50 protein-coding genes and 3 tRNA genes (2 of these 53 cut by a window edge) are annotated in these 57,671 nt (G+C 59.9%); 14 read left to right on the top strand and 39 right to left on the bottom strand.

Annotated features, from left to right (window positions below; genetic code table 11):
• The 4 genes in view from AC07N4_RS10755 to ptsP are tightly spaced (at most 59 nt apart) and all read right to left on the bottom strand, a layout consistent with a single transcriptional unit that may run on beyond the window.
• Positions 1-238: the beginning of an alkaline phosphatase D family protein gene (locus AC07N4_RS10755; protein WP_493065260.1), read on the bottom strand. 1,304 nt of this gene lie to the left of the window's left edge; only the first 238 of its 1,542 coding nucleotides appear in the window; its start codon is at positions 236-238; its stop codon lies off the left edge, out of view.
• A gap of 59 nt (positions 239-297) precedes the next feature.
• A complete protein-coding gene (locus tag AC07N4_RS10760) occupies positions 298-2,031 on the bottom strand; it encodes a PTS fructose-like transporter subunit IIB (RefSeq protein WP_102619408.1) in 1,734 nt (577 codons plus the stop codon).
• An 11-nt stretch (positions 2,032-2,042) separates the two neighbouring features.
• Positions 2,043-2,984, bottom strand: coding sequence for a 1-phosphofructokinase (gene pfkB / locus AC07N4_RS10765; protein WP_493065259.1), 942 nt, complete (start codon positions 2,982-2,984; stop codon positions 2,043-2,045).
• Positions 2,984-5,845 carry a phosphoenolpyruvate--protein phosphotransferase gene (gene ptsP / locus AC07N4_RS10770; protein ID WP_493065258.1) on the bottom strand — a complete coding sequence of 954 codons (2,862 nt, stop codon included), beginning with the start codon at positions 5,843-5,845 and terminating at the stop codon, positions 2,984-2,986. Before ptsP ends, pfkB begins: the two co-directional genes overlap by 1 nt.
• A 306-nt stretch (positions 5,846-6,151) precedes the next feature.
• Here ptsP and cra point away from each other — a divergent pair, with 306 nt between their 5' ends.
• Positions 6,152-7,147: a catabolite repressor/activator gene (gene cra, locus AC07N4_RS10775; RefSeq protein ID WP_102619405.1), complete on the top strand. Its 996-nt coding sequence runs from the start codon at positions 6,152-6,154 to the stop codon at positions 7,145-7,147.
• A 3-nt stretch (positions 7,148-7,150) separates the two neighbouring features.
• On the top strand, positions 7,151-7,927 hold the full coding sequence (locus AC07N4_RS10780) for a TatD family hydrolase (protein ID WP_102619404.1): 777 nt from the start codon (positions 7,151-7,153) through the stop codon (positions 7,925-7,927).
• On the opposite strand, the gene AC07N4_RS10785 is transcribed toward AC07N4_RS10780, so the two are convergent.
• The 5 genes from AC07N4_RS10785 to AC07N4_RS10805 all read right to left on the bottom strand — a co-directional run bounded on the left by AC07N4_RS10785 (position 7,928) and on the right by AC07N4_RS10805 (position 14,325).
• Positions 7,928-8,317, bottom strand: a complete 390-nt coding sequence (locus AC07N4_RS10785) for a hypothetical protein (RefSeq protein ID WP_096818857.1) — start codon at positions 8,315-8,317, stop codon at positions 7,928-7,930.
• 153 nt (positions 8,318-8,470) lie between these two features.
• Complete coding sequence (locus AC07N4_RS10790; protein ID WP_102619403.1) at positions 8,471-10,501, bottom strand: methyl-accepting chemotaxis protein; 2,031 nt, start codon at positions 10,499-10,501, stop codon at positions 8,471-8,473.
• A gap of 179 nt (positions 10,502-10,680) precedes the next feature.
• A complete protein-coding gene (gene ampE / locus AC07N4_RS10795; protein ID WP_096818853.1) occupies positions 10,681-11,514 on the bottom strand; it encodes a regulatory signaling modulator protein AmpE in 834 nt (277 codons plus the stop codon).
• Positions 11,511-12,071: a 1,6-anhydro-N-acetylmuramyl-L-alanine amidase AmpD gene (gene ampD, locus AC07N4_RS10800; RefSeq protein WP_096818851.1), complete on the bottom strand. Its 561-nt coding sequence runs from the start codon at positions 12,069-12,071 to the stop codon at positions 11,511-11,513. The genes ampE and ampD overlap by 4 nt, the downstream gene beginning before the upstream one ends.
• A 64-nt stretch (positions 12,072-12,135) precedes the next feature.
• Complete coding sequence (locus tag AC07N4_RS10805; RefSeq protein ID WP_493065257.1) at positions 12,136-14,325, bottom strand: DUF1631 domain-containing protein; 2,190 nt, start codon at positions 14,323-14,325, stop codon at positions 12,136-12,138.
• Between the two features lie 255 nt (positions 14,326-14,580).
• On the opposite strand from AC07N4_RS10805, the gene nadC reads away from it, so the two are divergent.
• Positions 14,581-15,429, top strand: a complete 849-nt coding sequence (gene nadC, locus AC07N4_RS10810; RefSeq protein WP_493065256.1) for a carboxylating nicotinate-nucleotide diphosphorylase — start codon at positions 14,581-14,583, stop codon at positions 15,427-15,429.
• Positions 15,430-15,480: 51 nt separating this feature from the next.
• Here the strand turns inward: nadC and AC07N4_RS10815 are convergent, their stop codons facing one another.
• Positions 15,481-15,786 (bottom strand): DUF6388 family protein, encoded by a 306-nt coding sequence (locus tag AC07N4_RS10815; protein WP_096819324.1) that lies wholly within the window; start codon positions 15,784-15,786, stop codon positions 15,481-15,483.
• Between the two features lie 276 nt (positions 15,787-16,062).
• Here AC07N4_RS10815 and AC07N4_RS10820 point away from each other — a divergent pair, with 276 nt between their 5' ends.
• The gene (locus AC07N4_RS10820) at positions 16,063-16,566 is read left to right on the top strand and encodes a hypothetical protein (protein ID WP_493065255.1); all 504 of its coding nucleotides are present in this window, start codon (positions 16,063-16,065) and stop codon (positions 16,564-16,566) included.
• Positions 16,567-16,572: 6 nt separating this feature from the next.
• Here AC07N4_RS10820 and AC07N4_RS10825 read toward each other — a convergent pair.
• The 16 genes from AC07N4_RS10825 to rlmE form a co-directional block, all read right to left on the bottom strand.
• Positions 16,573-16,648: transfer RNA gene (locus AC07N4_RS10825), tRNA-Thr, on the bottom strand.
• A 129-nt stretch (positions 16,649-16,777) separates the two neighbouring features.
• A complete protein-coding gene (pnp, locus tag AC07N4_RS10830; protein ID WP_096818846.1) occupies positions 16,778-18,883 on the bottom strand; it encodes a polyribonucleotide nucleotidyltransferase in 2,106 nt (701 codons plus the stop codon).
• 194 nt (positions 18,884-19,077) lie between these two features.
• Complete coding sequence (gene rpsO / locus AC07N4_RS10835; protein ID WP_011332409.1) at positions 19,078-19,347, bottom strand: 30S ribosomal protein S15; 270 nt, start codon at positions 19,345-19,347, stop codon at positions 19,078-19,080.
• A gap of 141 nt (positions 19,348-19,488) precedes the next feature.
• Positions 19,489-20,406: a tRNA pseudouridine(55) synthase TruB gene (gene truB / locus AC07N4_RS10840; protein WP_096818844.1), complete on the bottom strand. Its 918-nt coding sequence runs from the start codon at positions 20,404-20,406 to the stop codon at positions 19,489-19,491.
• Positions 20,407-20,410: 4 nt separating this feature from the next.
• The gene (gene rbfA / locus AC07N4_RS10845) at positions 20,411-20,812 is read right to left on the bottom strand and encodes a 30S ribosome-binding factor RbfA (protein WP_096818842.1); all 402 of its coding nucleotides are present in this window, start codon (positions 20,810-20,812) and stop codon (positions 20,411-20,413) included.
• A 159-nt stretch (positions 20,813-20,971) separates the two neighbouring features.
• Positions 20,972-23,491 carry a translation initiation factor IF-2 gene (gene infB / locus AC07N4_RS10850; protein ID WP_493065254.1) on the bottom strand — a complete coding sequence of 840 codons (2,520 nt, stop codon included), beginning with the start codon at positions 23,489-23,491 and terminating at the stop codon, positions 20,972-20,974.
• A gap of 27 nt (positions 23,492-23,518) precedes the next feature.
• On the bottom strand, positions 23,519-25,000 hold the full coding sequence (gene nusA, locus AC07N4_RS10855; protein WP_003221546.1) for a transcription termination factor NusA: 1,482 nt from the start codon (positions 24,998-25,000) through the stop codon (positions 23,519-23,521).
• Between the two features lie 47 nt (positions 25,001-25,047).
• Positions 25,048-25,506 carry a ribosome maturation factor RimP gene (gene rimP, locus AC07N4_RS10860; RefSeq protein WP_039769696.1) on the bottom strand — a complete coding sequence of 153 codons (459 nt, stop codon included), beginning with the start codon at positions 25,504-25,506 and terminating at the stop codon, positions 25,048-25,050.
• Between the two features lie 138 nt (positions 25,507-25,644).
• Positions 25,645-25,721 (bottom strand) — tRNA-Met (locus AC07N4_RS10865).
• Positions 25,722-25,818: 97 nt separating this feature from the next.
• A tRNA-Leu gene (locus AC07N4_RS10870) sits at positions 25,819-25,904 on the bottom strand.
• Positions 25,905-25,926: 22 nt separating this feature from the next.
• The gene (secG, locus tag AC07N4_RS10875; protein ID WP_011332406.1) at positions 25,927-26,310 is read right to left on the bottom strand and encodes a preprotein translocase subunit SecG; all 384 of its coding nucleotides are present in this window, start codon (positions 26,308-26,310) and stop codon (positions 25,927-25,929) included.
• 4 nt (positions 26,311-26,314) lie between these two features.
• Entirely contained in the window at positions 26,315-27,070 is a 756-nt protein-coding gene (gene tpiA / locus AC07N4_RS10880) for a triose-phosphate isomerase (protein ID WP_096818836.1), read from the bottom strand.
• 65 nt (positions 27,071-27,135) lie between these two features.
• A complete protein-coding gene (gene glmM / locus AC07N4_RS10885) occupies positions 27,136-28,473 on the bottom strand; it encodes a phosphoglucosamine mutase (protein ID WP_493065253.1) in 1,338 nt (445 codons plus the stop codon).
• A 16-nt stretch (positions 28,474-28,489) separates the two neighbouring features.
• Entirely contained in the window at positions 28,490-29,341 is an 852-nt protein-coding gene (gene folP / locus AC07N4_RS10890; protein ID WP_192559751.1) for a dihydropteroate synthase, read from the bottom strand.
• 8 nt (positions 29,342-29,349) lie between these two features.
• Positions 29,350-31,260 (bottom strand): ATP-dependent zinc metalloprotease FtsH, encoded by a 1,911-nt coding sequence (ftsH, locus tag AC07N4_RS10895; protein ID WP_085711849.1) that lies wholly within the window; start codon positions 31,258-31,260, stop codon positions 29,350-29,352.
• Positions 31,261-31,462: 202 nt separating this feature from the next.
• Positions 31,463-32,092, bottom strand: coding sequence for a 23S rRNA (uridine(2552)-2'-O)-methyltransferase RlmE (gene rlmE, locus AC07N4_RS10900; protein ID WP_102619397.1), 630 nt, complete (start codon positions 32,090-32,092; stop codon positions 31,463-31,465).
• Between the two features lie 101 nt (positions 32,093-32,193).
• On the opposite strand from rlmE, the gene AC07N4_RS10905 reads away from it, so the two are divergent.
• Positions 32,194-32,502 (top strand): YhbY family RNA-binding protein, encoded by a 309-nt coding sequence (locus AC07N4_RS10905; RefSeq protein ID WP_011332401.1) that lies wholly within the window; start codon positions 32,194-32,196, stop codon positions 32,500-32,502.
• 9 nt (positions 32,503-32,511) lie between these two features.
• Here the strand turns inward: AC07N4_RS10905 and AC07N4_RS10910 are convergent, their stop codons facing one another.
• The 8 genes from AC07N4_RS10910 to grpE form a co-directional block, all read right to left on the bottom strand.
• Positions 32,512-32,916 carry an MFS transporter gene (locus AC07N4_RS10910; RefSeq protein WP_192559750.1) on the bottom strand — a complete coding sequence of 135 codons (405 nt, stop codon included), beginning with the start codon at positions 32,914-32,916 and terminating at the stop codon, positions 32,512-32,514.
• Between the two features lie 28 nt (positions 32,917-32,944).
• Positions 32,945-33,421: a transcription elongation factor GreA gene (gene greA / locus AC07N4_RS10915; RefSeq protein WP_096819323.1), complete on the bottom strand. Its 477-nt coding sequence runs from the start codon at positions 33,419-33,421 to the stop codon at positions 32,945-32,947.
• A gap of 2 nt (positions 33,422-33,423) precedes the next feature.
• Entirely contained in the window at positions 33,424-36,645 is a 3,222-nt protein-coding gene (gene carB, locus AC07N4_RS10920; RefSeq protein WP_096818824.1) for a carbamoyl-phosphate synthase large subunit, read from the bottom strand.
• A gap of 126 nt (positions 36,646-36,771) precedes the next feature.
• Positions 36,772-37,908, bottom strand: coding sequence for a glutamine-hydrolyzing carbamoyl-phosphate synthase small subunit (gene carA, locus AC07N4_RS10925; protein WP_096818820.1), 1,137 nt, complete (start codon positions 37,906-37,908; stop codon positions 36,772-36,774).
• 257 nt (positions 37,909-38,165) lie between these two features.
• Positions 38,166-38,972: a 4-hydroxy-tetrahydrodipicolinate reductase gene (gene dapB, locus AC07N4_RS10930; RefSeq protein WP_493065252.1), complete on the bottom strand. Its 807-nt coding sequence runs from the start codon at positions 38,970-38,972 to the stop codon at positions 38,166-38,168.
• Positions 38,973-38,981: 9 nt separating this feature from the next.
• Positions 38,982-40,106 carry a molecular chaperone DnaJ gene (dnaJ, locus tag AC07N4_RS10935; RefSeq protein WP_085711856.1) on the bottom strand — a complete coding sequence of 375 codons (1,125 nt, stop codon included), beginning with the start codon at positions 40,104-40,106 and terminating at the stop codon, positions 38,982-38,984.
• A 296-nt stretch (positions 40,107-40,402) separates the two neighbouring features.
• Entirely contained in the window at positions 40,403-42,319 is a 1,917-nt protein-coding gene (gene dnaK / locus AC07N4_RS10940; RefSeq protein WP_096818817.1) for a molecular chaperone DnaK, read from the bottom strand.
• Positions 42,320-42,421: 102 nt separating this feature from the next.
• Positions 42,422-42,991: a nucleotide exchange factor GrpE gene (gene grpE / locus AC07N4_RS10945; protein ID WP_262194645.1), complete on the bottom strand. Its 570-nt coding sequence runs from the start codon at positions 42,989-42,991 to the stop codon at positions 42,422-42,424.
• Positions 42,992-43,231: 240 nt separating this feature from the next.
• Between grpE and recN the strand changes: the two genes are divergently transcribed.
• Complete coding sequence (gene recN, locus AC07N4_RS10950) at positions 43,232-44,905, top strand: DNA repair protein RecN (RefSeq protein WP_096818812.1); 1,674 nt, start codon at positions 43,232-43,234, stop codon at positions 44,903-44,905.
• 75 nt (positions 44,906-44,980) lie between these two features.
• Here the strand turns inward: recN and fur are convergent, their stop codons facing one another.
• Positions 44,981-45,385, bottom strand: coding sequence for a ferric iron uptake transcriptional regulator (gene fur, locus AC07N4_RS10955; protein ID WP_064119476.1), 405 nt, complete (start codon positions 45,383-45,385; stop codon positions 44,981-44,983).
• Between the two features lie 97 nt (positions 45,386-45,482).
• On the opposite strand from fur, the gene AC07N4_RS10960 reads away from it, so the two are divergent.
• Positions 45,483-46,010, top strand: a complete 528-nt coding sequence (locus AC07N4_RS10960; protein ID WP_096818809.1) for an outer membrane protein assembly factor BamE — start codon at positions 45,483-45,485, stop codon at positions 46,008-46,010.
• A 60-nt stretch (positions 46,011-46,070) separates the two neighbouring features.
• Here the strand turns inward: AC07N4_RS10960 and AC07N4_RS10965 are convergent, their stop codons facing one another.
• From AC07N4_RS10965 to AC07N4_RS10975, 3 genes are read right to left on the bottom strand one after another with little or no spacing between them, the layout of a single operon-like run.
• Complete coding sequence (locus tag AC07N4_RS10965; protein ID WP_493065251.1) at positions 46,071-46,385, bottom strand: RnfH family protein; 315 nt, start codon at positions 46,383-46,385, stop codon at positions 46,071-46,073.
• Positions 46,378-46,812 carry a type II toxin-antitoxin system RatA family toxin gene (locus AC07N4_RS10970; RefSeq protein WP_003221509.1) on the bottom strand — a complete coding sequence of 145 codons (435 nt, stop codon included), beginning with the start codon at positions 46,810-46,812 and terminating at the stop codon, positions 46,378-46,380. Before AC07N4_RS10970 ends, AC07N4_RS10965 begins: the two co-directional genes overlap by 8 nt.
• A 7-nt stretch (positions 46,813-46,819) precedes the next feature.
• On the bottom strand, positions 46,820-48,223 hold the full coding sequence (locus AC07N4_RS10975) for a sodium-dependent transporter (protein WP_493065250.1): 1,404 nt from the start codon (positions 48,221-48,223) through the stop codon (positions 46,820-46,822).
• A gap of 119 nt (positions 48,224-48,342) precedes the next feature.
• Between AC07N4_RS10975 and smpB the strand changes: the two genes are divergently transcribed.
• Positions 48,343-48,825 carry an SsrA-binding protein SmpB gene (gene smpB / locus AC07N4_RS10980; protein WP_007915208.1) on the top strand — a complete coding sequence of 161 codons (483 nt, stop codon included), beginning with the start codon at positions 48,343-48,345 and terminating at the stop codon, positions 48,823-48,825.
• A 56-nt stretch (positions 48,826-48,881) separates the two neighbouring features.
• On the opposite strand, the gene AC07N4_RS10985 is transcribed toward smpB, so the two are convergent.
• Entirely contained in the window at positions 48,882-49,649 is a 768-nt protein-coding gene (locus AC07N4_RS10985; protein WP_096818803.1) for an FCD domain-containing protein, read from the bottom strand.
• A gap of 261 nt (positions 49,650-49,910) precedes the next feature.
• On the opposite strand from AC07N4_RS10985, the gene AC07N4_RS10990 reads away from it, so the two are divergent.
• The 6 genes from AC07N4_RS10990 to AC07N4_RS11015 form a co-directional block, all read left to right on the top strand.
• The gene (locus AC07N4_RS10990; protein ID WP_493065249.1) at positions 49,911-51,605 is read left to right on the top strand and encodes a lactate permease LctP family transporter; all 1,695 of its coding nucleotides are present in this window, start codon (positions 49,911-49,913) and stop codon (positions 51,603-51,605) included.
• 150 nt (positions 51,606-51,755) lie between these two features.
• The gene (locus tag AC07N4_RS10995) at positions 51,756-52,580 is read left to right on the top strand and encodes a (Fe-S)-binding protein (RefSeq protein WP_493065248.1); all 825 of its coding nucleotides are present in this window, start codon (positions 51,756-51,758) and stop codon (positions 52,578-52,580) included.
• Positions 52,577-54,034 carry a LutB/LldF family L-lactate oxidation iron-sulfur protein gene (locus AC07N4_RS11000; protein ID WP_493065247.1) on the top strand — a complete coding sequence of 486 codons (1,458 nt, stop codon included), beginning with the start codon at positions 52,577-52,579 and terminating at the stop codon, positions 54,032-54,034. The genes AC07N4_RS10995 and AC07N4_RS11000 overlap by 4 nt, the downstream gene beginning before the upstream one ends.
• Positions 54,031-54,702 carry a LutC/YkgG family protein gene (locus tag AC07N4_RS11005; protein ID WP_493065246.1) on the top strand — a complete coding sequence of 224 codons (672 nt, stop codon included), beginning with the start codon at positions 54,031-54,033 and terminating at the stop codon, positions 54,700-54,702. The genes AC07N4_RS11000 and AC07N4_RS11005 overlap by 4 nt, the downstream gene beginning before the upstream one ends.
• The gene (locus tag AC07N4_RS11010) at positions 54,699-57,521 is read left to right on the top strand and encodes an FAD-binding and (Fe-S)-binding domain-containing protein (protein ID WP_493065245.1); all 2,823 of its coding nucleotides are present in this window, start codon (positions 54,699-54,701) and stop codon (positions 57,519-57,521) included. Before AC07N4_RS11005 ends, AC07N4_RS11010 begins: the two co-directional genes overlap by 4 nt.
• Positions 57,522-57,648: 127 nt before the next feature.
• Positions 57,649-57,671, top strand: the start of a protein-coding gene (locus AC07N4_RS11015) for a PA2433 domain-containing protein (RefSeq protein WP_102619387.1). It continues 256 nt past the right edge of the window; the window shows 23 of its 279 coding nt (coding positions 1-23); the start codon lies at positions 57,649-57,651; its stop codon lies beyond the right edge, outside the window.

Genomic DNA, 57,671 nt, shown 5'->3' on the forward strand with positions numbered 1-57,671 from the left:
CGCGTCGCGGATGGCGGAACTGACTGCGGGAGTCCCACTCCACCACCATCCGCGCCGGACGATCGCTGCGGCTCCAGATCATCGCCCGATCGCCCTGCAGGTCGCCGGACTGCACGCCGTCGGTGAGTTGCGGTCGATCCTTGACCGAGGCGATCACGGCCGGCGCCAGCCCTGGCATCAGCAAACCGGCGCCGACCACTTGCATCACGCGCCGGCGACCGAGGTTGAAATCGCTCATGCTGTTCTCCCTGAAAAAAGGAAAACTTAACCATCACCAGATGAAGCGGGTATGACACCTCAGGCGTTGGCGGGCGCCAGCGCCAGTTCGACGGCTTCCGGCCGCTTGACCAGCGCATACACCACCGCCGTCAGCAGGCTGCCCGCGACGATTGCCAGCAGATACAACAGCGCATGGTTGATCGCGTTCGGGATCGCCAGCACAAACAGGCCACCGTGCGGCGCCATCAGCTTGCAGCCGAAGTACATCGACAGCGCACCGGTCAGCGCACCGCCGGCAATGCTCGCCGGGATCACCCGCAATGGGTCTTTCGCGGCAAACGGAATTGCCCCTTCGGAAATAAAGCACAAGCCCAGCACCAGCGCCGCCTTACCCGCCTCCCGTTCAGTCTGGGCGAACTTGCGCCGAGCGATGAAGGTGGCGATGCCGAGACCAATCGGCGGCACCATCCCGGCAGCCATGGTCGCGGCCATCGGAGCATAACTCTGCGAGGCCAGCAGCCCCACCGAGAACGCATAGGCGGCCTTGTTGATCGGCCCGCCGAGGTCGACGCACATCATGCCGCCCAGCAGCACACCGAGCAGGATCGCGTTGGTGGTGCCCATGCTGTCGAGGAAATGCGTCAGCGCCGCGAGCATCCCGGCCACCGGTTTGCCGACCACGTAAATCATCACCAGCCCGGTGATCAGACTGGCGAACAGCGGGATGATCAGAATCGGTTTCAGCGCTTCCAGACTTTGCGGCAACGCCACATAACGACTGATCAGCTTCGCCGCATAACCAGCGATGAAACCGGCGACGATCCCGCCGATGAATCCGGCGCCCAGGGTGCTCGCCAGCAATCCACCAATCATTCCCGGCGCCAGACCCGGACGGTCAGCAATCGAGTAGGCGATGTAACCGGCCAGCAACGGCACCATCAATTTGAACGCGGTCTCGCCACCGATCTGCATCAGCGCCGCCGCCAGCGTGCCTTCTTCCTTGAACGCGGTGATGCCGAACACGAACGACAAGGCGATCATCAAGCCGCCCGCCACCACCATCGGCAGCATGAACGACACACCGGTCAGCAGGTGTTTGTAAACGCCGGTTTTCTCTTGTTTGGCCGGGGCCTTGCCGTCGCTCGCGGCGCTTTCCTGCTTGCCTTCGGCCAGGGCTTTTTTCAGCGTGGCCTCGGATTGCTTCAGCGCGATTCCGGTGCCGCAGCGGTAGATTTTCTTGCCGGCGAAACGCTCGGTGGCGACTTCGATATCCGCTGCCAGCAGCACCACCTCGGCCTCGGCAATTGCCGTCGCGCTCAGTGGATTTCGCGCGCCGACCGAGCCCTGGGTTTCCACTTGAAACTCATAGCCCAGGCGCTTGGCCGCTTGCTGCAAGGCTTCGGCCGCCATGAAGGTATGGGCGACGCCGGTCGGGCACGCGGTGACAGCGACGATGCGAGGCGCGCGTTGCTCCGCGGCCGTCGGTGCAACTTCGCTGGCAACATGAATTTCGGCTTCTTCGGCACCGCGACGCAGCACCGCTTCGACATCCTGCAGCGCTTGCGCCGGGGCAATCCTGTAGACCCGTTTGCCGACGAATCGGGTCATGTCGACCGATCCGGTGGTCACCAGCAACACCCACTCCGCCGCCTCAATCGTCGCCGCCGACAATTCGCGTTCCGGATGCGCCGCATCCACCACTTCGACGCTGGTGCTCCAGCCCTGACGCTGGGCCGCAGCATCCAGCAGCCGGGCGCACAGCACACTGGTGACCATGCCGTTCGGGCAGGCCGTGACAATGGCTAACTTCATGACAAACCCTCTTATTGTTCTATCAGGGGGCGCACGCGCACGCCCTGTTCGAGCTGCGCCAGTTGCGCAGCATCGTGAATACCGAAACCGATCTGGGTCACCGCCTGCGCCGCAATCGCGGTGGCTGTGCGCAGGGTTTGCTCCGGCGTATCGGCGCTGAGCAGACCGTGCAGCATGCCGGCCAGCAACGAGTCACCGGCTCCGACTGTGCTGGCGACGCTGACCTTCGGCGGCGTGGCGTGCAACGCCGAGCCGACACTGAACCAGTTCACACCTTCTGCGCCGTGGGAAATCACCACATGCTCGATGCCTTGAGCATGCAGCCGATTGGCCGCCTCAGCCTGAGCGGCGTGAGACAGCACTTCACAGCCGAGCGCATCGGCCAGTTCTTCAGTGTTGGGCTTGATCAGCCACGGGCCAGCCTTGAGTGCCGTGCGCAGCGCTTCGCCGCTGGTGTCCAACGCGACTTTCAGGCCCAGCCCCTTCAGGCGCTCGATCAACTCACGCAACCACTTCGCACTGACCCCGCGCGGCAGACTGCCGGCGACCACCACCGCGTCATGCCCCGGTGCAATCTGCACCAGACGCTCCAGCAACGCCTGTTGCGCCACCACGCCGACCACCGGGCCCGGGCCGTTGATGTCGGTGATGCGTCCGTCCCGTTCCGCGACCTTGATGTTGCTGCGAGTCTCGCCCGGCACACGGATGAAGGCGTCGACAAAACCACGCTTGGCGAACAGGGTTTCGAACGCCTGCAGATTGTCTTCACCGAGAAAGCCGCTGACCGTCAGTTGATGACCGAGGTCGGCCAGCACTTGCGCGACGTTGACGCCCTTGCCGGCGGCGTGAGTGTGCATTTCGTCGCTGCGATTGACCTGACCGGCCTCCAGACGCGGCAACTGCACCGTGAGGTCCAGCGCCGGGTTGAGGGTCAGGGTAAGAATCTTGGCCATTACAGGGCCTCCACTAATGCGCGCACTTCGTTGGCGCTGCCCACGGCCAGGGCTTGTTGAGCAAGGGTTTGAGTCTGGGTCAGGCTGAGTTCGCGGATGCGCGCCTTGACCTCGGCGATGCTGCGTCCGGAGACGCTCAGCTCATCCACACCAAGGCCGACCAGCACCGGCACCGCCAGCGGGTCCGCCGCCAGTTCGCCGCACACGCCGACCCATTTGCCGTGGGCATGAGCCGCGCGCACGGTGATGTCGATCAGTTGCAGCACCGCCGGGTGCAGGCCGTCAGCCTGGGCGGACAGGGTCGGATGACCACGGTCGATGGCCAGGGTGTATTGCGTCAGGTCGTTGGTGCCGACGCTGAAGAAATCGACTTCTTTGGCCAGCACTGGCGCCAGCAACGCGGCGGACGGCACTTCGATCATGATCCCCAGTTGCAGGTCGGCGACCGGGATTTCCAGGCGCAGGCGCTCGGTCATGTCGCGGGCCTGACGCCACTCGTCGACGCTGCCGACCATCGGGAACATGATCCGCAGCGGGCGGTTGTCCGCCGAGCGCAGCAAGGCGCGCAACTGCGCTTCCATGATCTGCGGACGCTGCAAGGTCAGCCGAATCCCGCGTACGCCGAGGAACGGGTTTTCTTCCTTGGCAATCGGCCAATACGGCAACGGTTTATCGCCGCCGACATCGAGGGTGCGCACCACCAGCGGCCGACCGGCGAGGCCATCGAGGACGCGGCGGTATTCGGCTTCCTGAGTCGCCTCGTCCGGCGCCTGTGGATGAGCCATGAAAATCAGTTCGGTGCGCAGCAGGCCGATGCCTTCGGCGCCCTGCTCCACCGCGCTGATCACACCGGCGCTTTCACCGATGTTGGCGAACACTTCCACGGCGTGGCCGTCGGTGGTGTGCGCCGGTTGATGGCGTTGTTCGGCGGCGGCCTTCAGGCGTTGTTCGCGGGTGTCGCGTTCTTCGCTGGCGCGTTGCAGGGTCGCGGCATCGGCATCGACATGCAGGCGACCGCGCTGGCCATCGAGCAGCAACGGCGTGCCCGGTTTCAGCAGCAATACCGCAGCGCCCGCACCGACCAGCGCCGGAATCCCCAGCGCGCGGGCCACGATGGCGCTGTGTGCGGTGGCGCCGCCACGGGCGGTGAGAATCCCCGCGACCCGCGCCGGATCCAGCCGCGCGACGTCGGACGGGCCGACCTCATCCATCACCAGAATGTACGGCTGCTCAGGCTCGGTGGGCGTCTGCACGCCGCACAGTTGCGCCAGCACTCGACGCCCGATGTCGCGCAGATCGGCAGCACGTTCGGCGAGCAAGGCGTCCTGCAACGCTTCCTGTTGTTTTGCGGCGGCCTCGATCACCGCCATCCACGCTGCCTCGGCGCTTTCGCCTTGCTTGAGGCGGGTGTCGACTTCGTCGGTGAGCTCCGGGTCGTCGAGCATTTCCTGGTGGGTGATGAAAATCTCGCGGATTGCCTTGGCCTTGCTGCGCTCGATCAGGCCCTGAATGTCCTGACGCACGTCGGCCAGGGCATTTTTCAGACGCTCGCGCTCAATGGTGGCGGACTCACCGCGCAACGGGTAATCAATGGTTTGCTGGACCTGAATGTGCGCCGGGCCGATGGCAATGCCGGGGGCGGCGGGAATGGCTTGCAGCAGGCTGCCGGAGGTCGGGGCGCTCAAGACTTCGGCGATGTCGGCGATCACTTCACGTTGTTGGCTCACGGCCGGCAACGGTTCGACTTCTTCGCCGAGGCCTTCTTCGATGGCCGCCAGCAAGGCCGGCAAGGCGTCGGCGGCGATGTTCGGTTCGGCGATGATTTCCAGCACCTGGCCGCGACGGGCGCCGAGGCTCAGCAGTTTGCTCAGGCTCTTCACCGACACGGCGCTGTCCTGGCCGTCGACGATGCGGATGCGAATCTCACCGTCAAAACGCTTCGCCAGTTGGGCGAGGATCTTCGCCGGCCGCGCATGCAAACCATGGGCGTTGGCCAGTGCGATACGCGCACTCGGCCAGTCCGCAGGCAACTCGCCGCCGAGCACTTCGAGGACTTTGCGGCTGCTGGTGGCGCGGCCCAGTTCATGGCCACGACCTTCGATCAGCAACGCGCACAAACGCTCCAGCAACGCCTGATGCGCTTCGCCGAGGCTGGCCAGGCAAAACAGACCGCTGAGCGGCTGACCGAGGTAACGCATCGGTTTGTCCGGAGTGACGAAGGCCAGGCCCGGACGCTTCACGGTCTGCTCGCTGTGCAGCCACCACAGGCCATCGCCCAGCGGCAGCGCTTCGACTTGCTGCAACACACCGGCAAAACCGTTGCTCACGCAATCGGCCTGACGCAGCAGACGTGCACCGCGCCAGACCAGTTCTTCGAAATCGTCGGCGGAGACCCCGAGGCCGATCATCTGCGCATCCAGCGCCAGTTCCTGTGGCGCGCCTTGCAACAGTTTCAGCAGCGCTTCAGGCGAACTGGCGCGGCGCAGAGCCTGGCCCAGATCGGTTTCGCCGAGGGCGCGGGTGAGCAATTGCAGCAGGCGCAGGTGTTCGTCGGATTTGGCCGCGATGCCGATGGCCAGATAGACGATCTGGCCGTCGCCCCAATCCACGCCGTCGGGAAACTGCATCAACCGCACGCCGGTGGCAAACACCTGATCGCGGGTTTCGGGCGTGCCGTGGGGGATTGCAATGCCTTGACCGAGGAAGGTCGAGCCCTGGGCTTCCCGCGCCTGCAAACCGGCAAGGTAACCGTCGGCGACCAGACCATCGGCCACCAGATGATCGGCCAGCAATTGCAGGGCAGCGGGTTTATCCACAGCCGATTGGCCCATGGATATCTGCTCTATAGTGAGCTCGAGCATGCGTTCTCCTTTTTGGCGTCACGGGGCGCCAGGTATTGTTTTGAATGGTTCCAGCTTAGGCGCTTGTGCGCTTCCCTTTCAGGAGGCAGTTTTGGCGGTTTCACGGCAGCACCGGCCAAAGGCGTCTAAAACGTAGAAAATACGCTTGCTGAAACGTTTAATCTAGATTGATCGGCACGTTACTCGATAATGTCTCATCCTTGAAGTCCAACTTGTCGGATGCGCTGCGACAATGGTCGCCTGCCTGAATCGGGTAGGATTGGCGAAAATGTGGCGGCAAGCTCGAAAAAACAAGGAAATCCCGGGTTGAAACTCAGTGATATCGCGCGGTTGGCCGGAGTGTCCGTGACCACCGCCAGCTACGTCATCAACGGCAAGGCCGAACAGCAACGCATCAGCACCGCGACCGTCGAGCGGGTGCGGGCGGTGGTCGATCAGCACGGCTTTACCCCCAATCCCCAGGCGGCCGGGCTGCGCAGTCGGCACACCCGGACCCTGGGTTTTATCCTGCCGGACCTGGAAAACCCCAGTTACGCGCGGATCGCCAAGCTGCTGGAACAAGGCGCCCGAGCGCGGGGCTATCAGTTGCTGATCGCCAGTTCCGACGATGCGCCGGACAGCGAACGGCAACTGCTGCAACTGTTCCGCGCCCGACGCTGCGATGCGTTGATCGTCGCCAGTTGCCTGCCGGCCGGTGACGACAGCTACCGCCAGTTGCAGGCCAAGGGCTTGCCGGTCATCGCCATCGACCGGGTGATGGATCCGGAACACTTCTGCTCGGTGGTCAGCGACGACCGCGAGGCCAGCCTGCACCTGACCGAAAGCCTGCTCGACCCGCAGCCGAAACAGATCGTGCTGCTGGGCGCCCGCCCGGAACTGAGCATCAGCCAGGAACGCGCCGCCGGCTTCAAACAGGCTCTCACGGGCTTCAAAGGCGAAGTGCTGATCGAGCACGCCGAGTCCTTCAGCCGCGAGTGCGGCAAGCAATTGATGGAAGAACTCCTGCAACGACTCGGGCATTTGCCCGATGCACTGGTGACCACGTCCTACGTGCTGTTGCAGGGTGTGTTCGATGCGCTGCATGACTTCCCGCTGAAAAACCGCCCGCTGCGCCTTGGCACATTTGGCGACACCCAGTTGCTGGACTTCCTGCCGCTGCCGGTCAACGCCATGGCCCAGCAGCACCAGCTGATCGCCGACAAGGCGCTGGCACTGGCGCTGGCGGCGGTCGAGCAAGCGGATTACCAGCCTGGCGTGCAAGCCATCGCCCGTACCTTCAAGCAGCGTATTCATCGGGACTGAACCGTGGAGCTGATCGACAGCCACACCCACCTGGACTTTCCCGACTTCGACGCCGACCGTGCGGCGTTGCTGGCTGAAAGCCGTGCCCTCGGGGTACGGCGGATGGTGGTGCTGGGGGTGTATGAGGGCAACTGGCAGCGGGTGTGGGATCTGGTGCAAAGCGATCCCGACCTGTACGCGGCTTTCGGCTTGCACCCGGTCTATCTCGATCAGCATCGGCCAGAAGATTTGCTTGCACTGGGCGATTGGCTGACACGGCTGCGCGGTCATCGGCAACTGTGCGCCGTCGGCGAAATCGGACTGGATTACTTCATCGAAACCCTCGACCGCGAACGCCAGCAAGCGCTGTTCGACGCGCAACTGCAACTGGCAGCGGATTTCGAATTACCGGCGTTGATTCATGTGCGGCGCAGTCATGCGGCGGTGATTGCCACGCTCAAGCGCTTCAAGCTCAAGCGCGGGGGCATCATCCATGCCTTCGCCGGCAGTCGTGAAGAGGCGCGGGAATACATCAAGCTCGGCTTCAAACTCGGCCTCGGTGGCGCACCCACCTGGCCCCAGGCCTTGCGCATGCATCGGGTGCTGGCCGACTTGCCACTGGGTTCGGTGGTGCTTGAAACCGACTCACCGGACATGGCGCCTGCCATGTACCCCGGCGTGCGCAATACACCGGCACATTTGCCGGCCATCTGCACGGCACTTGCCGGGTTGATGAACGTCACTGCAGAACAACTCGCCGAGGCCAGCACTGCCAACGGCTGCGAAGTGTTCGGCTGGTAGTCAGTCGTCGAGGGACCTGACGGCGTCGAGCGTCAGGGTCATGTGTTGGCGGTGGTGAACCAGGCGCATCAGTGCGAAGTACACGAAAATCACGATCAAAGAGGCATTCAACTGTTCCGTCACGTTGAGCAGCCCGATCCATTCCATCACCAGCGCCACCAGCAACGCGGTGCACACCGTCAACGATGCACTGAAGCGCAACCAGCCCAGCGAATCGAGGGATCTGAAGCGTCTGATCTGTTTCGGGCAGCGCAGCTCCAGGCTTTTCTGGCAGTGGGCACAGGTGAACGGTTCATTGATCGCAATGGCATTCAGTTGCCAGGGTTTGAGCAGCAGCGTGGTCTGACAATGGGCACAGCGGCCCTGGACTCCCAGGGTTGCAACAGACATGCGTGGCCTCCTCCAAACGGTCAGTTGATGTGATCTTGATCCATTGAAGACGAAAAATCAGAGCACGGAGGAAATCAGGAAATTGCTTACAAACGTAAGCAAAGAAGTACTACAAATTATTCCGACAAACCTGCCTCCCGAGAGGCAGGCTGCTTAAACCCGGAAGGCGCTGATCAACTGCTTCAACTCAACCACCTGCGCCGACAGGGCCCGACTCGCGTTTTCAGTCTGATAGGCACCTTCGGCCGTGCGCTCACCGGCGCGGTTGATCTCGACGATGTTCTGGTCGATGTCATGGGCGACAGCGGTCTGCTGCTCCACGGCGGCGGCGATCTGCTGGTTCTGATCGACGATCATGCCTACCGCACCGAGGATGTTTTCCAGCGCCTGCTGGACCTTTTCCGATTGGCCGACGGTGCCATTGGCCATCGAATGGCTGACACCCATGGCCTTCACCGCTGCGCCAACCCCGCCGTGCAGCCTGGCGATCATCTGCTCGATTTCCTCGGTCGATTGTTGAGTGCGTTTGGCCAGGGTCCGAACCTCGTCCGCCACCACCGCAAAACCTCGTCCCTGTTCCCCGGCCCGCGCCGCTTCGATCGCCGCGTTGAGGGCCAACAGATTGGTCTGCTCGGCGATGCTCTTGATCACCTCCAGCACCCGGCTGATCGACTGGCTGTCGCTGGCCAACTGGTTGATCACCAGCACCGACTGATCAATCTCGCTGGCCAGTGCCGCGATGCTGCCCTGTTGCGACTCCACCAGGCCACGTCCGCTGATGGTTTCGTCGTTGACGCTGTGGGCGCTGCTCACCGCAGCCGCCGCACTGCGTGCAACTTCCTGCGAGGTGGCCGACATCTGGTTCATGGCCGTAGCCACTTGTTCGATCTGGGTGCGCTGTCCGGCCACGGCCTGATTGCTTTGCGCCGAGACGTTTTCCACTTGCCCGGCCTGACGCTCGACTTCGCCGACGGTATGCCCGACCCGCTCGATCAGGTCGTGGATCTTGCGCACCGTGCCATTGAACACTTCCCCCAGTTCGCCCAGTTCATCGCGGCTATGGGCTACGAAGTTGACCGTCATGTCCCCGGCGGCGACTTTGTCCATCATCGCGCCAAGGCGTTTGAGCGTGGTGCGGGTCGAGGCGTAGAAGCCGCCATAGAGATAGAAAATCAACACGAACACCACCGACAGCGCCACGGCCTGCAACACCATGTGCGTGCGGTTCTGCGCCAGACGCTGCTGCAATTGGGTATCGAGGAATTTCAGGGTGGCTTCGTTGAGCTGGTAAGTCCGGTCCATCAGGCCCGTGACCTGATCATAAAACGCCTGCCACGGCGCATCGAGGGTCTCGGCGACCACCACTTGCTCTTCGAAAATTTCGCTGGCCTGCTTCAGCGAGGCCTTGCTGGCGTCGGCCACGGTACTCAGCGAGTCCCGTGCGGCCTTGCTTGAGCCCAGTGCGTCCTGCAGTTTCAGCCCGTACTCGCCCTGAAGTTTTTCGATCTGTGCCAGCAGCTCATCGAACCGGGTACTGGAGGAACTGTTGAGAAACCCCTGCCCCAATGAATAAGAACCCATGGCCCGGCCTTCGCCGAGGGTCTGGGTGATGGCCGGCGTGATGGCTGTGACCAGCTCGCTGAGTTGGCGAATGTCACTCTGGGTGTCGCGGCTCAGACCGGCCTGGCTGGCGATGATCTGGCTGAAAATCTGTGCGCTGCCGAGCAGCTTGCCGATCAGCGCACTTTTGCTTTGCAGGGAGTTTTCCGCTTGCTGGGCCTTGAACGCGGTAATCATCTCATCGCGCTTGGCATCGAAGACCTTGATCTGCTCCGGGTCCTCGGTCATGGCCGTCAGCCCTTGCAGGCGCGCCAGTACGTTTTGCTCAAGGCCAGTGATTTGCGCTTCGACATTGCCGGCCTTGCCCGACTGGCCGAGGGTGACGTTGATCTGCACCAGGTTGTTGAGGGTTTCCAGATCCCGACGCAGGGTCAGGCTGCTGCCCAGCAGGTCGAGGCTTTGCAACTCCACCCGGGTGCCCTGGAATTCGCGATAGGAATCGCGCACCAGATAGAAGTTGGTCACCAGCATCGGTACCAGGAACAGCACGCTGATCAGGCTGAACTTCATGCCGAAGCTCAAGCGGTTCATCAGCGAGACGGCGGGATAGAGCAAGCTCTTCACTGGAAGTCTCCCTTGGTTTTTTCTTGTTTTTATTGGCAGGCGCGGGGCGACAGCAGATAGCCACTATCGGGCGCTATCTCTGTATAGCTCAAATCGAAGGGAGGTTTTGTAACTTAAGGTTAACGAGGGGGATTGCCCCCCTCGCTACACGCATGGACTACAACAGGACGACAGAAGTGCTAGTGCAGCACGGTCCACAGCGCAAATCCGGCATACCACAACACGGCGGCACGCAGCAGCAATTCCCACAGGCAATCGAGGGTGTTGATGCCTTCCGGGCCGACCGCGGCGGGCGGGATTTCCCCGGCAGCCAGACCGACCTTGTTGATCAATTGCGCGGCGCTGATGTTCCAGTTCAGCAGTTCATGCAGCATGACCCGGCTGACCGCAACAAAGTTGCCGACCAGGGCGAAACTCGCCGCCAGCAGGCGCACCGGCACCCAGTCGAACGCGTGCCGCAGTTGCCCTGCCCGCTCGGCCAGTGCCGGGTTCTGCGCGTTTTCTTCAGCCAGCGCCAGCAGGCGATAGCTCAGCGCGGCAACCGGACCGAGCAGGAAGTACCAGAAAATCACTGCAAAGAAGCTCTGGTAGGCCTGCCACAACAGATGGCGCTGCACTTGCTCCAGCAATTGCTCGCCACTTTCGGCACAGATATCCAGATCGCGTTTGGCCACATGGGCGGCGGCCTGCAAGTCTTCCCGGCGCCAGGCATCGCGGAACGGGCCGAGGCCGCCGAGCAGATCGCCGCGACCCAGGCTGTAAATCACCACCAGCAGATGCACCGGCAGGGCCAGCAAGCCGTAGGCGACCGGATCCAGCACCACCAGCAGTAACCCCAGCAACGCCACCGGCAGGAGAACCAGAATGACCAGCACCAGCCACGGCCGTTTTGCCAATTGGCCACTTTCAAGCTTGTGCAGTTCGCGGATCCATCCGCCATCGCGTTGAACCCGATGGCGCAGGGCCGAGAACTTCTCGATCCATACCGCCAGCAGTAACACCAGAAAACTCATTGTCCTTCCTCTTGTGCCAGGGCGGCGCGGTAGCGTGCCCAGTCGAATGCGGGTCCAGGGTCGGTCTTGCGTCCGGGTGCGATGTCGCTGTGCCCGCAGATGCGTTCGACAGTGATCGCCGGAAACGCTTTTTGCAAATGGCGGGTCAGCACAATCAACGCCTGATACTGCGCATCGGTGAACGGCAGATCATCGGTACCTTCGAGTTCGATGCCCACAGAAAAATCGTTACAGGTTTCCCGCCCTTCGAACACCGAAACGCCGGCATGCCAGGCACGCTCAAGACAGGAGACAAACTGGGTGACCTTGCCGTCACGTTCGATCAGGAAATGCGCGGAGACGCGCAGGTCGGCGATCCCTGCAAAATAGGGATGCTCCGTGACATCCAGACGATTCTGGAAAAATTCCTGCACCTTGCCGGTGGCGAACTGCGCCGGCGGCAGGCTGATGTTGTGGATGACCAACAGGGACACTTCGCCCGCTGGGCGTTCATTGAAGTTGGGCGACGGGCAGACCTGCACCCCGTGACACCACCCGCTTGCGGGATCCAACTGCATACCGATTCCTTCAACGCCGACTGTGTTGGCGCCCAGTATGCCGTGATCGGCCCCTGGCGCGCGATCACTTGCCGCGATTGAGCCGCCGCAAGTTACCGAGCACCGACTCCAGCGCGCGGTCGAACAGCAAGGTGTCATCCAGCGCCCGCACCGTCCCGCGACGGAACTCCATGGCCAGGGCGATGCGATTGCGCTCCTGCACTTTCATCCCGGTACGGTCGACAAACACATACTTGCCGGTCGCCTCGATGATTGCCGCCAGTTTGCAGCGCAAGGTGTGTTCTTCATCCTCTTCGAACGCCACCCAACTGCCCAGACGCAATTGATCGACCTGGCGCAGGCTCGCCTCATCGGCCGGCAAACGCCCTCCGCCCAAGGTCAAATTGCCTTCGTCGGCGGTCTGCAGAACGATGGCTTGCGACACCTGGATCATCGGCGGCGATTCAACCTGATCCGGCTCGACGGAGGGCTGCAGCAAACGAACGTGCAATGCTTCCAGCGCACTGAAAAACTCGCTGGTGGCGAACGGGTCGAAGGCGGAACTGCTCAGCCCGTCACGCAGCGACTTGAGCAAGCCCGGCACCAGCGACAGCAAGCGCAGGCCTGACTCGGCATCCTCGTGACGCTGCACACTCCAGATCAACTGCTCCATGGTCTGCACGTCGGCTTGCCATTCGGCGGACTGATCGCCGTGCTTGAGGCACGTCAGCAGCAACACCTTGCCCCAGGCCGTCTGAACGAAAGTCACCACCGACGGCGGCAGGACTTTGCCCAGCATCGCCTGGTTCAAGGCCTGTTCGACACGCAGGCGGGCCAGTTCGGTTTTCGCGCGGCCCTCCTCGGCATCGCGCAGACGCTGTTCAAGCAATTCACTGCGGCGGCGCTCGTCGCTGGTGAAAGTGAGAAAATCCGCCAGCAGCTCGGAGAAAATCGCCGGGTCATCGACGAAGTCCGTCAGCAGACGCTGCACCACTTGTTCGATGCGCAGATAAAGGCTGTCGCGCGCGTCGCCGTCGCACTCGCCCCAGCCCATGGCCGCTTCGGCGATTTCGTTGAGCAGGCGTCGCGCCGGGTGGCTGCTGCGGCTGAAAAAGCTCTTGTCGATCACCGCGACTTTCAACATCGGAATCTGCAACCGGGCGATCAGCGCCTTGAGCGAATCCGGCAGGTTGCGGTCATCCAGAATGCAGTCGAAAACCATGGCAACCAGGTTGATCACGTCCTCGTCGGCGCCACCGACGATCCGTGATTTACCGCTTTTCACGCTGACCCGGGTCAACAATTGCTCTAGCTGATTGCGCAGATCGAAGTCTTCCTGCCCCGCCAGCGCCGGCACGTACTGCTGTAAATGCGAGAGCAGGCGCAACAGGTCGCGGGTGGAAATCGGCTGAGTCGCCGCGCTTGGCTCAAGGGTCGGCGCGACGCTGCCGCGCACGTGCATCAACAGCTCCTGGAGTGCGGCGAAAACCTCCTGCACACCCGCGTCCGCCGGGGATTGATCGAGATCGTCGAATTCGCTGTGTGCACTGGCCGAAGCATGATCCCTGGCGCGACGGGCCGGTGCCGGTTTCAGCTCGGGCAACACGCCTGTAGCGACCAACAGTTGATTGGCCTCCGCGAAGAGCTGGTCGGTATCGGCCAACACGTAGCGCTCGAACAGTTTGAGCAGGATCAGCTTGACCTTGATCTCCACGCCCAGATTGCGCCCGGCCTGCAGGAAATACTCACACAGCATCGCCGGGCCCAGCGGGTTGTGTTGATCATCGAGGGATTTGCCCAGCAGCGCGCTCAGCCGCGCGGTCAATTGATCGAGGGCGAAACCGTCGCGATTCAGCACACGGCCGACCATGGTCTCGATCGCTACGCTGCGCTCCATGTCGTCGGTGCGCGCCGTGGTGTCTTCGTACTGCAATGCATGAGACACGACATTCTGGGCGGGATCATATTGAGTGAGGCCGACAAAGGCCTCGAAGAATTGCTCGAGAAAGCCACGCTCGATGTTCTTGCGCTTGAGGCGCAGGTCGCGCATGGCTTCGAAAAAGATGTTCTGTTCGACGTCGTTGCGCGCCCGGTCGGCCATTTCGAACAGCGTGTCGTCGGCATTATCGAACAGCTCCTGCAAACCGTTGCGCAGGCGCTGTGCAGCCTTGTCGCGAACCTGAAGCAGAATCACAGGCAGGCGGGCGAGCGGCGAGTGAGTCGCCTGATCGGTAGCAGCCTTGTGCAAAGGCACTACATTCCCGTCGTTGTGCATCCAAGCCTCCTGAAACGGTGATTTGCCGACGTCAAAGCTATGGCGTCAAATGCAAGGCGGATTATCTTGCAAAAGTTGTCTCCGGCGCCAGAGGCGTCAGGGTTTCCCCTAGGCGCCAACACCTACAAGTGACCACCCGGGAATCGGGTTTGCTCAAAGAAATTCGACCGGATGCAAGCCAACGGGGAAGTTCTCGCCTTGGGTTGGTCGATGCCATGCCCCTATAATCGGGCCACTTAGTTTGTGGAGCCCGTTATGCCGAATCTACGTCTCGCCGATTTGACCGCCGAAATCGAAGCCAACGTGCGCCGTGCGTTGCTCGAAGACATCGGCAGCGGCGACATCACCGCGCAACTGATCCCGGCCGAACGCCTGGCCAAAGCCACCATCATCACCCGTGACGCTGCCGTGATCTGCGGCACAGCCTGGGTCGACACGGTGTTCCGTCAGCTCGATCCTCGGGTGGCGGTGCACTGGCAGGTACGCGATGGCGAACGGGTTTCGCCGAACCAGCCGTTGTTTCACCTGGAAGGCCCGGCCCGTTCGCTGTTGACCGGAGAACGCAGCGCCCTGAATTTTCTGCAGTTGCTGTCCGGCGTGGCCACCCGCGCGCAATACCTTGCGGACTTCGTCGGAGAAACCGACGTAAAACTGCTCGACACCCGCAAGACCCTGCCGGGCCTGCGTCTGGCGCAGAAGTACGCGGTCACCTGCGGCGGTTGCCATAACCATCGCATCGGCCTGTACGACGCGTTCCTGATCAAGGAAAACCACATCGCCGCCAGCGGCGGAATCCCGCAGGCCATTGCCGCCGCGCACAAGATCGCGCCGGGCAAACCGGTGGAAATCGAAGTGGAAAGCCTGGATGAACTGAAGGAAGCGCTGGCGGCCGGCGCCGACATCATCATGCTCGACGAACTGAGCCTCGATGACATGCGCGAAGCCGTGCGCCTGAACGGCGGCAAGGCGAAACTGGAAGCCAGCGGCGGCATCAACGAAAGCACGTTGCTGCCGATTGCACAGACCGGGGTGGATTACATCTCGATCGGTGCGATGACCAAGGATGTGAAGGCCGTAGACCTGTCGATGCGACTCAGCCTCTGAATCGAACGCGCAATAAAAAACGCCAGCCCTTTCGAGGCTGGCGTTTTTGTTTCAGACCACCAGATTGTTCATCTCGCAGTACTCTTCCCACTCGACGCCCAACACTTCAGCCGCCTCCTTGTGCAGCTCCAGACGCTTGGCCTCGAACTCTTCAGGGGTGCTGGTGTATTTGAGCGTCAGTTCCCACGGCTGCAATCCCTGGGCTTCGGCTTCGTCTTCGAACGCCCATTGGATCTGGTCTTTCTGCTCATCGGGACTCAGATCCTTGATCTCGTCCATGAGCTCCGACGCATCAAGTTTGTACTTTTCCAGCGCCTGTTCGTGCCTTTGCTCTTGGGTCAATTCTTTCACAGTCATGTCGTTCTCGCTGATCATGGGAATGGAAGATGGATCTGGATCATCAAGGATCTCTCTGACGCGGATTGTCCGGCCTTCGGAACCATTCGGGATCATCTGAAAACTGCTGGGCGATGCTCATGCAGACAACGAATATAGGACGTTTGGCGAGCGAATTACACGGGTCTTTACATCTCTCCCACAAAAAGTTGACCTGGGGAACATAAACCGGAATTCCAAGTCATAGCGATGTGCCATACCGGCACTTACCTTCGCTGTTCACAAGGAAACCCAGTGATGCGCAGCTTTTCGAAGATTGCTTCTGTTGTGTCCGCCACCGCTCTGACCGCCCTGCTGGGCACCCTGGCCCTGCCGGCCAGCGCAATGGCAGTTGAACTGAGTAGCAGCAGCCCTTCCTATGGCGACCAGATCTCCGCCATTCACAACGATTTCGGCAAAGACGTAGTGATCAAGAGCGGCATCGGTGTCGAGGAACTGAAAAAGATGCGCGACACCGTCAATGAGCAGTCGCGCCAGATCGAAGAGTTCAAGCGCAGCAGCGGTTCCAGCTCAAGCTCCAGCGGCAGAGAAATCGACGATCTGAAGAACAAGGTCAAGGAACAGGACCGCCAGCTCGATACGCTGAGCCGTCAGGTCGAAGACCTCAAGCGCAACAGCGGCTCCAGCTCCAGTTCGAGCAACAGCGAAATCTCCAGCCTCAAACAGAAGCTCAACGACCAGGATCGCGCGATGGATCAGCTCAAACGTACCGTCGAGGAGTTGAGCCGCAAGGTGAAATAAGAGAAGTGGTGCCCGAGACAGGAATCGAACCTGCGACCTTCGCGTTACGAGTGCGCTGCTCTACCGGCTGAGCTACACGGGCGGTGGGCTAAACCTAGCACTGGTCTTGAAGGTCGGCAACTTCGCCGAATGTCTCGATATTTCGCAGGCAAAAAAATGCCCCGCCGTTTTCACGGCGGGGCATTTTTATTGCGCTAAAGCGACGGGGTGATTAAACGCCCGAAGCCTTGGCCGCTGCCACGTCTTTGATGGACAGTTTGATACGGCCGCGGTTGTCCACGTCCAGTACCAGTACTTCCACTTCCTGGCCTTCTTTCAGGATGTCGGTCACTTTCTCTACGCGAGCGTCGCTCAGCATCGAGATGTGAACCAGACCATCCTTGCCTGGCAGGATGTTGACGAATGCGCCGAAGTCGACGATGCGCTCAACCTTGCCGACGTAGATCTTGCCGATCTCGGCTTCTGCGGTGATACCCAGAACGCGCTGACGTGCAGCTTCAGCCGCTTCCTTGGTTTCGCCGAAGATCTTGATCGAACCGTCGTCTTCGATGTCGATCGAAGCCTTGGTTTCTTCGCAGATCGCACGGATGGTCGCGCCACCTTTACCGATAACGTCACGGATCTTGTCGGTGTCGATCTTCATCGCGATCATGGTCGGAGCGTTGGCCGACAGCTCGGTACGCGACTGGCCGATGATCTGGTTCATCTGGCCGAGGATGTTCAGGCGCGCTTCCAGGGCTTGGCCCAGAGCGATTTCCATGATCTCTTCGGTGATGCCCTTGATCTTGATGTCCATCTGCAGCGCGGTGACGCCTTTGGCGGTACCGGCTACTTTGAAGTCCATGTCGCCCAGGTGGTCTTCGTCACCCAGGATGTCGGTCAGAACAGCGAATTTCTCGCCTTCTTTAACCAGACCCATGGCGATACCGGCAACCGGTGCCTTCATCGGAACACCAGCGTCCATCAGGGCCAGGGAAGCGCCGCAAACGGAAGCCATCGAGCTCGAACCGTTGGATTCGGTGATTTCCGAAACCACACGGATGGTGTACGGGAACACGTCAGCGGCAGGCAGCATCGCCGAAACCGAACGACGGGCCAGACGGCCGTGACCGATTTCACGACGACCGGCACCACCCATGCGACCACACTCGCCCACCGAGAACGGAGGGAAGTTGTAGTGCAGCATGAACGGGTCTTTTTTCTCGCCTTCCAGGGTGTCCAGCAGCTGTGCGTCACGGGCGGTGCCCAGAGTCGCGACTACCAGAGCCTGGGTTTCGCCACGGGTGAACAGCGCCGAACCGTGGGTCTTCGGCAGAACGCCGACTTCGATGTTCAGCGGACGCACGGTGCGGGTGTCGCGACCGTCGATACGTGGCTTGCCGTTTACGATGTTCTCGCGAACGGTGCGGTATTCGATTTCGCCGAAAGCGGCTTTAACGTCGGAAGCCGAAGGCTGGCCTTCTTCGCCGGACAGCTTGGCAACAACCTGATCCTTCAACTCACCCAGGCGAGCGTAACGGTCGGCCTTGATGGTGATGGTGTAAGCCTGGGAGATCGCTTCGCCGAACTCGGCACGGATAGCGCCCAACAGTTCGGTGGCTTCTGGAGCAGGTGCCCAGGTCCAGGTTGGCTTGGCCGCTTCGGCAGCCAGTTCTTTGACAGCGTTGATCACAACCTGGAACTCGTCGTGAGCAAACAGTACCGCGCCCAGCATCTGGTCTTCGGTCAGCTCTTTGGCTTCCGATTCAACCATCAGCACGGCGTCCGAAGTACCGGCAACGACCATGTCCAGGCTCGAAGCAGCTTGCTGCTCGTAAGTCGGGTTCAGCAGGTAGCCGGTGCTTTCGTGGAAAGCAACGCGAGCGGCGCCGATCGGGCCGTCGAACGGAATGCCCGAGATCGCCAGGGCAGCCGAGGTACCGATCATCGCAGCGATGTCCGGATCGGTCTTCTTGCTGGTGGAAACGACGGTGCAGACAACCTGCACTTCGTTCATGAAACCTTCTGGGAACAGCGGACGGATCGGACGGTCGATCAGTCGGGAAGTCAGGGTTTCTTTCTCGGAAGGACGGCCTTCGCGCTTGAAGAAACCGCCAGGGATCTTACCGGCAGCGTAAGTCTTTTCCTGGTAGTGAACGGACAGAGGGAAGAAGCCCTTGCCCGGATCGGCTTGTTTTGCACCGACTACAGTCACCAATACGCTGACGTCATCGTCAACGGTGACCAATACTGCGCCGGAGGCCTGACGGGCGATACGGCCAGTCTCGAGGGTAACGGTCGACTGACCGAACTGGAATTTTTTGATTACCGGGTTCACGGTGTCCTACCTTCTTTGTGGCTCTTGGGGGAACTGGTTTCTTGCGAAATTCTTGGGCAATGCCGGGAATCGGCCCGACGTCTGTCCGGGGTAAAACGTGTATCCAGATAAAACTTGAGGCTGGGAGCCTGCCATGCGCCAGCGGGAATCCCACTGACGCACGACAGACAACCAACCTCTAGCGCAATCGCTGATTAGCGACGCAGACCCAGGCGAGCGATCAGAGCGCTGTAACGGCTCACGTCCTTGCCTTTCAGGTAGTCCAGCAGCTTGCGACGCTGGTTTACCATGCGGATCAGACCACGACGGGAGTGGTGGTCTTTACCGTTGGCCTTGAAGTGACCTTGCAGTTTGTTGATGTTGGCGGTCAGCAGTGCAACTTGCACTTCTGGCGAACCAGTGTCACCAACAGCTTGCTGGTAGTCAGCTACGATTTGAGCTTTTTCTTGAACGTCGAGAGCCATGAGGCAATCCTTTTATCAGGAAACTGTTTCAAAAACAGTTTCAACAGGCCAGGGACAAATCCCTGTATCTATAAATGAGTAGTGACCGTGCCTGTTAACAGCCACACTCGCCAGCCTGCTGTTACACAGGCTGGTTTCCGGTCATTCTGACCGAATCAGTCGACGCGGCGCGATACGCCCGTCTTCGCTCACTTCACCGATACCGATGAAGCGACCGTTGTGATCCTGTACCCGCACCATGCCGAACTTCGGAGCATCCGGAGCACGTACCGGCTGGCCGTTGAGCCAGTAGAACGCACTGTGTTCCGAGAAGTGCAGCAGTGGCCAATCCTGCAGGCCGCTGTCCGATGGCATCAGGAAGCGGTCGACCGCTTCGTTGCCGCCTTCGGCATGTACCGCTTCAAGCTCTTCGAGGGTCACGGTCTGCGCCAGGGTGAAAGGCCCGGCCTGGGTACGGCGCAATTCAGCGACGTACGCACCACAACCGAGTTGCTCACCGATATCCTCCACCAGGGTACGAATATAGGTGCCCTTGCTGCAATCCACCGCAAGACGCGCAGTATCGCCTTCGAAGGCCAGCAATTCCAAGCGCGCAATAGTAACAGAACGCGGTTCACGCTCCACTACTTCGCCTGCACGGGCCAACTTGTACAGCGGCTGGCCATCACGCTTGAGGGCCGAGTACATCGGCGGTATCTGACTGATTTGCCCGCGAAATTTCGGCAGGACCGCCTCAATGTCGGCCTGACCAACGGTCACCGGACGCTCCTGCAAAACCTCGCCTTCGGCGTCTGCCGTGGTGGTGGTCTTGCCCAGTTGCGCCAGGGTTTCGTAACCCTTGTCGGAATCGAGCAGGTATTGCGAGAATTTGGTCGCCTCGCCAAAGCACAGCGGCAGCACGCCGGTGGCCAGTGGGTCGAGACTGCCGGTGTGCCCGGCCTTCTCGGCGTTGAGCAGCCAGCGAACCTTCTGCAACGCGGCGTTGGAGGTAAACCCCAGCGGCTTGTCGAGCAGGATGATGCCGCTGACGTTACGACGGATACGTTTGACCTGAGCCACCGAGTTACTCCTTGGTGTCTTCGGGTTCTGCCGCAACCACGTGCTGATTGTCCTCAGCCACGGCGCGCTCGATCAGGGCCGACAGGTGCGCGCCACGCACGACGCTTTCGTCGTAGTGGAAGTGCAATTGCGGCACGCTGCGCAGCTTCATCTCACGGGCCAACTGCATGCGCAGGAAACCGGCGGCAGCGTTGAGCACCTTGATGCTTTGCGCGATGTCTTCAGCGTTGTCCTGCCCCATCACGGTGATGAAAATCTTGGCGTGACCGACGTCACGGCTGACTTCAACAGCGGTAATGGTGACCAGGCCGACGCGCGGGTCTTTGACTTCACGACGGATCAGTTGGGCCAGCTCACGCTGCATCTGATCGCCGATACGTTGGGTACGGCTGTATTCTTTTGCCATGATTTGTTACCTGTTACTGCCCCGCGGTGAAACCCGCAAGGTCTGAAAGCGGCAAACGCCCGGCCTGACAAAAGCCAGACCGGGCGTTGCGTTTAGAGTCCTGACGCCGTGCCGCGCATTTTCATGCGACGGCCCGACGTGGCCCTTGAAGTGCGCGAGTCAGAGGCTGCGAGCAACCTGAACCTTCTCGAAGACTTCGATCTTGTCACCGACTTTGACGTCGTTGTAGCTCTTCACGCCGATACCGCATTCCATGCCGGCACGTACTTCGGAAGCGTCATCCTTGAAGCGGCGCAGGGATTCCAGCTCGCCTTCGAAGATCACGATGTCTTCACGCAGTACGCGGATCGGACGGTTACGGTGAACAGTACCCTCGATCACCATGCAGCCGGCGATAGCGCCGAACTTAGGCGAACGGAACACGTCACGTACTTCGGCCACACCGAGGATGTTCTCGCGAACATCGCTGCCAAGCATACCGGTCAGGGCTTTCTTGACGTCTTCGATGATGTCGTAGATTACGTTGTAGTAACGCATATCCAGACCTTCCTGCTCGACGATCTTGCGTGCGCCGGCATCGGCACGCACGTTGAAGCCGAACAGTACAGCGTTGGAAGCCAGTGCCAGGTTGGCGTCGGATTCGGTGATACCACCGACACCGCCACCGACCACGCGCACTTGCACTTCGTCGTTGCCCAGGCCGTTCAGAGCGCCCTGCAATGCTTCCAGCGAACCACGGACGTCGGATTTGAGGACGATGTTGAGCGTCTTCTTCTCTTCCTGACCCATGCTTTCGAAGATGTTTTCCAGCTTGCCGGCGTGAGCGCGAGCCAGTTTGACTTCGCGGAACTTGCCTTGACGGAACAGAGCCACTTCACGGGCTTTCTTCTCGTCGGCAACCACGCTCATCTCGTCGCCAGCATCAGGCGTACCGTCCAGGCCGAGGATCTCGACCGGAATGGCCGGACCTGCTTCCTTGATCGGCTTGCCGTTCTCGTCGAGCATGGCGCGCACGCGGCCGTAGTTCGAGCCGACCAGCACCATGTCGCCTTGACGCAGAGTACCGTCCTGAACCAGAACAGTCGCCACCGGGCCACGGCCCTTGTCCAGACGCGATTCAACCACGACACCACGGCCAGGGGCCGATGGGGTTGCAGTCAGTTCGAGAACTTCGGCTTGCAGCAATACAGCTTCAAGCAGTTCGTCGACGCCGGTACCCATCTTCGCGGAGACCGGAACGAATGGAGTGTCACCACCCCACTCTTCGGAGGTCACGCCGTGGGCAGACAGTTCGCTACGGATGCGATCGAGATCAGCGCCCGGCTTGTCGATCTTGTTCACCGCAACCACCAGCGGAACGCCAGCAGCAACAGCGTGCTGAACGGCTTCGATGGTTTGCGGCATCACGCCGTCGTCCGCTGCAACCACCAGGATCACGATGTCGGTCGCCTTGGCACCACGGGCACGCATTGCGGTAAACGCGGCGTGACCAGGGGTGTCGAGGAACGTCACCATGCCACGGTCGGTTTCAACGTGGTACGCACCGATGTGCTGGGTGATGCCGCCGGCTTCGCCTGCAGCTACCTTGGCACGACGGATGTAGTCGAGCAGGGAAGTCTTACCGTGGTCAACGTGGCCCATTACGGTCACGACTGGAGCACGGGAAACGGCTTCGCCTTCAAACTTCAGGGACTCGGCCAGGGAATCTTCCAGAGCGGTGTCGCTGACCAGGGTCACTTTGTGGCCCAGTTCTTCGGCTACCAGCTGAGCAGTTTCCTGATCAAGCACCTGGTTGATGGTCGCTGGAGTACCCAGTTTGAACATGAACTTGATGATTTCAGCAGCCTTCACCGACATCTGTTGAGCGAGATCGCCAACAGTGATGGTTTCGCCGATCTTCACTTCACGCACGACAGGACCGGTAGGGTTCTGGAAACCGTGGGCGTTGCGTTTCTTCAGCTTGGCCTTGCCGCGACCGCCGCGACGGAAACCATCGCTTTCTTCGTCGGTAGTGCGTGGCGCCACACGTGGAGCCGGTGCCTTTTCCTTGACCGAAGCGCGATGCGGAGCGTTTTTGCGCTCGCCATCGCCACTGCCGCGACGGTTGTTGTCGTCGGCACGTGGTTTGTCCGGACGGCGCTGTTCGTCGCGCTTGCGAGCGTCGGCAGCTGGCGCTGCAGCCACAACCGGCGCAGCTTCGCGCACAGGTTCAGCGACTGGCGCAGGTGCTGCAACAGGCTCGGAAGTGGCGGTCGATGCAGCAGCAGGCTGGCGACGCGCTTCTTCTTCGGCGCGAACACGGGCTTCTTCTTCAGCCTTTTGACGGGCAGCATTTTCTACTGCGCGACGCTCATCCAGTTCACGCTTGCGCTCGGCTTCGATTTCTTCCGGGCTACGCTGTACGAAAACTTTCTTCTTGCGGACTTCAACGCTGATGCTTTTGCTGCCAGCCACACGCAGGGTGCTGGTGGTTTTACGCTGCAGCGTGATCTTGCGTGGTTCTTCCACTTTCGCCTTGTGGCTGCTCTTCAAGTGAGTCAGCAGGGATTGCTTCTCACTGTCAGTCACATGTTCTTCGGCGGCGGTGTGCGGCAGACCTGCCTCACGCATCTGCTGCAACAGGCGCTCTACCGGTGTTTTGACCTCATCGGCCAGTTGTTTCACCGTGACTTGCGTCATGCATTTCTCTCCTCAGGCCGCGCCTAATTACTCGAACCAGTGGGCTCGGGCGGCCATGATCAACTTGCCGGCACGATCATCGTCAATGCCGTCGATGTCGAGCAGGTCGTCAATAGACTGCTCGGCCAGGTCTTCGCGGGTAATTACGCCGCGCACCGCCAGTTCCATCGCCAAATCCTTGTCCATACCCTCAAGCGAGAGCAGGTCTTCGGCCGGATGGGCGTCTGCCAGCTTTTCCTCAGTAGCGATGGCTTTGGTCAACAAGCGATCCTTGGCACGAGCACGAAGCTCGTTGACGATGTCTTCGTCAAAGCCGTCGATGTTGAGCATTTCTTCCAACGGTACGTAGGCAATCTCTTCCAGGCTGGTGAAGCCTTCGTCAACCAGCACCTGAGCCAGCTCTTCGTCGACTTCCAGCTCGTCGATGAAGTTGCGCAGGATGTCGCCGGTTTCCGCTTGTTGCTTAGCCTGGATGTCCGATTCGGTCATCACGTTCAGGGTCCAGCCAGTCAGCTGGCTCGCCAGACGCACGTTCTGACCACCACGACCGATGGCCTGAGCCAGATTGTCTGCGCCAACGGCGATGTCCATGGCGTGGGCATCTTCATCAACGATGATGGCCGCCACTTCTGCCGGCGACATGGCATTGATCACGAACTGCGCCGGGTTATCGTCCCACAGGACGATATCGACACGCTCGCCACCCAACTCGCCCGACACGGCCTGGACGCGCGAACCGCGCATACCGATGCACGCGCCCTGCGGGTCGATGCGTTTGTCCTTGGAGCGGACAGCGATCTTGGCGCGCGAACCCGGATCACGGGAAGCGGCCATGACTTCGATGAGGCCTTCAGCGATTTCCGGCACTTCGATACGGAACAGCTCGATCAGCATTTCCGGCGCGGTACGCGACAGGATCAACTGAGGGCCACGGTTCTCGGTGCGGATTTCCTTGAGCAGCGCACGCAGACGCACGCCAACACGGAAGGTTTCGCGAGAGATGATGTCTTCACGGGCCAGCAACGCCTCAGCGTTATTACCCAGGTCGACGATCACGTTGTCGCGGGTCACTTTTTTCACGGTGCCGGAGATGATTTCTCCCAGGCGCTCGCGATAAGCGTCAACCACTTGAGCGCGCTCGGCTTCGCGCACTTTCTGCACGATGACCTGCTTGGCGGTCTGCGCAGCAATGCGGCCGAATTCGATGGATTCGATCTTTTCTTCGACGACGTCACCAACCTTGGCACCAGGATGCGTTTCAGCAACCTTGCTTGGCCAGGTTTCGATGGCCGGATCATCGAGATCATTCTCTTCGACGACCGTCCAGCGACGGAAAGTTTCGTAAGAACCGGTGTGGCGGTTGATTTCCACACGCAGATCAACTTCGTCTTCAAAACGCTTTTTGGTAGCAGTGGCCAGAGCCAGCTCCAGCGCTTCAAAAATTACGCTTGCCGGTACGCCCTTTTCATTGGATACCGACTCAACAACCAGCAGTACTTCTTTGCTCATCGTACGCCTCGCCTTTCGCAAGCCATTGGATCCGCGGGATCCGCGTCTCAGTCAAAACTGGGAATAATGTTGGCCTTGTCGATCATATCGATCGGCAACAGGAATTCATGGTCATCTACCTGCACCACGACATCCTGTTCTTCTACACCGCGCAGAAGGCCCTGAAAGTTGCGTCGTCCTTCAAAAGGCGAGCGCAGCTTGATCTTCACTTGTTCACCGACATATTTGGCAAACTGCTCAAGAGTGAACAGTGGGCGTTCCATGCCTGGCGAGGAAACTTCAAGGGTGTATTCAACGGATATCGGATCTTCAACATCCAGCACACCGCTGATCTGACGGCTGACGATGGCGCAATCGTCCACCAGTACGCCGCCTTCCTTATCGATATAAACGCGCAACATTGAGTGGCGACCTTGAGCCGAAAACTCAATACCCCAGCATTCATAGCCTAGGGCCACGACCACCGGGGCCAGCAAGGCCTGCAACTCTTCTAGCTTGCTCGACACCTGAACCCCCTCGTGCATGTATGTGCATGCTATGCAAAATAAAAAAATGGGCGAAACGCCCATCCTTGAAACGCCGTCGAACAGCGGCGTTGAAAGTGTCCAGCTAACAAAAAGCCCCTTAAAAGGGGCTCCTTAAACTGGTTGCGGGGGCCGGATTTGAACCGACGACCTTCGGGTTATGAGCCCGACGAGCTACCAGACTGCTCCACCCCGCGACAAAGCTGGGGCGGAAGTATACGACCGATCCCCAATAGGGTCAATGTAACCTTCCACCTGCAAGAAAGCCCGCAACAGCGGGCTCTCCTGACTAATTGGTACCGAGAAGGGGACTCGAACCCCTACACCCTATGGGCACAACCACCTCAAGGTTGCGTGTCTACCAATTCCACCACCTCGGCAATACTACGTTTGAAACCCTTCTTACTTCTGCTCTTGAGCTGGAGGTACGTCAGTCGCTGGAGTAGCCGACTTTTGCTCTTGAAGCACCGGGACATCATCAGAAGCCGGTTGTTGCTTTGGAACTTCCAACACTGCCGGGTTTGGCAAACCTGCCTGAGTCAGCTGATGAGCCTTCTCTTTAGCAAAGTATCCTAACCCCAAGCTGGTTATGAAGAAACCGGCGGCAAGTATAGCAGTAAACTTACTAAGAAAGGTAGAGGAACCTTGGCTTCCGAACACAGTATTTGAAGCACCTGCTCCGAAAGACGCGCCAGCGTCCGCACCCTTACCCTGCTGCAGCAAAACCAGAGCTACTACGCCCAATGCACCCAGCAGATGAAAAACGACTACGACTGTTTCCAGCATTTTTTCAGTTTCCCGCGGCGCGACAGATCGCACCGAACTCATCTGCATTCAGGGAAGCTCCACCAATGAGCCCCCCATCGATATCCGGCATGCCGAACAGTTCGACCGCATTGGCCGCCTTCACGCTGCCGCCGTATAGAAGCCGCACACCTCGTGCGACTTCAGAATTCTCTGCCGCCAACTGCTCGCGAATGGCTTTATGCACATCCTGAGCCTGTTGCGGCGTTGCAGTCAGCCCGGTACCAATGGCCCAGACCGGCTCGTAAGCGATCACTGCATTGGCAAAAGCACCGACACCCAGCTCCTCTATGATACTGCCCAGCTGACGCCCGACAACCTCAAGAGTTTTTCCAGCTTCGCGTTGCTCCAGGGTCTCCCCTACACACAACACCGGAATCAAGCCACATGCCTGTGCCGCTGCGAACTTGCGATTCAGCATCCCGTCTCGCTCGCCCATGATCTGGCGGCGTTCGGAGTGCCCGACAAGCACCAGGGAACAACCTGCATCCACCAACTGACTCGGTGCAACCTCACCGGTCAATGCACCTTGCATCGATTCCACCGCAGAGTTCTGCGCGCCGACCGAAATCGACTTTCCTTTCAAGCCATCAATCACTTGATTGATATGCAGACAAGGTGGGAATACCGCGACATCAACACCGCTTGGCAAGGCCAGATGACGAAGGCCGTTGATCAGCTCAGCGACGCTGGCGCGGGTACCGTGCATCTTCCAGTTACCAGCTACCATAGGGCGACGCATGCTGTACCTCGTCGGTCAAAGTGGGCGCAGATGTTACCCAACACAATCATGGCTGGCAAGCCGTATCAGGCAGAAACTTCAGTTACCAGTTTTGCCAGTTCTTCGGCATAGCTGCGAACCTGTGCTTCATCCTCGCCTTCGACCATGACACGCACCAGAGGCTCTGTCCCGGACTTGCGCAGAAGCACACGACCACGACCCGCCATCGCCTCGGTTACACGCTTGCTGGCCTCCTTGACAGCCGGGTGGTCGAGCGGACTTTCGCCGCCGCCAAAACGCACATTGATCAACACCTGAGGACACTTGCGCAGCGCCTGGCGGGTTTGCGCCAGACCTTCGTTGCGGGTTTTCAGCGCCATCAACACCTGCAACGCCGCGATGATCGCATCACCCGTTGTGGTGTGATTGAAGCAGACGACATGCCCGGAGTTCTCACCACCGACCAGCCAATCGCGTTCCAGCAACTCGGCAATCACATAACGGTCGCCGACATTTGCGCGCACAAAAGGAATACCCAGATCCGCCAGGGCCAACTCCAGACCCAGGTTGCTCATCAGCGTACCGACCACGCCGCCCTGCAACTTGCCGCGCTCATGCAGATCGCGCGCGATGATGAAAATCAGCTCATCGCCATCAACAACCGCACCGGTGTGATCAACCATCAAGACCCGGTCACCATCGCCATCGAAAGCAATACCCAGGTCGGCGTGCTCGGAAAGCACCGCCGCCTGCAACGGCCCCATGTGCGTCGAGCCACAGTTGTCGTTGATGTTCAAGCCGTTGGGCTGGGCGGACAACACCACAACCTCGGCGCCCAACTCACGGAAGACGCTCGGCGCGACCTTGTAGGTTGCTCCGTGCGCGCAGTCGATCACGATCTTGAGACCGGCAAAACTGGTGTTGGTCGGCACGCTGCTCTTGCAGAACTCGATGTATCGACCGGATGCATCGTTGATTCGCGAGACCTTGCCGATCTTGCTCGACTCGACGACTGTCATTGGAGTATCGAGCAGCTCTTCGATCATCAGCTCCAGCTCATCCGGCAACTTGGTGCCGCGACCGGAGAAAAACTTGATGCCGTTATCGTCGTGAGGATTGTGCGAAGCACTGATCACGATACCGGCCTCAGCCTGGAATGTGCGCGACAGATAAGCGATAGCAGGCGTCGGCATCGGCCCGAGCAGCATCACGTCGGCACCTGCCGATGTGAGGCCGGCTTCCAGAGCCGACTCGAACATATAACCGGAAATTCGTGTGTCCTTGCCAACGAGTACCTTGCAGGCGCCCATTTTTCGGAATGCCATCCCTGCTGCCCAGCCAAGCTTGAGCATGAAATCCGGAGTAATCGGGTACTCACCGACGCGACCACGAATACCGTCGGTACCAAAGTATTTCTTGCTCATAAGTGCTCCATCATTCTTATTCGGCTGATTCCACGGCCGCGATCATCCGCACGACATCCACCGTCTCTGCCACATCATGGACGCGTAATATACGCGCGCCCTTGACGGACGCCAGTGCAGCCAGGGCCAAACCACCGTACAGGCGCTCGCCCACAGGGCGATTCAGTGCCTGCCCGATCATGCTTTTACGCGAGACGCCGACCAACAGAGGTCGCCCCAATGCATGAAGGGCATCCATATGCCTGAACAAGCTTAGATTGTGCTGCAGGGTTTTGGCGAAACCGAAGCCAGGATCGAGAATGATCCGCTCCGCAGGTATGCCAGCCGACGCGCATCGCTCCATACGCTCGGCGAGAAACTCACCCACTTCCCGAGTGACATCCTGATATTGCGGGTTGTCCTGCATGTCACCGGGCTCACCCAGCATATGCATCAGACAGACCGGCAACCCCGTGGCCGCAGCGGCATCCAGCGCACCGTCACGCCGCAGTGATCGCACGTCGTTGATCAACCCGGCGCCCAGGCGTGCAGTTTCCCGCATGACGGCTGGAGTCGATGTATCGACAGAGATGATCACATCCAGCTCGCGATTGATCAGCTCCACGATTGGCGCCACACGCTCCAGTTCCTCAAGCGGTGAAACCGCTCGCGCACCAGGCCGCGTTGACTCTCCGCCGACATCAATCAGCGTCGCACCGGCCAACACCATCGCCTCGGCATGACGCAAGGCAGCATCAAGCTGGCTGTATCGGCCGCCATCGGAGAAGGAATCGGGAGTGACATTGAGAATGCCCATGACATGCGTCCGGGCCAAATCAAGAACCCGGTTGCCGCAAGGCAACCGGGTCAGGGACTGTACAGAAGTCATTTCAAACCTTAAACGTCAGCAGCCGGACCGCCAATCGGTGTTTCCGGACGCTCATCCTGAACCACCGGAGGAGGCGTGCCAGTGCCGGTGCCACCCGACCAGTCGCGAGGTTCGCGTGGCGTGCGACCCGCCATGATGTCGTCGATCTGTTCGGCGTCGATCGTCTCGTACTTCATCAGGGCATCGGCCATGGCATCGAGCTTGTCGCGGTTGTCCGTAAGGATCTGCTTGGCGGTGCCGTAGCACTGATCGATGATGCTGCGCACTTCCGAATCGATCAACTTCGCGGTTTCACCCGAGAAGCTGGCGTTCTGACCACCGCCGCCACGACCCAGGAACACCTCGCCCTCTTCTTCCGCATACATCAACGGACCGAGTTTTTCAGACAGACCCCACTTGGTCACCATGTTCCGCGCAATCTGACTGGCACGCATGATGTCGTTGGAGGCGCCGGTAGTCACACCGTCGAAGCCCAAGGTCATTTCTTCAGCGATACGACCGCCGTACAGCGAGCAGATCTGACTGATCAACGCACGCTTGGACAGGCTGTAGCGATCTTCTTCCGGCAGGAACATGGTCACACCCAGCGCACGACCGCGCGGGATGATCGACACCTTGTAGACCGGATCATGCTCAGGCACGACGCGACCGACAATGGCGTGGCCAGCTTCGTGATAAGCCGTGTTCTGCTTCTCTTTCTCGGACATGACCATGGATTTGCGCTCGGCACCCATCATGATCTTGTCTTTGGCCAGTTCGAATTCCTTCATCTCGACAATGCGCTTGCCAGCACGGGCAGCGAACAGCGAAGCCTCGTTGACCAGGTTCGCAAGGTCGGCACCGGAGAAGCCCGGAGTACCACGAGCGATAACAGCTGGAGCAACGTCGTCACCCATTGGCACTTTACGCATGTGCACTTTGAGGATCTGTTCGCGACCACGGATATCCGGCAGACCGACCACCACCTGACGGTCGAAACGACCCGGACGCAGCAAAGCAGGGTCCAGTACGTCAGGACGGTTGGTTGCCGCGATGACGATGATGCCGTCATTCATTTCGAAGCCGTCCATCTCGACCAGCAACTGGTTGAGAGTCTGCTCACGCTCGTCGTGACCGCCGCCCATGCCAGCGCCACGATGGCGACCAACGGCGTCGATCTCGTCGATGAAGATAATGCAAGGTGCGTGTTTCTTGGCCTGTTCGAACATATCGCGAACGCGGCTGGCACCGACACCGACGAACATTTCGACGAAGTCGGAACCGGAAATGGTGAAGAACGGCACTTTGGCTTCGCCGGCAATCGCCTTGGCCAGCAAGGTTTTACCGGTACCCGGAGGACCGACCATCAGTACACCGCGAGGAATACGGCCCCCCAGACGCTGGAACTTGCCCGGATCACGCAGGAACTCGACGAGCTCGCCGACCTCTTCCTTGGCTTCGTCGCAACCGGCAACGTCAGCCAGGGTGGTTTTCACCTGGTCTTCGGACAGCAGGCGCGCCTTGCTTTTGCCAAAGCTCATCGGCCCGCCCTTGCCACCGGCACCGCCCTGCATCTGGCGCATGAAGAACATGAACACCGCGATGATCACCAGGATCGGGAAACTGGCCACCAGAAGCTGGGTCCAGATGCTTTGCTGCTCAGGCTGCTTGCCTTCGACCACGACGTGGTTGTCGACCAGATCGCCGATCAGGCCATTGTCCTGAATTGCCGGACGAATGGTCTTGAAGCTGTCGCCATCGTTGCGCTTGCCGGTAATCACGTAGCCGTCGACGGCCACGCGCTCGACCTTGCCATCCTTGACCTGCTGGATGAAGTCGGAATAGTTGAGGGTCTGCGGCTCGTTAGGGCTGGAGAAGTTGTTCATCACCGTCACCAGGACAGCCGCGATGATCAACCACAGGATCAGATTCTTTGCCATATCGTTCAATTAACTACCCTCTGAAGCAAGCTCCGCTACTGGCGCGCGCTTCGCATGATATTCACCGGCCTAACTTACTACATTACCTACAGCTCTGGCAGGCGCCGTCTGTAACCCTTTGTGAAACACTTTCTACACAATATTCGCTTATGCGCGCGGGGCGAAATACGAAAAACCTATCACCCCGCCAAAAAACCTCGTTTTACTCGCTACGACCGCGATAACCCCAAGCAAGCATATATTGCTCTCGGGAGCTGCCACGGGAAGAGTCCGGCTTGATCATCTGGATCTTGTCGAATTTCCGACGAGCATCCTTCAGGTAAACATCAAACCCTTCGCCCTGAAAAATCTTGATCACGAAATTGCCACCCGGCTTGAGTATCCGCTCCGCCAGATCAAGCGCCAGTTCGCAAAGAAACATGGCTTTTGGCATATCCACTTCAGGCGTACCACTCATATTGGGGGCCATATCGGAAATCACAAGGTCCACCTGCGAATTACCCACGGCCTCAAGGATCTGAGCGAGCACTGCGTCCTCGGTGAAGTCACCCTGGATGAAAGTCACGTCCGGAATGCTGTCCATTTCCAGGATGTCCGAGGCGATCAGTCGCCCCTGACCACCGATCAGCCGACTGGTGACCTGCGACCAGCCACCAGGCGCCGCGCCGAGGTCGACGACGCTCATGCCCGGACGGATCAGCTTGTATTTCTCCTGGATCTCCAGAAGTTTGTAACTCGCACGCGAGCGGTAGCCATCCTTCTGCGCTTGCTTCACATAGGGATCGTTGACATGTCGTTTCAGCCAACCAAGGCTTGTCTTGGAACGCGCCATTGGGCACCTCGTTGATTAGGGTCGTGATTAATTGGGCGGATCCACGAGCCCTCGGGTAAAATGGCCGCCATTTTACAGAATCCAGACGAAAGGGTCAGATTATGCCGCTCACTCCAGAGCAGAAGAAACAGTACAAATCCATCGGTCACCACCTGAAACCAGTTTTGACGGTGGCTGACAACGGTTTGACTGAGGGTGTTTTAGCCGAACTCGAACGCGCATTGGCGGATCACGAGCTGATCAAGATCAAGCTCAACATCCTCGATCGCGAAGCACGCCTGGCGTCCGTTGCAGAGCTGTGCAAGGTCGGCAAGGCCGATCTGGTTCAAGTCATCGGCAAGATGGCACTGATTTACCGCAAGAACTTCAGCGTCAACAAGCAGCTGTCGAACGTCCATCGCTTCAAGTGATGGCAAGGGTCAAGGGTGTGCTTCGCGCACCCTGCCACTCCATCCCGGCACCGGCTGCAACACCAGCACCAGCCCGGAAAAACCCAGAACAAGATAGCTGAACACCTGCCAGCGCTGCGCATCCGGCCAGCCGACACGCACTGCGATATACATCGCACTCGCATACAACGCCATCAGCAGCACTTGCCCGCGAAAATCCCGCCATAGACTAGCAAGGCCTTCGGCCTGTACCAGCACCAAAGCCTGAAAAATCACGCACGCGGCAGCGAAACCCACCACCGGCACTTCAAACGCACTGGCGACTTCGTCGATCAGCAGCGGCGCCAGGCCAATCTTGCCCAGCACCGGCCGCAGACCAAGGTGCACCAGCCATAAACCGCCGACCCACAACATCTGGGTCAGCTGCCAGAGCATGGCGCCCGCATGCAGCGGGCGCCCTGTTTCAGATGTGACGGACTTCGACAATCTCGTACTCGATAACGCCACCAGGCGTTTTCACGGCAACGACGTCGCCCTCTTCCTTGCCGATCAGGGCACGGGCCAGAGGCGAACCGACCGAAATCTTGCCGAGTTTGAAGTCTGCTTCATCCTCACCAACGATGTGGTAAGTGACGCTTTCATCAGTCTCGACGTTGGCGATTTCAACGGTGGTGCCGAAAATCACTTTGCCCGTGTGAGGAATGGTCGTGACATCAATGACGACCTGATTCTGGATCCGGCCTTCGATGTCACGGATGCGCGCCTCGACCATGCCCTGCTGTTCGCGGGCAGCATGGTATTCAGCGTTTTCCTTCAAGTCACCCAACTCGCGGGCCGTACCGATGTCCTGGCTGAGCTTCGGACGAACGACCTTGGTCAGGTGAGTATGTTCTTCTTCCAGGGCGCGAGCGCCCTGAACAGTCATCGGGTACTTGGTTATGCTCATGCCTTCAATCCTGCGTGTAGATCCTGCAAGCGGCGTACGGTCTTCTCGGGACCGAACTTCAGCGCTTCGCAGATAGCTTCGCCAGCAGCAATGGTGGTGGTGCAGTAAATCTTGTGCTGCAGGGCGTTGCGGCGAATGGAATAAGAGTCGGCGATCGACTGACGACCTTCGGTGGTGTTGATGATCAGGGTGACTTCGTCATTCTTGATCATGTCGACCACGTGCGGACGACCCTCGGTCACCTTGTTCACGCGACGCACTTTCAGACCTGCGGCTTCGATCAGCTTGGCAGTGCCGGCAGTGGCGACCACTTCGAAGCCCAAGTTGATCAGATCACGGGCCACGCCCGCAACCAGCGGCTTGTCGTCATCACGTACGCTGATGAATGCGGTACCGCCGGTCGGCAGCACTTCGCTCGCGCCCATCTGGGCTTTGGCAAAGGCTTCGCCGAAGGTGTCGCCGACGCCCATCACTTCACCGGTGGACTTCATCTCTGGGCCGAGGATCGGGTCCACGCCAGGGAATTTGGCGAACGGGAACACCGCCTCTTTCACGCTGTAGAAGTTCGGGATGATTTCCTTGGTGAAGCCGATTTCCTTCAGGGTCTTGCCGGCCATTACACGGGCAGCAATCATCGCCAGGGAAACACCGATGCACTTCGACACGAACGGCACGGTACGGGAAGCACGCGGGTTGACTTCGATGACGTAGATGTCTTCGCCTTGCAGCGCCAACTGAACGTTCATCAGGCCGACCACGCCCAGTTCCAGGGCCATTTTCTTGACCTGTTCGCGCATCTCATCCTGGATGTGCGCCGGCAGCGAGTACGGCGGCAGCGAGCACGCGGAGTCACCGGAGTGAACGCCCGCCTGTTCGATGTGCTGCATGATCGCGCCGATCACTACATCCTTGCCGTCGCAGACCGCATCCACGTCCATCTCGATGGCGCAGTTGAGGAAGTGGTCGAGCAGCACAGGGCTGTCGTTCGACACTTGCACCGCGTCACGCAGGTAACGCTTGAGTTCTTCTTCCTTGTAGACGATTTCCATCGCCCGGCCGCCCAGTACGTAGGACGGGCGCACCACCAGCGGGTAACCGATCTTCGCGGCAGCGCGAACAGCTTCGTCTTCGCTGCGCACGGTAGCGTTTGGCGGCTGACGCAGGTTCAGGCGCTCAACCATCTGCTGGAAGCGCTCACGGTCTTCGGCACGGTCGATGGCGTCAGGGCTGGTGCCGATGATCGGCACGCCGGCCGCTTCAAGTGCGCGAGCCAGTTTCAGAGGGGTCTGGCCGCCGTACTGGACGATCACGCCTTTCGGCTTCTCGACGCGGCAGATTTCCAGCACGTCTTCCAGGGTCACCGGTTCGAAGTACAGACGGTCGGAAGTGTCGTAGTCAGTGGACACGGTTTCCGGGTTGCAGTTGACCATGATGGTTTCGTAGCCGTCTTCGCGCAGGGCGAGAGCGGCGTGTACGCAGCAGTAGTCGAACTCGATGCCTTGGCCGATACGGTTCGGACCGCCACCCAGAATCATGATCTTGTCGCGGCCGGACGGCGCTGCTTCGCACTCTTCCTCGTAAGTCGAGTACAGGTAAGCGGTGTCGGTGGCGAACTCGGCGGCGCAGGTGTCGACGCGCTTGTAGACCGGGAACACTTCCAGTTTTTGACGGTGAGTGCGCAGGTTTTTCTCGGTGACGCCCAGCAGTTTGGCCAGACGTTGGTCGGAGAAGCCTTTGCGCTTGAGCTTGAACATCAGGTCGCGGTCGATAGCGGACAGACCGAGGGTCTTGACCTTCTCTTCGTCCTTGATCAGATCCTCGATCTGCACCAGGAACCACGGGTCGATCATGTTCATGCCGAAGATTTCTTCGACGGTCATGCCGGCGCGGAAAGCGTCCGCCACGTACCAGATACGCTCGGCGCCCGGCACGGTCAGCTCGCGCTTGAGCACGCTCATGCTTTCCGGATTGCTCAGGTCGACTTTCTCGTCCAGACCGCAAACGCCCACTTCCAGACCGCGCAGGGCTTTCTGCAGGGATTCCTGGAAGGTACGGCCGATGGCCATGACTTCGCCTACCGACTTCATTTGAGTGGTCAGGCGAGCGTCAGCGTTGGCGAACTTCTCGAAAGCGAAGCGCGGCAGCTTGGTCACGACGTAGTCAATGGACGGCTCGAAGGACGCCGGGGTCTTGCCGCCGGTGATGTCGTTCGACAGCTCGTCGAGGGTGTAGCCGACTGCCAGTTTGGCCGCGACCTTGGCGATCGGGAAACCGGTGGCTTTCGAAGCCAGAGCCGACGAACGCGATACACGCGGGTTCATTTCGATCACGACCATGCGGCCGGTGTCCGGGCAGATACCGAACTGAACGTTGGAACCGCCGGTTTCGACGCCGATCTCGCGCAGTACCGCCAACGAGGCGTTACGCAGGATCTGATATTCCTTGTCGGTCAGAGTCTGAGCTGGAGCCACGGTGATCGAGTCACCGGTGTGCACGCCCATCGGGTCGAAGTTTTCGATCGAGCAGACGATGATGCAGTTGTCCTTTTTGTCGCGGACAACTTCCATTTCATATTCTTTCCAGCCGATCAGCGATTCGTCGATCAGCAGTTCCTTGGTCGGCGACAAGTCCAGACCACGGGCGCAGATTTCTTCGAACTCTTCACGGTTGTAAGCGATACCGCCACCGGTGCCGCCCATGGTGAAGGACGGACGGATGATGCACGGGAAGCCCAGGCGCTCGAGCACCGCGTTGGCTTCTTCCATGCTGTGGGCGATACCGGAACGCGGGCATTCCAGGCCGATGGACTTCATCGCCTTGTCGAAACGCGAACGGTCTTCAGCCTTGTCGATGGTGTCGGCGTTGGCGCCGATCATCTCTACGCCGAACTTCTCCAGAACGCCTTCGCGCTCCAGGTCCAGGGCGCAGTTCAGAGCGGTCTGGCCGCCCATGGTTGGCAGCACCGCATCCGGACGCTCTTTTTCGATGATCTTGGCAACAGTCTGCCACTTGATCGGCTCGATGTAGGTGGCGTCGGCCATGTCCGGGTCGGTCATGATGGTGGCCGGGTTGGAGTTCACCAGGATGACGCGGTAACCCTCTTCGCGCAGGGCTTTGCAAGCCTGGGCGCCGGAGTAGTCGAATTCGCAGGCCTGGCCGATAACGATCGGGCCAGCGCCGAGAATCAGGATGCTTTTAATGTCTGTACGTTTTGGCATGGGTTTGTCACTCAAATCCGCAGGTCAGTCGGCAAGCCGTCTTGATCGATTTCTGAAGTCCCGAGGGGGCCGCCGGTTTCGGGGCCGCCCTCGAGGGGCTTCTCGCTACAGTCTCAAGGCGAACGCTTAGCGTCGCTTGGCCATCTCGTTGATGAAGCGGTCAAACAGTGGCGCCACATCGTTCGGGCCCGGGCTCGCTTCAGGGTGACCCTGGAAGCTGAACGCGCTCTTGTCGGTGCGCTCGATGCCTTGCAGGGTGCCGTCGAACAGCGATTTGTGGATCGCGCGAACGTTGGCTGGCAGGGTCGCTTCGTCAACCGCAAAACCGTGGTTCTGGCTGGTGATCATCACGACGCCAGTGTCCAGATCCTGTACCGGGTGGTTGGCACCGTGGTGGCCGTGGCCCATTTTCAGGGTCTTGGCGCCGGAGGCCAGAGCCAGCAGCTGGTGGCCGAGGCAGATGCCGAAGACCGGAATTTCGGTTTCCAGCACTTCCTTGATTGCCTTGATCGCGTAGTCGCAAGGCTCCGGGTCACCAGGGCCGTTGGACAGGAACACGCCGTCCGGCTTCAGGGCCAGTACGTCGGCAGCCGGGGTTTGCGCCGGCACCACGGTGACGCGGCAGCCGCGCTCGACCAGCATGCGCAGGATGTTGACCTTGACGCCGTAGTCGTAGGCAACCACGTGGTAAGGCAACTCGGAGGCTTCGATGGTCGCGTGACTGTCGGTTTTCAGATCCCAGACAGTGGAGCGCCATTCGTATTGGGTCTTGGTGCTGACGACTTTCGCCAGGTCCATGCCCTTCAGGCCCGGGAAGCCTTGCGCGGCGGCAATGGCAGCGGCTTCGGAGATGTTGTCGCCGGCCATGATGCAGCCGTTCTGTGCGCCTTTTTCACGCAGGATGCGAGTCAGGCGACGGGTGTCGATACCAGCGATCGCCACAACATTGTTGGCTTTCAGGTAGTCGGACAGGGACATCGTGTTACGCCAGTTGCTCGCTACCAGCGGCAGGTCACGGATGACCAGGCCAGCGGACCAGACGCGGTCGGACTCGGCGTCTTCCGGCGTGGTGCCGGTGTTGCCGATGTGCGGGTAAGTCAGGGTAACGATCTGTTGGGCGTAGGAAGGATCGGTAAGGATTTCCTGATAGCCGGTCATTGCGGTGTTGAACACCACCTCACCAACGGTCTGACCGTCGGCTCCAATGGCTTCGCCGCGAAAAATGCTGCCATCAGCAAGGGCGAGTATGGCTGGCTTAGTCAAGAAGACCTCCCGTAAATAACGCATGAAAGGGCAATCGCAGGTTGTAAAAAAGCGGAGTGACGTATGGACACGTCACCCCGCTTCTTCACTGAATTATTCTGCGCGCTTTTAGTGGACACACTAAAGCTGTAGCTTACAGAAAAAGGGATTTTTGGTCTACCGCCAATGAGCCTAAAAGGCCGGAGAATGCGACAGGGCGTCGCCGGGCGGAGTAAAACCGGCACAAACAGGGCGTTTGCGCCGGGTTCAAGCAAGGCTCAACGCAAGTCGAGCACGTCCTGCATATCATAAAGACCGGGCTCGCGAGCATCCAGCCACAGCGCCGCACGCACGGCACCCTTGGCGAACGTCATGCGGCTCGAAGCCTTGTGGGTGATCTCCAGACGCTCGCCTTCACAGGCGAACAGCACCGTGTGATCGCCCACGACATCACCGCCGCGCACGGTGGCGAAACCGATGGTTTCACGCTCACGCACACCGGTATGACCTTCACGACCATAGACCGCAACCTTCTGCAGATCACGATCCAGCGCATTGGCGATCACCTCGCCCATGCGCAGGGCGGTGCCCGATGGCGCATCGATCTTGTGACGGTGATGAGCCTCGATGATTTCGATGTCCGCGTCATCACCCAGCACGCGAGCCGCCATGTCGAGCAATTTCAGCGACAGGTTGACGCCAACGCTGAAGTTGGCGGCGAACACGATCGGAACATCCTTGCCCGCTTCGGCCAGCAGCTGCTTCTGGGCAGCATCCAGACCGGTGGTGCCGATCACCATGGCTTTACCGGCCTTGCGGCAGAACGCCAGGTTTTTCAGCATGACTTCCGGCAGGGTGAAGTCGATCAACACGTCGAACTCTTCCGCGACCGACTCCAGATTCCCGGACAGCGGTACGCCGATTCGCCCAAGCGAAGCCAGCTCACCGGCATCCACCCCGATCAGCGTACTGCCCGGGCGAACAATGGCGGCCGTCAAACCGGTCAGCGGCGCGCGCTGCTGCACGGCCTCGACCAGAATCTTGCCCATGCGCCCAGCAGCGCCCATCACAGCTATACGTCGCATGCCGACTCCTTACAGATCGCCGAAGAAGCGCTTCACGCCATCGAACCAACCGGTGGTTTTCGGCGAGTGGCTGTTGTCGTCCGCCAGGGAGCTGCGGAATTCTTCGAGCAACTCACGCTGACGACGATTCAGGTTGACCGGGGTCTCGACCGCCACACGGCACATCAGATCACCTGCACCGCCACCACGCACCGGCGCCACACCTTTGCCACGCACGCGGAATTGCTTGCCGGTCTGAGTCCCCTCAGGGATCTTCAGTTTGACGCGACCGTCGAGGGTCGGGATTTCCAGCTCGCCACCCAGCGCCGCATCGACAAAGCTGATCGGCACTTCGCAGAACAGGTGCTTGCCGTCACGCTGGAAGATCGCGTGCTCGCGCACGTTGATCACCACGTACAGGTCGCCGGTCGGGCCACCCTGGGTGCCCGCCTCGCCTTCGCCGGACAGGCGAATGCGATCACCGGTATCAACACCGGCTGGCACTTTGACAGAGAGGGTTTTGTACTCTTCGACGCGACCGTCACCGTGGCAGGAGTCGCACGGGTCGGAAATGATCTTGCCCTGGCCATGGCAGCGCGGGCAGGTCTGCTGTACGGAGAAGAAACCCTGCTGCATGCGCACCTGGCCGATGCCGCCGCAAGTCGGGCACGTCGATGGCGACGAACCCTTCTTGGCGCCCGAACCATCGCACGGCTTGCAGTTGACCAGTGTCGGAACGCGGATATTCACGGTTGTACCGCGCACCGCTTCTTCCAGGTTCAGCTCCAGGGTGTAGCGCAAATCGCTACCGCGCTGGGCGCCGCCACGGGAGCCGCCGCGACCGCCACCGAAGAAGTCACTGAAGACATCGCCGAAGATGTCAGAGAAGTTCTGACCGCCAAAGCCTGCACCGCCGCCGCCCATGCTCGGGTCGACGCCGGCATGGCCGTACTGATCGTACGCCGCACGCTTGCTGGAATCGGACAATACCTCGTAGGCCTCGTTGGCCTCTTTGAACAGTTCTTCCGACGCTTTGTCATCGGGATTACGGTCCGGGTGATGCTTCATCGCCAGACGGCGATAGGCCTTTTTCAGGTCTGCTTCGCTTGAGCCGCGCTCAACACCCAACACTTCGTAATAGTCACGCTTTGCCATAAGTCTTTGCACTCTTAAGGACGTTCGGCAAACCCCTCCTGAGCTTCGCCAAACTCGTTGAGCCCCAATACAGGCCCGGACCCAACTCACGTCAATTCAACGATCCTGGTCTTTGATTCATGCGGCACTTTCAGCTCGAAAAGCAGGAGCATTTCCGGCCATGCCACCAACACACGAAGCTTGTCGCATGCTGTAAAAATTCGCGTATTCCAGATACGCCAACGCGGGAGCAAGCTCCCGCGCGGCGACATCCTACCAGTCAGTGCCCAAAGGCAGTCAACCGGCCGACCAACAACTTACTTGTGGTCTTTGACTTCTTCGAACTCGGCATCGACAACATCGTCAGCCTTTTCAGCTTTCTCTGCGTGCGGTGCCGCGCCTTCAGCAGGCTGAGCCTGTTCGGCGTACATCTTCTGGGCAACCGGCGCGGAGACTTTCGACAGCTCTTCGATCTTCGCTTCGATGGCAGCCTTGTCGTCGCCTTTGACAGCAGCTTCCAGGGCAACCACGGCCGCTTCGATTGCAGTTTTCTCTTCTGCAGTCACTTTGTCGCCAGCGTCGGTGACCATTTTGCGAGTCGAGTGAACCAGCGCGTCACCCTGGTTACGGGCACCGGCCAGCTCTTCGAACTTGCGGTCTTCCTCAGCGTTCAGCTCGGCGTCGCGGACCATCTTCTGGATTTCTTCATCCGACAGACCGGAGTTGGCCTTGATGGTGATCTTCTGCTCTTTGCCGGTCGCCTTGTCTTTCGCGCCGACGTGCAGGATGCCGTTGGCGTCGATGTCGAAGGTCACTTCGATCTGTGGCACACCGCGTGGCGCTGGTGGAATCTCGGCCAGGTCGAACTTGCCCAGAGACTTGTTCTGTGCGGCTTGCTTGCGCTCGCCTTGCAGCACGTGAATGGTCACGGCGCCCTGGTTGTCGTCGGCAGTCGAGAACACTTGCGATTTCTTGGTAGGAATCGTGGTGTTTTTCTCGATCAGCGCAGTCATCACGCCACCCATGGTTTCGATACCCAGGGTCAGCGGGCTGACGTCGAGCAGCAGAACGTCTTTCACGTCACCGGCCAGAACGGCGCCCTGGATCGCAGCACCCATGGCAACGGCTTCGTCCGGGTTGACGTCTTTACGAGCTTCTTTACCGAAGAAATCGGTCACCAGCTTCTGTACCAGCGGCATACGAGTCTGACCGCCGACCAGGATCACGTCGTTGATCGCGCCAACGTCGATACCGGCGTCTTTCATGGCGATGCGGCAAGGCTCGATGGTGCGCTGAACCAGGTCTTCAACCAGTGCTTCGAGCTTGGCACGCGAGATTTTCACGTTCAGGTGCTTAGGACCGGTGGCGTCTGCAGTGATGTACGGCAGGTTCACGTCGGTCGACTGAGCGGACGACAGCTCGATCTTGGCTTTTTCAGCGGCTTCTTTCAGGCGCTGCATGGCCAGCGGGTCACCCTTGAGGTTCATGCCGCTTTCTTTCTTGAATTCGTCAACGAGGTAGTCGATCAGACGAATGTCGAAGTCTTCACCGCCCAGGAAAGTGTCACCGTTGGTGGCCAACACTTCGAACTGGTGCTCGCCGTCAACTTCAGCGATCTCGATCACGGATACGTCGAAAGTACCGCCACCCAGGTCGTAAACGATCACGGTGTGATCGCCCTTGGCCTTGTCCATGCCGTAAGCCAGAGCGGCTGCGGTTGGTTCGTTGATGATACGTTTTACGTCCAGACCGGCGATGCGGCCGGCGTCTTTGGTCGCCTGGCGCTGGCTGTCGTTGAAGTAGGCCGGAACGGTGATCACCGCTTCAGTCACAGCTTCGCCGAGGTAGTCTTCGGCGGTCTTCTTCATCTTCTTCAGAATTTCAGCCGAGATTTGTGGCGGCGCCATTTTCTGGCCGTTCACTTCAACCCACGCGTCGCCGTTGTCAGCCTTGGCGATCTTGTAAGGGACCATCTGAATGTCTTTCTGTACGACTTCTTCTTCGAAGCGACGACCGATCAGACGCTTTACCGCGTACAGGGTGTTGTGCGGGTTGGTCACTGCCTGACGCTTGGCGGACTGGCCGACCAGGATTTCGCCATCGTTGGCGTAAGCGATGATCGAAGGCGTGGTACGCGCGCCTTCGGCGTTCTCGATAACTTTGGCCTGGCCGTTTTCAAGAATGGAGACGCAGGAGTTGGTAGTCCCCAGGTCGATACCGATAATTTTGCCCATGTTAACTCTCCCGAAACTTTGGATTTGGTTGCCGCAGCGGTTGTGGCCAACTGCGGTAGCACTTAAACGCTTGACTTCTAAATGGGGGCCTTGCGGCTAATTTCAAGCCTTCTCGTCAATCGAAGGCGAAACGGGTGCTGGCGCCTTGCTGACCACGACCATCGCCGGACGCAGCAGGCGACCGTTGAGCTGGTAGCCCTTCTGGAACACCTTCAGAACACTGTTCGGTTCCAGGTCAGCACTTTCCTGCATGGCCATTGCCTGATGTTCCACGGCGTTGAACGGCTCGCCTTCCTGCGGGCTGACAGCTACAAGCTGATAGCGCGCGAGGGTGTCGTGAAACATTTTCAGGGTCAGCTCGATGCCTTCGCGCATCGGACGGATGCTCTCGTCATCCGGGTTCGACAGCTCGAGGCCGCGCTCCAGGCTGTCGACGATCGGCAGCAGGTCGCCGGCGAATTTTTCCAGCGCAAACTTGTGCGCCTTTTCGACATCCTGCTCGGCACGGCGGCGGACGTTCTGCAGATCGGCAGCTACGCGCAGCGATTGATCCTGCGCGGCGGCCAATTGCTCTTCGAGCACTTGTACACGGGTCGCCAGGTCATCACCCGAAGTCTCGGGCGCCTGATTGGCTTCTGGATTTTGCGTATCTACTGTCTGTTCGTCAGCCATAGAATTCTCCTTTCAATATCGTCCGCGAGTTCGATTCGCGCTTCTGCCCCGGTATATGGGGCCGCAAAATCAGGCTTCAAGGGCTGACAATGATTAACCCTACAAAAAAGTGCTGCATTGTCATTCCCGGGCGCGATAAGCATTTGATCGGATCATCGCCATCGAGCCAAGCGAGGGCATTGTCAGCCTGAAACAAAACACTGTATAAATAACCAGACCTGAAGCCTGGGAGCGGCCTTTATGCTGGTGCACCTGTCCGTACACAACTACGCCATCGTTGAACATCTCGATCTCGAACTCGATCGCGGGATGAGCGTGATTACCGGGGAAACCGGCGCCGGCAAGTCGATCATGCTCGACGCGCTGGGCCTGACCCTTGGCGATCGCGCCGACAGCGGCGTGGTTCGCCCGGGCGCCGACAAGGCCGATATCCTGGCGACCTTCGACCTGGCCGACATTCCCGAAGCCAGCGCCTGGCTGGCCGAGCGCGACCTGGAAATCGACGGCCCGTGCATCCTTCGCCGGGTCATCACCTCGGAAGGCCGCTCCCGTGGCTATATCAACGGCACGCCCTGCCCGCTCGGCGACCTCAAGGCCCTCGGCGAGCTGCTGATCGACATCCACAGCCAGCACGAACACCAATCCCTGCTCAAGACGGATACCCACCGTCGCCTGCTCGACGAATACGCCGGCGCCACCGATCTGGCCCGCCAGGTACAACTGGCCGCCCAGCGCTGGCGCCAGACCCGCCTGGAGCTGGAGCGCCTGTCCAACTCCGGTGACGAACAGCGCGCCCGTCATCAACTGCTCAGCTATCAGCTCGAAGAACTGGAGAACCTCGGTCTCGGCGAGAACGAACTGGAAGATCTGGAGCAGGAACACAAGAACCTGACCAACGCCGAAACCCTGCTGGGCATCTGCCGGCAAGTGGTCGAGCAGTGCAGTGAAAGTGACTCCGGCAATGTGCTGAATGCACTGACCGCCAGCCTCAATCGCCTGTCGAGCGTGAACAACTCGATCGGCGCTCTGGGCGAAGCCAGCAGCTTGCTGACCAGCGCGCAGATCCAGGTCGAAGAGGCCGTCGGCGAACTCAACCGCTTCCTCGACAACTTCGACGCCGATCCGGCGCGCCTGCAGTATCTGGAAGAGCGTCTGGACGCCATTTACACCCTGGCACGCAAGCACCGGATCCAGCCGACCGAAGTCGCCGAGATGCAGCAAAAGCTGCTGGATGAAATCGAAACCCTCAACGCCAACGACGAATCCATCGAGCGCCTGGGCGAAGAGCTGGCCTCGTATGCCCGCCACTACCAGGAAAAGGCCCGCGAACTGAGTGATCTGCGCCATCAGGCTGCAGGCAGTCTGGCCAGCGCAGTCGAGCAGGAGATTCAACGCCTCGGCATGCCTGGCGGACGCTTCACCATAGAGCTGCGTCCCAACGCCAGCGGCGAACTCCTGCCCAACGGCCTCGAACAAGTCGAACTGCTGGTCAGCGCCAACCCCGGCCAACCCTTGAAGGCCTTGGCTAAAGTGGCATCCGGCGGCGAACTCTCGCGGATCAGCCTGGCGATTCAGGTCATCACCGCCCAGACCTCGCGCGTGCCGACCCTGGTATTCGACGAAGTGGACGTGGGCATCGGTGGTCCGACGGCCGAGATTGTCGGCCAGCTATTGCGGCGCCTGGGCGAACGCGGACAAGTACTGACCGTTACGCACTTGCCGCAAGTGGCCGCCCAGGGTCATCAGCATTTATTCGTGCACAAGGTGCGAGGCGAGCAGGCGACGCACACCGCCGTCTCGAAGCTGAGCAAAAATGACCGTATAGAAGAAGTCGCGAGGATGCTCGGCGGCATTGATCTGACCAAAGAGTCTCTGGCGCACGCCAAGAAGATGGTCGTTACCGCAAAGGTTTAAGCACGACAGAAAGCACGAAGGCGACCCTTGGGTCGCCTTCGTTCGTTTCGCGAACCTGAAATTCGCGCGACATGCTTACTTTTTCTTGCGGACGTACAGCACCAGGTTGTGATCTACCAACTCGACACCGTGCTCTTCGGCAATTGCCTTCTGGAGCTTTTCGATTTCGATGCTGACGAATTCGACAACCTCACCGGTTTCCACGTTGACCATATGGTCGTGGTGGCCACCGTCGGCCAATTCGAATACCGCGTGACCGCCATCGAAGTTATGACGGACCACGAGGCCAGCCGCTTCGAACTGGGTCAGAACACGGTAAACCGTGGCCAGACCGACGTCCTCGCCAGCTTCCATCAACGCCTTGTAGACGTCCTCGGCACTCATGTGACGCTGCTCGGTAGAGTCGAGCATTTGCAGGATCTTGACCCGTGGCAGGGTCACTTTGAGGCCGGCTTTGCGTAGTTCGCTATTTTCAACCATGGTCAGCTTTCTCGCGATGCTGCTTCGCAGCTTCTCTTAATGCGGGTATGATCGGCGTTTACGTTGTCCCAGCCAAGATAGTGGAAGTCGCCCACCGATGCAAAACACCAAGCTCTTGCTAACCAGTTTCACCTTTGTGGGACTGCTCGCACTCGCCGGTTGTTCATTCCCCGGGGTTTACAAAATCGACATCCAGCAGGGCAATGTCGTCACGCAGGACATGATAGACCAGTTACGCCCGGGAATGACCCGGCCGCAAGTACGGTTTATCATGGGCAACCCTCTGCTTGTCGACACGTTCCATGCCAATCGCTGGGATTATCTGTACAGCCTGCAACCTGGTGGCGGTGAACGCCAGCAGGAACGCATGAGTGTCATTTTCGACTCTAACGACCGCCTTGTCAGCCTGTCCGGTGACTTCATGCCGGGCGTGAGCCGTGACGAAGCCATTCTCGGCAAGGAAAGTGGCACTAACGTGACCGCTCCTGCTGAAAACGCCGAGAAGCCAAAACCGGAAAAACCGGTCAAGCCAGGTTCCTTGCTGGATCAGATCCAGAAGGACGTCGATGGTGTGGAAACCGTTCCGGTTCCGACACCAGAGCCGCTGGACACCTCGCCGCAATAATTTGCGACGCAATAAAAAACCCGGAAATTCCGGGTTTTTTATTGCCTGCAGCTTGGCGCATCACTGATTTCTGGCTTTAGCCTCGGCAGCCTTGGCGGCCCGCAATCGGCGCACCTCTTTCGGATCGGCCAGCAGTGGTCGGTAGATTTCGAGGCGATCCCCCGCCTGAACAACCCGCACATCCGGATCGGCAACCACTTTGCCGAAAATCCCGACCGGACAACCGGCCAGATCCAGCTCAGGAAAGTCGCCATCAATGCCGCTGGCCAACAGTGCAGCACGCACCGTCGCCCCCTCTGCCACGCTGATCGTGCGCAACACCTGACGATCAACCGCCGCGTACACCACTTCTATTTCGATCACCGGCTCAACCATGCATCTGCTTGGCGCGCTGGCAGAATGCATCCACCAGCGTGTTGGCAGCCTGATTGAACAGCGGCCCGAGCGTGGCGCGCACCAACGGGCCGGCATAATCGAAGGACAGATCGAGGCTGATCTTGCAGGCTTTCTCGTTCAACGCCTTGAACACCCAGACACCGTGCAATTGATTGAACGGACCTTCCTCGAGATTCATTTCGATCGATTGTCCCGGCACCAGGGTATTGCGTGTAACGAAGTGCTGACTGAGGCCGCCCTTGGCCACACCGACGCTGGCGCGCATGTGTTCAGGCGAGCTTTCCAGGACCTCTGCTGACGAGCACCACGGCAGGAACTCCGGATAACGCGCCACGTCATTGACCAGGTCATAGAGAAATTGCGCCGGGTAAGGCAGCAGCGCTGATCGTTGAATATGTGTCGTCATGTAAGCGTCACTTCCAGAGCTGGGTGGCAAACACTACAAGAATGCCGATGGGCGCCACATAGCGCATCAAGAACAGAGACAAGGTGAACAGCGCCGGGCTGCGAATCGACAATTCGTCGCGCACCGCGTCACGCCCCATCACCCATCCGGCAAACAGTACAAAGCACAGCCCGCCGAGCGGCAGCATGATCCGTGAGGTGAAGAAGTCGATCACACCAAAGAAGTCCAGACCGCCTGCGGCACCCCATTGGTAGAGATGGAACATTCCGCCTTCGTTCACGAAAAATTTCGCTTCCTTCCAGATATTGAAGGAAAACACCGTACCCAGACCGACAAACCAGCAGATGAACGCCAACCAGAATGTCACCCAGGCACGACTGATTTTAGTCCGCTCGACCAGATAGGCGACCATCGGCTCCAGCAGGGAAATTGCCGAACTCCAGGCAGCAATGGCTACCAGAACGAAGAACACCACGCCCATCAACTGGCCGAAAAGCACATTACCGAAAGCAAATGGCAGGCTGACGAACATCAACCCCGGGCCTTCGCTCGGGTTCAAACCGCCAGCGAACACAATCGGAAACAAGGCCAGACCGGCCACCAGCGAAACGAAGGTATCGAGCAGCGCCACACCCACAACGGTGCCTGACAGCGAGGCTTCCTTCGTCATGTAGGCGCCGTAGATCATGATCGAGCCCACGCCCACGCTCAGGGAGAAGAACGCGTGCCCCATGGCCGGCAGCAAGCCATCGAGGACTTTCTCCGGGTGGAAGTCGAACATGAAATGCACGCCCTCCATGAAGTGCCCGGTGGTCATGCTATAGCCCAGCAGGACGAGGACCATCACAAACAACAGCGGCATCATGATCCGCAGGCTGCGTTCAAGCCCGGCGACCACGCCTTTGGCGATCACCACCGCAGACAGCAGCATGAAAACCGTGTGCCACAGCGTGATACGCCAAGGGTCGGCGATGACATTGCCGAAATAGGCACCGACCTGATCGGCCGTCGCCCCCTGGAAATCCCCGCGCCCCATATCAATGATGTAATCCAGCGACCAGCCGCCGACCACACTGTAGAAAGACAGGATCAGCAACGCCGTGATCATCCCGGCGAACGCGCCCCACGACCACTTGCCCGAATGCCCGGCTTCGATCGCCAGCACCTTGAGGGCGTTGGCCGGACTCAGCCGCGCACGCCGGCCGATCAGGGTTTCCGCGAGCATCACCGGAATGCCGATCAGCGCGATGCAGGCCAGAAACATCAGCACAAAGGCGCCGCCACCGTAGACCCCGACCATGTAGGGGAACTTCCAGATGCTGCCCAATCCCACGGCCGAACCGGTCGCGGCGAATATGAAAACCCAGCGGCTAGCCCAACTGCCGTGGACAGAAACCTTGTCTGTCGACATCGTTTATCACGCCCAAGCGTTAGAAAAAGAGGCCGCATTGTCCGGGATTCACTCAACCTGCTCAAGCACGCAGCATCACCGTAGCCGACAGCCGTTTATCTCCATATAATGCCGCCCCTATGGCTAAACAGAAGAAACACCCAACAGGGACCATCGCGCAGAACAAAAAGGCGCGACACGATTACTTCATCGAGCACAAGTTCGAGGCTGGTCTGGTCCTGGCCGGCTGGGAAGTAAAAAGTCTGCGGGCAAGCAAGCTGCAACTGGTCGACAGTTACGTCCTGCTCAAGGATGGCGAAGCCTGGCTGCTTGGCAGCCACATCACGCCACTGATGACCGCCAGCACCCACGTCATCGCTGACCCGGTCCGCACCCGGAAGCTGCTGCTCAACCGGCGCGAGCTGGAGAAGCTGGCCGCCGCCGTGCAGCAGAAGGGTTACGCCTGCGTATGCCTGTCCTGGTACTGGAGCAAGCACATGGTCAAGTGCGAGATCGCTCTGGGCAAGGGCAAGAAGGAATACGACAAGCGTGATACCGAGCGCGAACGCGATGCCGGTCGCGAGTTGCAGCGTGCGGTGCGCAACAAGGGCAAGGAAGACTGATTCTTCTGCCTGAATGACCATTCCCGCGCTCAGCGCGGGAATGGTCATGCCTGAACCTACATCCCTTTGCGCCGCTCGGCCCGAGCCACGCGCTGAACTTCCTGGCGCACCTCTTCCAGCACTTCCTGTACATACAGAATGTGTCGGCTGGAAACCTCTCGCGCCTGCTCTGCACGTCCTTCGATAATCGCCTGGTACAGTTCCCGGTGCTGAGTGATCAGCATGTCGCGGGTTTCCGTGCGCTGCTTGTACATGCCGCCGATATTGGTCACCACATTGCGCTTGAGCAGGTCGAACAGTCCGCGAATGGTGTGCAGCAACACCGCGTTATGACTGGCCTCGGCGATTGCCAGATGAAATTTCGCGTCCGCCGCCCCCTCCTCCGCCCGACTCACTTCGTCATGGCGCGAGTAGCAATCCTGTAGTTCTTCGAACGCCGCGGTCAGCCGCTCGCGATCCACATCGGTGGCGCGCAATGCCGCGTAATAGGCACACGATGCCTCCAGCGTGTGGCGAAATTCCAGCAGATCGCGCTGGGCCTCGGGATTACTTTCCAGCAGTTGCAGCAATGGGTCGCTGAAGGTCGAGCCCAGGCTTTCCACCACGTAATTGCCGCCGCCCTGCTTGCTGACCAGCAGCCCCTTGGCCGCCAGCTTCTGGATTGCCTCGCGCAACGAAGGCCGGGACACACCGAACTGCTCGGCCAATGTGCGCTCGGCCGGCAGGCGCTCGCCGGACTTCAATGTCCCCTCGAGGATCATCCCCTCAAGCCGCTCGACAATATCGTCAGACAAACGGCGCTGACGTATCTGATCAAACCCCATCACTCAATTCTCCACGATCCCGACCACTCGCCGGGCTCTCTATTCTGGCCTATCGGCGCCTTGCCGACACCTGCCAGATGAAACGCCCCGGACCGGATCAGATCGAGCCTGCACCGGTCATTCGACAAAAGTTTTAGGGCGGCAAATTGACACACCGACATCAAGGCTTTTACCCTAGCCAACAGCGATTGTAAATTGGTCTTACCAATTAACCAAGAACGCTGACAGTGCCTGACCAACAACAATTAGGGGCCACCCCATATGCAAACCTGGCAACAGCTCTACAGCCCGCTCGGCAGTCTCGGCGTGTCCGCACTCGCGGCCGTCATCCCCATCGTGTTCTTCTTCCTCGCCCTGGCGGTGTTCCGCCTCAAAGGTCATGTCGCCGGCAGCATCACGCTGGCCCTGGCGATCCTTGTGGCGATCTTTGCGTTTCAGATGCCGGTCGACATGGCGCTCGCCGCCGCTGGTTATGGTTTCGCCTATGGTCTGTGGCCGATTGCCTGGATCATTGTCGCGGCGGTGTTTCTGTACAAACTGACGGTTAAGAGCGGTCAGTTCGAAGTCATCCGCAGTTCGGTGCTGTCGATCACCGATGACCAGCGCTTGCAGGTGCTGCTGATCGGTTTCTGCTTCGGTGCCTTCCTCGAAGGCGCAGCCGGTTTCGGCGCGCCGGTGGCGATTACCGCTGCGCTGCTCGTAGGACTGGGCTTCAACCCGCTGTACGCCGCTGGCCTGTGCCTGATTGCCAACACCGCGCCGGTCGCGTTCGGTGCACTGGGGATTCCGATCATCGTCGCCGGGCAGGTCACCGGTATCGATGCGTTCAAGATTGGCGCCATGACCGGCCGCCAACTGCCGCTGCTGTCCCTGTTCGTGCCGTTCTGGCTGGTGTTCATGATGGACGGCCTGCGCGGCGTGCGTGAAACCTGGCCAGCGGCGCTGGTTGCCGGCCTGAGCTTTGCCGTGACCCAGTACTTCACCTCGAACTTCATCGGCCCGGAACTGCCGGACATCACCTCGGCCCTGGCCAGCCTGATCTCGCTGACCCTGTTCCTAAAAGTCTGGCAACCAAAACGCACCGCGGGTGCACAGATCGCCGGCGCCACCTCGAGCGTGGCGGTCACTGCCAGCGTCGGCGGTTTCGGCCAGAAACGCACCACCATCGCTTCGCCCTACAGCCTCGGGGAAATCTTCAAGGCCTGGTCACCGTTCCTGATCCTCACCGTGCTGGTCACCATCTGGACGCTCAAACCGTTCAAGGCTATGTTCGCCGCTGGCGGCTCGATGTACGCCTGGGTGTTCAACTTCGCGATCCCGCACCTGGATCAACTGGTGATCAAGACCGCACCGATCGTCGCGACGCCGACAGCCATTCCGGCCGTGTTCAAACTCGACCCGATTTCCGCTACCGGCACGGCGATTTTCTTCTCGGCTTTGATCTCGATGATCATCCTGAAGATCAATTTCAAAATTGGTCTTACCACTCTTAAAGAGACTTTCTACGAACTGCGCTGGCCAATTTTGTCGATCGGCATGGTGCTGGCATTCGCCTTCGTCACCAACTATTCCGGCATGTCTTCGACCATGGCCCTGGTGCTGGCCGCGACCGGCGCGGCGTTCCCGTTCTTCTCGCCGTTCCTGGGTTGGCTGGGCGTGTTCCTGACTGGTTCCGATACGTCGTCCAACGCGCTGTTCAGTTCGCTGCAAGCGACCACCGCGCACCAGATCGGGGTCAACGACACCTTGCTGGTAGCGGCCAATACCAGCGGCGGCGTGACCGGCAAGATGATTTCGCCACAGTCGATTGCCGTGGCCTGCGCCGCGACCGGGCTGGTGGGCAAGGAATCCGATCTGTTCCGCTTCACCCTCAAGCACAGCCTATTCTTTGCAACGATTGTCGGCCTGATCACCCTGGCCCAGGCCTACTGGTTCACCGGCATGCTGGTGCATTAAGACCACAAGCGACATGGAAATAACCGACGTCGGTTCGTGATTCCGGCGTCAGCAATTCACAACCCGGTCTGTAAGGCTGCTGAAAGCAATGCACTCTATATTCGGCAGCCTCAACAGACGGATAACCGGGCCCACCCGGAGACACGCCTGATGAGCGAGCTTTTTTACAACGCTGTGCCCAACGCCACTCGCGTTGCACCGCCACTGCCCGAGCCCCGGCAATACCCGAGCAAGAAACCGTCGCGGGTCTACCTGTTCGGCACCTGCGTGGTCGACCTGTTTTATCCCGAAGCCGGGATGGACGCGATCCATTTGCTGGAACGCGAGGGCATTCGGGTCGACTACCCGCAAGGGCAGAGCTGCTGCGGACAACCGGCCTACACCTCGGGTTACACCGAGCAGGCGCGGACGGTGGCGCGCTCGCAACTGGCGCTGTTTGCCGGCGATTATCCGGTGGTGGTGCCGTCGGGTTCCTGCGCAGGAATGCTGCGCGAGCATTACGCCGACTTGTTCAAGGACGAGCCGGAAACGTTGAAACAGGTTCAGGCCCTCGCGGCCCGCACCTATGAATTGGCCGAGTTCCTGCTGTTCGTCTGCAAGGTGCAGCTCAAGGACAGCGGCGAGCCGGTCAAAGTGGCACTGCACACCTCGTGTTCGGCGCGACGGGAAATGAACACCCACCTGCACGGCCGCGAGTTGTTGGCGCAGTTGAGCAACGTGGAACGGGTCAACCACGATCACGAAAGCGAATGCTGTGGCTTCGGTGGGACATTCAGCGTCCGTATGCCAGACATTTCCGGCGCGATGGTGGCTGACAAGACCCGGGCGTTGAAGGAATCCGGTGCGCATCAGGTACTCAGTGCCGACTGCGGCTGCCTGATGAACATCAACGGCTCGCTGGAAAAACAGAAGGAAGCGCTGCGCGGGCAACACCTGGCGAGCTTCCTCTGGCAACGAACCGGAGGTGCCCGATGAGCACTTCCACGATTATTCCTACGGTTGCCGTAGAAGAAGATTTCCGCACCAGGGCGCACAACGCCTTGGGCGACCAGCAGTTGCGGAACAACTTCCGCACTGCGATGGATTCATTGATGACCAAGCGGGCCGCGGCTTTCAGCGATGCCCACGAAAGAGAACACCTGCGCGAACTGGGCAATGCAATCCGTGCCCGCGCGCTCTCCAAGTTGCCCGACCTGCTCGAGCAACTGGAACAGAACCTGACCCGCAACGGTGTGACAGTGCACTGGGCGGAAACGGTGGACGAGGCCAATGGCATCGTCCTTTCGATCATCCGCGCTCACGAGGCGCGGCAAGTGATCAAGGGCAAATCGATGGTCAGCGAAGAGATGGAGATGAACCATTTCCTCGAGGCTCGGGACATTGAATGTCTGGAGTCCGACATGGGGGAGTACATCGTCCAGCTCGACCACGAGAAGCCTTCTCACATAATCATGCCGGCAATCCACAAGAATGCCGGTCAGGTCGCGTCCTTGTTCCACGACAAACTTGGCGTGGAATACACCAAGGACGTTGACCAACTCATTCAGATCGGTCGCAGGGTCCTGCGGCAGAAATTCTTCGAAGCGGACATCGGCGTCTCCGGCGTCAACTTCGCCGTGGCCGAAACCGGCACCTTGCTGCTGGTGGAAAACGAAGGCAACGGGCGCATGACCACCACCGTGCCACCGGTGCACATCGCCGTTACCGGCATCGAAAAAGTCGTGGAAAACCTGCGCGACGTGGTGCCGCTGCTGTCGTTGCTGACCCGCTCGGCGCTGGGCATTCCGATCACCACCTACGTCAACATGATCTCCGGCCCGCGCAAGGAACACGAACTCGACGGCCCGCAGGAAGTGCACCTGGTGTTGCTCGACAACGGCCGCAGCCAGGCCTTCGCCGACAGCGAACTGCGCCAGACCCTGAACTGCATCCGCTGCGGCGCCTGCATGAATCATTGCCCGGTCTACACCCGTGTCGGTGGCCATACCTACGGCGAGGTTTACCCCGGCCCGATCGGCAAAATCATCACTCCGCACATGGTCGGCCTGGCGAAAGTCCCGGATCACCCGAGCGCCTCTTCGTTGTGCGGCGCCTGCGGTGAAGTGTGTCCGGTAAAAATCCCTATCCCCGCACTGCTGCGCCGCCTGCGCGAAGAGAACGTCAAAGCTCCGGACACTCCACATCAAGTGATGCGCGGCCAAGGCAGCAAGTATTCGCGCAAGGAACGCTTCATCTGGAACGCCTGGGCGAAGCTCAACAGCTCGCCGACTTTGTATCGGCTGTTTGCGTTTTTCGCCACGCGCCTGCGCGCGCTGACGCCGAACAACGTCGGCCCGTGGACGCAGAATCACAGCGCTCCGAAACCCGCCGCCCGCTCACTGCATGACATGGCTCGCGAGCACCTGGCCAAACAAGGAGACCGTCGATGAGTGCCAAGCAAAACATCCTCGGCAAGTTACGGAACAGTCTGACGGGCACCACACCGATTGCCGACAACTTCGATGTCGATCTGGTGACCCAGCCTTATACCTACAGCGCCGAACAACGCATCCCGCAGTTGCGCAAACTGATGGAAGCAGTGCACACCGAAATCCACCTGACGTCCGCTGACGCGTGGCCGGCGCTGCTGGCGCAATTGCTGCGCGACCGCCAGTTGCCGAGCCTGCTGATCGCACCGACTACGCCTCACGGGCAGCGCATCACACAGCACTGGGCGAACAATCCTGATCTGCCGACTCTGAAATCCTACGACCGGCCAATGGAAGACTGGAAAGCCGAGCTGTTCAACGACACCCCGGCCAGCCTCACCGGCACCCTCGGCGCCATCGCTGCTACCGGCAGCCTGATTCTGTGGCCGACCCGCGAAGAGCCACGGCTGATGAGCCTGGTGCCCCCAGTGCATTTCGCCCTGCTCAAGGCCAGCCAGATCCGCGACAACTTCTTTCAGGTGCAACAGGAGTTCGAGTGGGCACAGGGCATGCCGACCAATGCATTGCTGGTGTCCGGCCCGTCGAAAACCGCCGATATTGAACAAGTGCTGGCCTACGGCGCCCACGGCCCGAAAGACCTGGTGGTGTTGATCCTGGAGGACCAATGACTTTACCGGCGACTTTCCTGCGTGATGCGCAGCAACTGATCCCTGCCGAGCGCCGCTTCGATGATCCATTGTCGACTCTGGCATTCGGCACCGATGCCAGCTTCTACCGACTGATTCCGCAACTGGTGATCCGCGTCGAATCCGAAGATGAAGTGGTGGCGCTGCTGAAACTGGCCCAGCGTGATCAGGTCCCGGTGACCTTCCGCGCCGCCGGCACCAGCCTGTCCGGCCAGGCGATCAGCGATTCTGTGCTGATCGTGCTGGGGGATAACTGGAATGCCCGTGAGATCCGAGGGCAAGGCACGCAGATCCGCCTGCAACCGGGCGTGATCGGCGCCCAGGCTAACGCATGGCTCGCGCCATTCGGGCGCAAGATAGGCCCCGATCCGGCGTCGATCAATGCCTGCAAGATCGGCGGCATCGTCGCCAACAACGCCAGCGGCATGTGCTGCGGCACTGCACAAAATACCTATCACACGCTGGCGGGAATTCGTCTGGTTTTGGCCGACGGAACCCGACTCGACACCGAGGACGCTTCCAGTGTCGCGGCGTTTCGAACGAGCCACGGTGAATTGCTGGAACGCCTGGCAACACTGGGCCGCGAGACCCGCGCCAATGCCGAACTGGCTGCGCGAATCCGCCACAAATACCGTCTGAAAAATACCACCGGCCTGTCGCTCAACGCCCTGGTGGATTTCGATGAGCCTGTGGATATCTTGAGTCACTTGCTGGTCGGCTCCGAAGGCACACTCGGCTTCATCAGCGCGGTAACGTACGACACAGTGATCGACCACCCGAACAAGGCCTCGGCACTGATCGTTTTCCCCGACGTGGAAACCTGCTGCAACGCCGTCACCGTGCTGAAAAGCCAACCGGTGTCCGCCGTGGAATTGCTCGACCGCCGCAGTCTGCGCTCGGTGCAGGACAAACCCGGCATGCCGGATTTCGTACAGCAGCTGTCGAACAATGCCTGCGCTCTGCTGATCGAATCCCGCGCCGCTTCTTCCACGTTGTTGCAGGAACAACTGGCGCAGATCATGGCGTCGCTCGGTGATTTCCCGGTGGAAAAGCAGGTCGACTTCACCGAAGACCCGGTCGAGAACGCCCGCCTCTGGGCGATCCGCAAGGACACCTTCCCCGCCGTCGGCGCCGTGCGCAAGACCGGCACCACGGTGATCATCGAAGACGTGACCTTCCCGGTGGAACAACTGGCCATCGGCGTGAATCGCCTGATCGAGCTGTTCGACAAACATCACTACGACGAAGCAATCCTTTTCGGACACGCACTGGAAGGCAATCTGCACTTCGTCTTCACTCAAGGCTTCAACAGCCCGGAAGAAGTCGCACGCTATCAGGCGTTCATGGACGACGTGGCGCAACTGGTGGCCGTGGAGTTCGGCGGTTCGCTGAAGGCCGAACACGGCACCGGGCGCAACATGGCGCCGTTTGTCGAACTGGAATGGGGCAGCGATGCCTATCAATTGATGTGGCAGCTCAAGCGCCTGCTCGACCCCCAAGGCATTCTCAACCCGGACGTAGTGCTCAGCGAAGATCCACAGATCCACCTCAAGCACCTGAAGCCGCTGCCTGCCGCCGATGAGATTGTGGATAAGTGCATCGAGTGCGGTTTCTGTGAGCCGGTTTGTCCATCGAAGGGCCTGACCCTGAGCCCCCGCCAGCGCATCGTGATCTGGCGCGACATTCAGGCGCGAAAACGCGCCGGGATCGACACCACCGAACTGGAAAAAGCCTACGAATACCAGGGCATCGACACCTGCGCCGCGACCGGTTTGTGCGCGCAGCGTTGCCCTGTAGGTATCAATACCGGTGAGCTGGTGAAAAAGCTGCGCAGCCGTCACGCCACGCACACGAAAACGGCCAACTGGATCGAAGGAAATTTCGCCACCACCCTGCAAGGAGCGCGCTTCACCCTGCACGTGGCCAACGGTGCACGAATGCTGCTGGGAGCGCCGCGTCTGGCGAAGCTTTCAGCGACGCTGACACGCTTGTCCAAAGGCCAGGTGCCGCAGTGGACCAACGCGATGCCGCAACCGGAAAAAGCCATTCGCCTCAGTACAACGGTGTCGGACGAACGTCCGCGTGTGGTGTATCTGGCGGCCTGCGTGTCGCGGGTGATGGGCCCCGCAGCGGGTGACAAGGAGCAGATGTCGCTGTACGACAAAACCCGTGGCTTGCTGGAAAAGGCCGGTTATCAGGTGGTGTTCCCGGACAATCTGGACAACCTCTGCTGCGGCCAGCCGTTCGCCTCCAAAGGCTACGCCGAGCAGGCCGAGCACAAGCGTCAGGAGTTGATCGGCGCCTTGCTCCACGCCAGCCGCGGCGGACTCGACCCGATCTATTGCGACACCAGCCCCTGCACATTGCGACTGGTGCAGGATGTGGGAAATGTTCGCCTTGATCTGTATGACCCTGTGCGTTTTATCCGTACGCACCTGATCGATCGGCTGGAGTTCATCCCGCAGGAAGCACCGATTGCCGTTCATGTGACGTGCAGCACTCAGCACCTGGGGGAAAGCCAGGCACTGATCGATCTGGCGCGCAAGTGCAGCAAGAACGTGGTGATCCCGGAAGGCATTCATTGCTGTGGTTTTGCTGGTGACAAGGGCTTCACCACGCCGGAGCTGAACAGCCACTCGCTGCGCACTCTCAAGGACGCGGTGCAGCATTGCAGCGAAGGGATTTCCACCAGCCGCACCTGCGAGATCGGTCTGACACAACATGGAGGCATCGACTACCACGGCCTGGTGTATCTGGTGGATCGAGTGACCCGAGCCAAACCCCGAGGAACCATCATCTGAAGAAAAATAGAACCCTTGCGAGCGACCACAGTCCACAGAACAAGCCCCGCTGACGGGGCTTTTCCTCCATTCGGTTGCCCGTCCTGACGGCCAGCGAAGTCTGGATCCTCAGTTCAAGGAGATTCATATGAAACGTTCTGTACTGTTAGG

The sequence above is a fragment of the Pseudomonas sp. GW821-FHT09E04 genome (genome assembly GCF_059416185.1).

Bases quoted from the DNA above. Each gene is read 5' to 3' on its own strand.
- fur (WP_064119476.1), bottom strand. From the start codon at position 45,385: ATGGTTGAAAATAGCGAACTACGCAAAGCCGGCCTCAAAGTGACCCTG.
- rbfA (WP_096818842.1), bottom strand. From the start codon at position 20,812: ATGGCAAAAGAATACAGCCGTACCCAACGTATCGGCGATCAGATGCAG.
- AC07N4_RS10975 (WP_493065250.1), bottom strand. From the start codon at position 48,223: ATGTCGACAGACAAGGTTTCTGTCCACGGCAGTTGGGCTAGCCGCTGG.
- nadC (WP_493065256.1), top strand. From the start codon at position 14,581: ATGCCGAATCTACGTCTCGCCGATTTGACCGCCGAAATCGAAGCCAAC.
- grpE (WP_262194645.1), bottom strand. From the start codon at position 42,991: ATGGCTGACGAACAGACAGTAGATACGCAAAATCCAGAAGCCAATCAG.
- carB (WP_096818824.1), bottom strand. From the start codon at position 36,645: ATGCCAAAACGTACAGACATTAAAAGCATCCTGATTCTCGGCGCTGGC.
- AC07N4_RS10785 (WP_096818857.1), bottom strand. From the start codon at position 8,317: ATGTCTGTTGCAACCCTGGGAGTCCAGGGCCGCTGTGCCCATTGTCAG.
- AC07N4_RS10965 (WP_493065251.1), bottom strand. From the start codon at position 46,385: ATGGTTGAGCCGGTGATCGAAATAGAAGTGGTGTACGCGGCGGTTGAT.
- dnaJ (WP_085711856.1), bottom strand. From the start codon at position 40,106: ATGGCAAAGCGTGACTATTACGAAGTGTTGGGTGTTGAGCGCGGCTCA.
- nusA (WP_003221546.1), bottom strand. From the start codon at position 25,000: ATGAGCAAAGAAGTACTGCTGGTTGTTGAGTCGGTATCCAATGAAAAG.
- recN (WP_096818812.1), top strand. From the start codon at position 43,232: ATGCTGGTGCACCTGTCCGTACACAACTACGCCATCGTTGAACATCTC.
- rlmE (WP_102619397.1), bottom strand. From the start codon at position 32,092: ATGGCGCGTTCCAAGACAAGCCTTGGTTGGCTGAAACGACATGTCAAC.
- AC07N4_RS10985 (WP_096818803.1), bottom strand. From the start codon at position 49,649: ATGGGGTTTGATCAGATACGTCAGCGCCGTTTGTCTGACGATATTGTC.
- smpB (WP_007915208.1), top strand. From the start codon at position 48,343: ATGGCTAAACAGAAGAAACACCCAACAGGGACCATCGCGCAGAACAAA.
- dnaK (WP_096818817.1), bottom strand. From the start codon at position 42,319: ATGGGCAAAATTATCGGTATCGACCTGGGGACTACCAACTCCTGCGTC.
- dapB (WP_493065252.1), bottom strand. From the start codon at position 38,972: ATGCGACGTATAGCTGTGATGGGCGCTGCTGGGCGCATGGGCAAGATT.
- AC07N4_RS10805 (WP_493065257.1), bottom strand. From the start codon at position 14,325: ATGCACAACGACGGGAATGTAGTGCCTTTGCACAAGGCTGCTACCGAT.
- infB (WP_493065254.1), bottom strand. From the start codon at position 23,491: ATGACGCAAGTCACGGTGAAACAACTGGCCGATGAGGTCAAAACACCG.
- folP (WP_192559751.1), bottom strand. From the start codon at position 29,341: ATGACTTCTGTACAGTCCCTGACCCGGTTGCCTTGCGGCAACCGGGTT.
- AC07N4_RS10760 (WP_102619408.1), bottom strand. From the start codon at position 2,031: ATGAAGTTAGCCATTGTCACGGCCTGCCCGAACGGCATGGTCACCAGT.
- AC07N4_RS10990 (WP_493065249.1), top strand. From the start codon at position 49,911: ATGCAAACCTGGCAACAGCTCTACAGCCCGCTCGGCAGTCTCGGCGTG.
- glmM (WP_493065253.1), bottom strand. From the start codon at position 28,473: ATGAGCAAGAAATACTTTGGTACCGACGGTATTCGTGGTCGCGTCGGT.
- AC07N4_RS10910 (WP_192559750.1), bottom strand. From the start codon at position 32,916: ATGCTCTGGCAGCTGACCCAGATGTTGTGGGTCGGCGGTTTATGGCTG.
- AC07N4_RS10970 (WP_003221509.1), bottom strand. From the start codon at position 46,812: ATGACGACACATATTCAACGATCAGCGCTGCTGCCTTACCCGGCGCAA.
- ftsH (WP_085711849.1), bottom strand. From the start codon at position 31,260: ATGGCAAAGAATCTGATCCTGTGGTTGATCATCGCGGCTGTCCTGGTG.
- AC07N4_RS11005 (WP_493065246.1), top strand. From the start codon at position 54,031: ATGAGTGCCAAGCAAAACATCCTCGGCAAGTTACGGAACAGTCTGACG.
- AC07N4_RS10820 (WP_493065255.1), top strand. From the start codon at position 16,063: ATGCGCAGCTTTTCGAAGATTGCTTCTGTTGTGTCCGCCACCGCTCTG.
- secG (WP_011332406.1), bottom strand. From the start codon at position 26,310: ATGCTGGAAACAGTCGTAGTCGTTTTTCATCTGCTGGGTGCATTGGGC.
- AC07N4_RS11000 (WP_493065247.1), top strand. From the start codon at position 52,577: ATGAGCACTTCCACGATTATTCCTACGGTTGCCGTAGAAGAAGATTTC.
- ampD (WP_096818851.1), bottom strand. From the start codon at position 12,071: ATGCAGTTGGATCCCGCAAGCGGGTGGTGTCACGGGGTGCAGGTCTGC.
- rpsO (WP_011332409.1), bottom strand. From the start codon at position 19,347: ATGGCTCTCGACGTTCAAGAAAAAGCTCAAATCGTAGCTGACTACCAG.
- pfkB (WP_493065259.1), bottom strand. From the start codon at position 2,984: ATGGCCAAGATTCTTACCCTGACCCTCAACCCGGCGCTGGACCTCACG.
- AC07N4_RS10815 (WP_096819324.1), bottom strand. From the start codon at position 15,786: ATGACTGTGAAAGAATTGACCCAAGAGCAAAGGCACGAACAGGCGCTG.
- AC07N4_RS10905 (WP_011332401.1), top strand. From the start codon at position 32,194: ATGCCGCTCACTCCAGAGCAGAAGAAACAGTACAAATCCATCGGTCAC.
- ampE (WP_096818853.1), bottom strand. From the start codon at position 11,514: ATGAGTTTTCTGGTGTTACTGCTGGCGGTATGGATCGAGAAGTTCTCG.
- ptsP (WP_493065258.1), bottom strand. From the start codon at position 5,845: ATGCTCGAGCTCACTATAGAGCAGATATCCATGGGCCAATCGGCTGTG.
- AC07N4_RS10960 (WP_096818809.1), top strand. From the start codon at position 45,483: ATGCAAAACACCAAGCTCTTGCTAACCAGTTTCACCTTTGTGGGACTG.
- AC07N4_RS11010 (WP_493065245.1), top strand. From the start codon at position 54,699: ATGACTTTACCGGCGACTTTCCTGCGTGATGCGCAGCAACTGATCCCT.
- tpiA (WP_096818836.1), bottom strand. From the start codon at position 27,070: ATGCGTCGCCCTATGGTAGCTGGTAACTGGAAGATGCACGGTACCCGC.
- AC07N4_RS10995 (WP_493065248.1), top strand. From the start codon at position 51,756: ATGAGCGAGCTTTTTTACAACGCTGTGCCCAACGCCACTCGCGTTGCA.